Origin of the sequence: Leptolyngbya sp. FACHB-541, assembly GCF_014695875.1 — a bacterium.
Classification (GTDB): domain Bacteria; phylum Cyanobacteriota; class Cyanobacteriia; order Elainellales; family Elainellaceae; genus JAAUTN01.
Window position 1 is genome coordinate 1 of the sequence record NZ_JACJPC010000021.1, and the last position, 57671, is coordinate 57671.

A 57671-nucleotide genomic window follows, 5' to 3' on the forward strand; every position below is an offset into this window, starting at 1 on the left:
TGGGTATGGAAGTAATGCACGAGCGCAATGCTCACAACTTCCCGCTCGACCTCGCTTCTGTGAAGGCTCCTAGCATTGTTGGCTAGACTCTAGTCACAGCTCAAGCAAAAGCGCTCCCGAAAGGGGGCGCTTTTTACTTGAAGCAATGAAGCCTTGATTGAGGTACAACAGATGCATCGGTTGATGAGACAATAAAGTCACATACATACAAGTGGGAAAAGCCCCAAAAGTTTTTTCGTGGTGCTACCCAAAAGTTTTGAGGAAGTTTAGAACAATGCTGAAGCGAATTGCAGTCGTCCTGCTAGTTGTATTAAGCCTGAGCTTGCAGAGCTGCGTTTCGGCGGCGGCTGGTTTGAAGGGATATGTCGACAGCTCTGATGGTTACGAGTTCTTATATCCCAATGGTTGGGTTCCGGTTCGCGTTGACGACGGTCCTGATGTCGTATTTCATGACTTAATTCAAGAAACTGAAAATGTCAGTGTTGTGATTAGCCCGGTGCCCGCTGGCAAGACGTTACAGGAATTAGGGACTCCCAGTGAGGTGGGTTACAAGCTTTCTAAAAATGCGATCGCCCCTCCTGATTCAGGTCGAGAAGCAGAGTTAGTCAACGCTGAGTCAAAGCAGATTGGTGACACAATTTACTATTGGCTGGAGTATGCGGTGAAGCTGCCCAACCAGCAAGAGCGTCACAATTTAGCTAGTGTTGCTGTTCGACGAGGACAGCTATTTACGTTGAACCTCTCTACTACAGAAGGGCGTTGGCCCAAGATGAAAGCCCTGTTTCAGGATGTAGTGAGTTCTTTTTCAGTCTATTAACCTGAGTCGGGTTGCATGGAGGGAGAAGGTCGTGAAACCTATCTTCTCCTTCCACAAAAAATATTATTTTTAGTCCAATGAGAAGTGTCCCCACTTTTGTGCTGGCTTCTGCATCCCCAGCACGACGGCAGTTGCTCCAAGATGCTGGAATTGAGGCTATTGTCCAGCCCAGTGATTTTGACGAATCGCAGGTTCAGGAAACGAACCCAGCAGAATTTGTGCAGCTTCTAGCTCAACGTAAGGCAGAGGTCGTTGCTCCAAAGTTTAAAGATGCGCTGGTAATGGGTTGCGATTCGGTGCTGGCGCTAAATTGTGAGATCCATGGAAAGCCTGCAAATCCAGCAGAGGCGATCGCCCGCTGGCAGCAAATGCGAGGAAAAGTCGGCGAGCTCTACACCGGGCACGCCCTGATTGATCAAACTCAGCAAAAGACGCTGGTGCGCTGTCAGGTAACGCGAGTCTTCTTTGCTCAGGTAAGCGATCGCCAAATCGAAGCTTACGTCTCTACTGGAGAACCATTAAATTGTGCAGGTTGCTTCGCAATTGATGGACGAGGGGGATTATTTGTTGAAAAACTGGAAGGCTGTCACACCAACGTGATTGGACTGAGCTTACCGCTGCTACGACAGATGTTGGGAGACCTTGGTTACGACGTTGTTGACTTTTGGCAGTAACTTTAGACTTCAAGAACTCACAACTCTGCCAATTCAAGATTTGTCCCTTCATCGTTGTCTTTGCTAATTCTTCACTAATCCTCAAAAATACTGATGCGTAAACCTTCTTGAGGATCGACAATTGCATCAAATTGGGCAATGCATTACCAGACGTTCAAATTTGAAGTACTCTAGTTCAAACACTCCTGAGAAAAACTGGCTCTAAGAGAATTTGCTCCGAGAGAATAGTCATGGTTTACCACAAGTTTGACAAGAGTCTACAAAAGCACCTTTCGAGATCTGCAAGTTCTGAATCTGCAAGTTCTGATCCTAATTTCAGGATTAGGGCTTTACAATAGCATCACACTAAGTCGCACTTGGCGCTAATATTGAAGCTATCTGTCTCCCTAGATCCACTTAGCGATCCCCTTAGATCCACCCAATTTGCTTCAACCGAATGGATTGTTCTATTGCAACGCTGTCTAATCTGCGCTCTTCTGCTCAGCATCAGACTCATTTGGGTCAACTGTGCGGTTCTAGAAAGCTATTTCGCGATCGCTACAGAATCGTTCGTGCGTTAGGACGAGGCGGCTTTGGAGTGACCTTCCTTGCAAGAGACATGACTCTGCCAGGTACACCCCTGTGCGTGATTAAGCAGCTTTGCCCCAAGGTTAGTAATCCAGCCATCCTTGAGCGAGCTAAAGAGCGGTTTGAGCGTGAAGCCAAGACCCTAAGCCAGTTGGGTAGCCATGCTCAGGTGCCACAGCTCTTAGACTATTTTGAGCTAGACGGCGAGTTTTACCTGATTCAGGAATACATCAAGGGTTGTACGTTAGCCAAAGAGGTAAAAAATGGCGGCGTTCAGTCTGAGGCAGCAGTCAAGCGATTTTTGCGGGAAATTTTGCCCGTCCTGGACTACATTCATCGCCACAAGGTAATTCACCGCGATATCAAACCCCCCAACATTATTCGCTGTCAGGATGATGGTCGTCTGGTGTTGATTGACTTTGGCGCCGTCAAGGAACAGATTGCTCAGGCTAGCGAGGTGACTCAGAAAGCAACTACTACCAATTTTGTCGGTACCGTTGGCTTTGCCCCTCCAGAGCAACTTTCTTTGAGACCGTTGTATGCCAGTGATATTTATGCGATTGGGGTGACGTGTCTGTATCTGTTAACGGGCAAGCCGCCGCTAGAGTTTGACTACGATCCGGCAACGGCTGAGATCTGCTGGCAGGAGTTTGTGCAGGTGAGCGACCACTTTGCTGTCATCCTGGGCAAGATGCTGAAAATTTCTCCTCGCGATCGCTACCGTTCCGCTAAGCAAATCCTCCGGGCTCTCGACTTAGAACCCCATCTTGATCAGCTAGCCGACTGCATGAACACCCAGCGGCGTTTGGCTAATCCAGAGCAGGAGGAAGCTACTAGCTCAGATGGCTATGTTTCTCCAATTTCTCGCACAGCCGCAGCCATCCGGGATTGGCGGACGCGGTTGCAGGACAAGGAGCATAAGCAAAACCTTGACCTGGGAAACTGTCTAGCTAACGGTTATCGCAGCTAAGTCTTCAGGAAATTCAGGGAACAGTTTTAGAAAATTGTCGACTCCAGGTCAGAATTTCCTCGTTGACCTGCTGCGATCGCTCCTCATAAAGAAAATGTCCCGTCTCCGGGATTTCCACCATTTGCAGTAGCGGATTGAGCGCTGGAAGTTGCCTTCCCCAAGCAAGGGGAATGATCTTGTCCTGCTCTCCCCACAGCATCAGAGTAGGAGCTTGAAGCTGAGGCAACAACAGCTTTGTTTGAGGGCTAAAGTTCGTCTTAGTTCTGGCTTGAGAGAGCCGACAAAATGCCTGAGCCGCACCCCTATCTAAGGCTGGCGCAACAAAACTTGCAACCGCATCCTCCGTTACATTTTCGGGATTGGTATAGGCTAATCGCAAAATTGACCTTAAAACGTTGGGGCGACGAATCAGGTTAAATAGTGGTCGAATCAGTAAAGGCGAGGAAAAAGCTCCTTCTAGTGTATTCACAATCGGCTGAAGCCACTCAGGGAGCGTTTCCTGACGAGCGGCAGGCAGCGTAATCAGCACCAATCCCCGAATCATCTCCGGGTGCGCGACGGCTGCAGTTAAGGACACTAATGCTCCCAAAGAATGACCAACCAGTACCACTGGCTGTCCAATCAAGGTGCGCCAGAAATCGTAAACCTGGTCGACCCATAAATCGACTCGATAGGGCGCTGCTGCTTTTTCAGAAGCCCCAAAGCCTAACATATCGAGGGCGTAAATGGTGTGGGACTGGCTCAGGGAAACAAGGTTGGAATGCCACTGGGCGATCGCCGAACCAAAACCGTGTAAAAACAACAGCGGTGGCGCAGTTGGGTCAGCCGTTTTAGCAGCCCGAATGTAGGTATAGCGAGTTTGCCAGCCTCGCCAAACCCAATCTCGCTGAAAGCCCATCTGAGCCTGCCAAGGTTGGACTAATGGTTTGATCGGCATAATTAAGTAAGTTTTTGCAGGTGCCATCTCTATTCCATCTCTATTGTAGGTGAGTGAAGCATAGCGAAACCCAACGCTTACAAGGGTTTTGCTATATCAAACCAAACCACCTACTTCCGCTAGAGATCAGCAAAAGTGAATTTCTATAGGTTTCGTCGCGGTTACTGTGAAAGGACTTTAGACTTTAGACAGATGAGGAGTGTCTAAAATTCTTTCGTCAACTGTTCCAGCCAGTCAGACTGGTACAGATTGCAAGCTAGTTTCATGGAAAACAGCATAAATTGTGCATATCATCCCAATCAGAAAGCCATCAGTGCGGTTGGGCAAAAAGGCGCTTGATCAATGTCAACTCATTATCGCCACGCTAGTGAATATCTGGAATGCTTGCTGCAACCTCAGCTGGATGGGTTGCCGTCCTCACAGTCTAATCTTGAACAATTGAAGCAACAGCTTGCAGCTAAGCTAACCCACCCATCGCCCAAGATACCCGGTGGGTCACGCTTAACCCCTGAAACCATAGCGCGACGTTGGCAAATTCTTCAGGCAAAGCCTGTGACTCAGGCAGCTTTAGCCGATGCTCAGACGCTACAGCAAATGGAGTGCTATCGCCGCAATGTCGAAAACTTTATCGGTACAGTCAAGGTTCCGGTAGGGGTGGCTGGGCCACTGCGGGTTAACGGGTTGTTTGCTCAGGGCGACTACTATATTCCCCTAGCGACGACTGAGGCAGCGCTGGTTGCCTCTTACCATCGCGGCAGTCAACTGATTAGCGAGGTAGGAGGCTGTACCGCAGTCTTGCTGAATGAAGGGGTTAGCCGTGCGCCTGGGTTTGCTTTTTGCAATTTGGCAGAGGTGGGGCAGTTTATGGCGTGGGCGATCGCCCATCAGCCTCAATTCAAACAATGCGCCGAATCCACGACCCGCTACGGCAAACTCACTGACTTGCGAATCACTGTCGAAGGCAATCACGTCTACCTCGACTTCCAGTTCACTACGGGTGATGCGGCTGGACAAAATATGGTCACGATCGCGACTCAGGCAATTTTGGACTACATTCAAGCCCACTCTCCGATTCAGCCTCAGTATTCGTTTGTTGAAGCGAATTTATCTGGAGACAAAAAAGCCAGCGCCCAATCCTTTCTCTCAGTACGTGGCAAAAAAGTCACCGCTGAAGTGACCCTCCCCGCAGACTTGGTGCAAAAGCGGCTGCACACGACCCCAAAGCAGATGGTCAACTACTGGCAGATGTCGGCGATCGGCGGCACTTTAACGGGCACAATTGGCATTCAGGGGCACTACGCGAATGGGTTAGCTGCACTGTATATTGCTTGTGGGCAAGATGCTGCCTGCGTTGCTGAATCTGCCGTTGGAGTCACCCGCTTTGAAGTTACCGAAACTGGGGCACTCTATGCTGCGGTGACACTACCAAATCTGATTGTAGGCACGGTGGGAGGAGGCACAAGCTTACCTAGCCAGCAGGCATGTCTAGAAATTTTGGGGCTAGCTGGAGCTGGTAACGCCAAGGCTTTTGCTGAAGTCGGTGCAGGGCTGCTATTAGCAGGAGAGTTGTCTATCATTGGAGCGCTTTGCTCTGGTGAGTTTACCCGTGCCCATCAACGGCTTGCCCGTGGCAAAGCAGCTCAATCTGTGGCTCAACCTAAAGAAACCTGATCAAATCCGTAAACATGTTCGAACGATTGCAAAACATTCTGGGACGCTGGTGGACGTATTTACAAGAACGGTTCCCCTTAGTAAAAAACGGACTGCTGATTGCTTGTTTTAGCTTTTCTGCAGTCAGCTATTCAGCCTTGCTGCGCGGGCCAATTGAAGGTAGAACTTCTCTACAAACTTTTGGAGCAGCTTGCATTGCTTTCCTAATTACCTTCTTATTTTTTCTCCAACTACGCATTGCCGACGAATTTAAAGATTATGCCGATGATTTCCGCTATCGCCCTTACCGTGCCGTACCGCGAGGTCTAGTCTCGCTCAAGGAACTGGGCATTGTTGGCATTAGCAGCGCCTTTATTCAGCTAGGGTTAACACTGGCGCTGTCTCCCTTTTTGGCACCACTTTTGCTGCTGGTGTGGGGCTATCTCGGTCTGATGACCAAAGAGTTTTTTGTACCCGCATGGCTCAAGGGTCATCCCGTTGTGTATATGCTGAGCCACATGGTGATTATGCCACTGATTGCGCTGTCTGCGACCGCTTGTGATTGGCTGTCAGCAGGCGTTGCACCATCGCAAGGGGTAGTGTGGTTTTCCGTCGTCAGCTATTTAATTGGGTTGGTACTTGAGATCGGGCGCAAAATTCGTGCTCCTAAAGATGAGGAACGAGGTGTAGAGACCTATTCTGCCTTGTGGGGGCGACAGAATGCAGTTAGAGCCTGGTTGGGTGCGATTTGGCTGACCACACTTGCTTCTCTTTTGGCAGCGCTGTATATCCGTTTTGCCCCACTGTTCACCATTGTGTTGCTGTTGTTGTTGACAGCGGCAGTGTTTGTGGCGTGGCGGTTTTGGTATCACCCCGTGCGGCAGTGGGCAACGAGAATTGATCTGGTATCTGGGGTTTGGGCATTAACCATTTATCTATGTTTGGGAATTGTTCCAGTACTGCTGCGGGAATTTGCCAGTTAAGGCTGGTCTAAGTCGATCCAGGAGGGTTCGATGAGCTTTATTCTTCAAGCCAGTGATGCAAACGCGGCTAATCAGCTGGGGGGCAAGGCTGGTGCACTGGCAGCATTAGCCCAAAAAAAATTACCAATTCCTGGCTGGTTTGTCGTAACCCCAACTGCGTTTGACCGGAGTTTGGCTGATCACGGTTTAGCTGATCACAGTTTGATTGAGGCTGAGCGATCGCCCCTTACCCCAACAGAGGTCCGCACAGCCCTTGACAACCTTCACCTTAGTGAATCTGTTCAAGCAGAATTGAGAACTGCTCTAGCTGCACTTTGTCCTAAAGGCGAACGAGTTGCTGTGCGATCTTCAGCCATTGACGAAGATGGAGCGCAGCACTCCTTTGCAGGACAACTGGATAGTTTCTTGTTTGTCGAACCGCAAGATGTAGCAAAACGGATTGTGGACGTGTGGCGCTCGGGGTTTAGCGATCGCCTGCTCGCCTACCGTCAGGAAAACCAGCTTGATCTCCCTACCGCTCCAGCGGTGATGGTTCAGGTAATGGTAGATGCCCAAGTTTCGGGGGTTGCCTTTAGCGCCAATCCCGTGACTGGGCAAAGAGCGATCGCCCTAGTTTCAGCCGTTTATGGACTGGGAACAGCCCTGGTATCGGGAGAAGTGGATGCAGATAGCTATCAGGTGAATCGGGCGGGCGAAATCGTGAGTCAGCAGCTCGTAGAAAAGCGATGGGCGCACCGCTATGTTCCCGACCGTCAAGAAATTGCGTCAGTTGAAGTGGATTCAGTGCTGGTTCAGCAGCCCGTTCTCACCGATGAGCAAGTTCGGGCGATCGCCAACCTTGCCCGTCAAGTTGAAGCGCACTTTGGTCGTCCCCAGGATATCGAATGGGCGATCGACCCATCCGGCAAGCTGTATTTGCTACAAGCTCGACCGATTACCGCTCTGGCGCAGATGCCCGACCCTGACGGAGTGCTAAATCTCTGGGACAACAGCAACATTGCTGAAAGCTATGGCGGAGTTACTACTCCGCTGACCTTTTCCTTTGCCCGTCGCGCCTATGAGGAAGTTTATCGTCAGTTTTGCCGAATCATGGGCGTGCCAGAAGGGGCGATCGCCCAGCACGACAGCACCTTCCGCCGCATGTTGGGCTTAGTGCAGGGACGCATCTACTACAACCTGTTGAGCTGGTATCAGGTGCTGGCACTGCTGCCCGGATTCACCGTCAACCGCCGCTTTATGGAGCAAATGATGGGCGTTCGGGAAGAACTGCCTGCCGAGATTCTGACAGAGCTAACCGGAGCAAACTGGAAAGCCCGGTTACAGGACGGTTTTCGGTTAGTTAGCAGCATTGCAGGGCTGCTGAAAAACTATTTCACCCTGCCCCAGCAAATTCAACGATTTTATCAACGGCTAGAACGGGCGTTAAACCTATCTCATCTTCCGGCTGGTTTAGCGGAAATGCGACCCGATGAACTGGCAACCTATTACCGCAGCCTGGAGAGACAACTGCTCACCCGCTGGGATGCACCGCTGGTCAACGATTTCTTTGCGATGATCTTTTACGGCGTGTTGCGAAAACTGACGACTCAGTGGTGTAGCGACACGGAGGGAACGCTGCAAAACGATCTGGTCAGCGGTGAGGGGGGCGTGATCAGCGCAGAACCCGCCCATAGAGTGCAGCAGCTTGCGGCGATCGCAACTCAAGATCAAACGTTTGTACAACTGCTGTGCACGGGATCGCTCGAGCAGATTCTCCCTCAAATAGAACTGATCCCAGCTTTTCATCAGCCGTATCAGGAATATTTGCAGAAATTTGGCGATCGCTGTCTAGAAGAACTCAAGCTCGAAAGCCCCACTCTTTATGATGATCCCCTGGTGCTGTTGCGATCGGTGGGACAACTGGCGCAGTCTCAAACTCAAAGTTTCCCTTTTCAACGGGAATTTAAGGAGCTCAACGCAACCGCTTCCCTAAGACAACAAGCCGAGGCAACGGTAAAACAATCTCTCCAAGGACATGCTTTACGCCGTCTAATTTTTTCTTGGGTGTTGAAAAATGCTAGGGAACGAGTGCGCGATCGCGAAAACCTGCGATTTGAACGCACTCGTCTGTTTGGTCGTACCCGCCAGGTATTTGTAGAACTGGGCAAACGTTTCTATGGGCAGGACGCACTAAGCTCACCTAGAGATATTTTTTACCTGGAATTGAACGAAATCCTCAGTTTCATTGACGGTACTGCGACCTGCACTGACTTAAAAGGATTGGTCGCTCTACGACAGGCAGAATTTGCACGCTATCGGCAGTTGCCTGCTCCGGGCGATCGCTTTGAAACTCACGGCATCGTTTACCAGAACTCATTCCAGCCTAAAGCTACAGTAAAACCTGCCGACGGAGACTCTTTAAAGGGCACAGGCTGCTGTCCTGGAATCGTTCGCGCGCCCGTGCAGGTGATTACTGATCCCAGACAGGCAACTCTGCGTCAGGGAAGCATTTTAGTTGCAGAACGCACCGATCCCGGTTGGATTATGCTGTTTCCGGCGGCAGCAGGGCTGCTGGTCGAGCGGGGTAGTTTGCTGTCTCATTCCGCAATCGTGGCGCGGGAGATGGGCATTCCGGCGATCGTCTCGATTCCGCAGGTGACGCAGTGGCTCAAGGATGGCGACTGGGTAGAGATGGACGGCAGCACGGGGATGGTGCGACGGATTGCGGTGGAGGTGATCGCCCAGGACTATTCCCAAGAAATTACCCCTTCCCCCAATTCGTCTGATTCTGCCTCACCTCTGGTGGAGGTCGGCAATGGACAGTGAAATTGCAGCCCGCGCTGACTTTTCTCAAATTCGCTACGCTCAGGTTTGGGAAGATGCCGATATCTTGCTGCAAGCGTTAGACATTCAGCCAGGACAGGTGTGTCTATCCATTGCCTCAGCTGGGGATAACGCTCTGGCAATGCTGAGCCGCAGTCCAGAGCGGGTGATAGCTCTGGATCTGAGTTCCGCTCAGCTTGCTTGCCTGGAACTGCGTGTCGCTGCCTACCGAGAACTGAGTCACGATGAACTGCTGATTCTAATTGGGTCTCGATTAGGTAAAGACCGAGAAGCCCTATATCAACGCTGTCGTAAGCAGCTTTCGGGCGATGTGCAGCAGTTTTGGGATCGTAGGAGTGCCGCAATTCGCAAGGGCATCGGTGAGGCTGGACGATTTGAACGTTACTTCGCTATCTTTCGCCGCTACATTTTGCCTCTGATCCATCACCGAGAACAAGTGAATCGCTTGCTCAAAGGCGGCACTCTCGAACAACGCCAAACTTTCTATCAGCAAGACTGGGACACCTGGCGCTGGCGATCGCTGTTTCGCCTGTTCTTCTCGCGCTTTGTGATGGGACTGGGACGCGATCCCAGCTTCTTCAAATATGTGGAAGGTCGTGTGGGCGATCGCATTCTAGAAAGAACCCGTTATGCCCTCACTGCTTTAGATCCAGCCGAGAACCCTTACCTTCAGTGGATTCTCACCGGACAGCATCTCACCGCCTTACCCTACACCCTGCGTCCAGAAAACTTTGACGCAATTCGCAACAACCTCGATCGCCTGGAATGGCAATGCATTTCCCTAGAGAATTTCTTGGACACCGTTGGCGAGAATGCCATCAACCACTACAACCTCAGCGACATTTTTGAATATCTCTCGCCTGACCACTATCACCAACTGCTGCAACGCCTGGTCAAAGCAGGTCGCCCCGGCGGACGGCTAGCCTATTGGAATATGCTTGTGCCTCGCAGCAGACCTGCAACAATGGCAGACCAACTCCAACCGCTGATGGAACTAGCACAATCCCTCCACGCTCAGGATAAAGCCTTCTTCTACAGCGCCTTCATCGTAGAGGAAATCATCAAATGACCCCTTCCTCTCTGTCCCTCTTCCCTCTCTCCGCCTCACTGAACCCCTGGCTTGCAATGGGCTTAGTTCTATCTACGCTGGTCGGGCTAATGGTTGGACTGCGAGTTTATCAGTACCACTTCTCCCCTCATCCAGAACTGGTGCGGAAGTTGCTGCACATTCCAATGGGGCTGATCACGCTCAGCTTTCCCTGGCTGTTTAGCAAAACGCTGCCTGTGCTGGTGCTAGCCGGGATCGCTATTGTTTGGTTGCTGGCACTGCGACTCTACAAACCACTAACAACCCGACTGGGCAGTGTTTTGGGCGGCGTGGGCAGGCGATCGCTCGGTGAAATTTACTTTCCCATTTCCGTAGGCGTACTGTTTTTGCTGTCGCAGGGTGATCCGCTGCTATTTTGCATTCCCATGCTGATCCTGACCCTGGCGGATGCAGTCGCCGCAGTGATTGGCGTGCGTTATGGGCAGTTTCACTACACCACCACTGACGGGTACAAGAGTGCAGAAGGCTCCATCACCTTTTTCACAATCGCCTTTCTTAGTGTTCACATTCCGCTGCTGTTGTTGACTGATATTGGACGGGCAGAAACTCTGCTGATTGCGCTAATTCTGGGACTGTTGGTGATGTTGATAGAGGCGATCGCCTGGCAGGGATTAGACAACCTGTTCATTCCTCTGGGCGGCTTCATTTTGCTCAAGCTTTACCTGGAAATGGACGCACTGACGCTACTGGTGCGCCTCATCGTCACCTTGCTCTTGGTCACGTTTGTGCTGTGCTGGCGACAGCGCACCACGCTCAACGACAGTGCACTGCTGGGAACTGCTTTCATCGGCTATCTTAGTTGGACCTTGGGCGGTTGGCAATGGCTGCTGGCACCCGCCATTTTGTTTCTTACCTATCCACTACTCATTTCCTGGATCAAGCAACGAGAAATCCCACTTACGCTAGAAGAGCGGCAAGCAATGCCCTGGCTACCGTCAGAAAGTGATTCCAAAAGTCCGAATGCCCATTGGGAGAGAATTCATAACATTTATGCGGTGTTGAGCGTTGCGGCTGCGGGGCTGCTCTGGTTATTTCTGTTTGGCACATTCAATCGCCCCGAATTTCTCTACCCTTACACCCTGTCCTTTGCTGCAAACCTTGCCATCATCGGCATCGCTGGCATGTCACCTTTGAACTACTGGAAACCCACTAACCTGACACTGCTAACCACCTATGTGGTTAAAGGGTGGCTACTCATGTTTGCTCCGTTGCTGTTGTTAGAAGGACTATCCCTTACGTCTGTCTTCTGCGTACTGGTGTCGCTGGTGGGCATTGCTTTACCTGCGATCGCCTACTATTTCACCCAACCTTTTCTGCGAAAACGCCCTACCGATACGCTCAACTGGCTCTGTCGTGCTGGATATACAGCGATCGGGTCGCTTCTAGGGTTAGCTCCATATCTGTTGCGGTTTTAGAGCTTGGCTCCAATGTACCAATTTCTTCAGATTGAGAACTCAAATCAGCTTACAGAATTATTCAGGTTGAGTGGGCTGTCTGCTTTGGATGCTCAAAGTTTTGTGAGCCATTCACCGGATGCTCATTGGGTGTTAGTCGAGGAGGGAGCGATTGCCGGGCGCTGCTCTCTTTGGTGGAGAAATGTTCCCCCTTATCCTGAGCAGAAACTAGGATTAATCGGGCACTACGCAGTTCAGAATGCGGACGCTGCTCATCGGCTGCTCGACCATGCCTGCCAGCAGTTGTTGGAACAGGGCTGCACAATGGCAGTCGCTCCAATAGATGGCAATACCTGGCGACGCTATCGGTTGCTGAGCGAGCGGGGCAGTGAGCCAATTTTCTTTTTGGAGCCGGATAATCCAGACCAATGGTGCGATCAGTTTCGGGCACAGGGGTTTACAGTGCTGGCTCACTATAGCTCTGCTATGAATTCTGATTTGACTCAGCAAGATCCTCGATTGGAACGGGTTGCAGGGCGGCTAGAAGAATTGGAGGTAAGGGTGCGATCGCTCAACCTCCAGCAGTTTGGCTCAGAGCTAGAAAAAATTTATCGCCTCTGTCTCACCAGTTTTCGCCAAAATTTTCTTTACACGCCGATCGCTTTCCCTGAGTTCGCCGCTCAGTACAGTCAGATACTTCCCCACCTTCAGCCTGAGTTGGTGCTGATGGCAGAGCATGAGGGGCGACTGGTTGGCTTTTTGTTCGCAATCCCTGATCTACTACAAGCAAAGCGGGGTGAGAAAATTAGTACCGTCATCATCAAAACAGTAGCGGTGCTGCCCGATCGCCAATATGCCGGACTGGGAAATTTTTTGGTTGCTGAATGTCAGGCGATCGCCCACCAACGAGGCTACAGCCGCGCCATTCATGCTCTGATGCACGATGAAAACAATTCTCGTAGCCTGAGCCGCCACTATGCTCAGACGATTCGTGGCTACACCCTATTTGCCAAGTCGCTCACTCCATAAAATGGCTCAATGAATATTGCTGAAATCCTTCAGAGTCAGGCAAAAACTCAACCTGATACAGTAGCCATCATCGATCCTCGATTTGGCTCTCTAACATTTGCAGAGTTGCTACAGTTCGCAAATCAGGCTGCCGCGCTGTTGCAGCAGTCAGGACTGAGGGCAGGTGATGCAGCATTGATTTTCCAGCCCATGTCAGCACAGCTTTATGTGGCGCTGATGGCAGTCTTCCAACTGGGAATGGTAGCCATGTTCCTCGATCCATCTGCCGGACAGGAACATCTGGAACGGTGCTGCGCCCTCTATCCGCCTCAGGCACTCATTGCCAGTTCTAAAGCGCATTTGCTGAGGGTGCGATCGCCTGCTCTCCAGCAAATTTCAGTTAAATACTCAATCGGTTTCCCCGTTCCCGGTGCGAAACGCTGGGAATCGGCTCAGAGGTTACAACCGCTGACCCAAATTGCTTCTATTACGGCAGACACGCCAGCCCTGTTGACCTTCACTAGTGGCAGCACCGGGCAACCCAAGGCAGTAGTGCGATCGCACGGATTCTTAATTGCTCAGCATCGAGTTCTCCAGAAAAATCTGGAACTAACCGCTGGAAAAATTGACCTAACTACCTTGCCCATCTTTGCTCTAGCGAATTTGGCATCTGGCGTAACCAGCTTGATCCCCAATGCAAACCTACGCTTTCCAGGCAAGGTGAATGCCAGTCATGTGATCCAGCAGATTCAAACTTACCAGCCTCACAGCACCGCTGCTTCTCCTGCATTTCTGGCACGTCTGGTAGAGCATTGCCAAACCCAAAAACTAACCCTGCCTAGCTTTGAAAACATCTTCAGTGGGGGTGCGCCTGTCTTTCCGCAACTGTTAGAACAATTGCAGCAAATCGCCCCTCAAGCTAAAGTGACTGCTGTCTACGGCTCCACCGAAGCTGAGCCGATCACCCACATTTCGCGGCAGCAAATCCAGCCTCATGACCTGGAGCAAATGGCTCAAGGACAGGGACTACTTGCAGGTTTGCCTGTACCCGAAATTCAACTGCGAATCTTACCGCATCAGTGGGGAAATCCCATCGGTGCCTATTCTCAAACCGAATTTGATGCAGTCTGTCTACCCCCAAAGCAAGCAGGGGAAATCGTCGTTAGGGGCGCGCACGTTCTGTCTAGCTACCTGCACGGACGAGGCAATGAAGAAACTAAATTCCAGGTGGATGGAGTCATCTGGCACCGCACAGGCGACGAAGGCTACCTGGATATCCAAGGACGGGTTTGGCTGCTGGGGCGCTGTAGTGCCCGAATCCAGGACAATTTGGGTATTCTTTGTCCTTTCGCTGTTGAGACAGCCGCCTCTTTGCATCCAGCCATTCGCCGAACGGCAGTGGTGCAGCAGAATGAGCAAAGAGTGTTAGTGATTGAGCTAAAGTCGGGCGTTATGAGTAAAGGCTGGACGAATGTAGACGGTCAGCGATCGCCCCTCCATTCACTTCACGAAACTCTTGTCTGGGCACAAATCCAAAACTACAAAATCGTCAAAAAAATCCCAGTAGACAAACGCCACAATGCTAAAGTCGATTACCCAAAGCTGCGGCAGCTTTTGGATAATAGGAATTAAGGCTTTCCCAAACCTCCATCCCCAATGAAAACCCTGCTAATTTTTCTCGTTCGCGGCTATCGGCTGCTGATCTCGCCGCTTTTTCCGCCGACCTGTCGGTTTCAGCCGACTTGTTCCCAATATGCAATCGAGGCGATCGCTCAATATGGTGCACTACGGGGAAGCTGGCTGGCAGCCCAACGCATTCTACGGTGCCATCCGTTTCACCCAGGTGGATACGATCCTGTTCCACTTAGAGTTCAACCTCAAACAGATGGAGAACCCCAAAAACATAGAGACGACGCAGTCTAGCTGCTGGTCAAACCTCAAGCTCAGTGAGCACTAGCTTTCGGACTTCTTTAGCTTTAGTGGGCTGTTTGCGGGCAGACATGGCTCGTGCCAAAATGCTCCAGGCTGACGGAGAAAGAAATGCGGGTGTAGCTAGCTTTAAGGCCACCAACAGTTTTCTCTGCTTTAGAGCAACAAGTCCCCAATGCAGCTTCAAATAATCTTGAATTGCGGACAGAGAAGGAATACTAGCCTGATGTTTTTCACTCACCAGTGAATAAATCTTGCGCTTCATCAAAATGTTAGTATCCAACCGCTTCTGCAAAGAAAACTTACGGTTTTGTGCCCCTTGCCAAATCGTGCGATAGCTTAAGTATCGGTTGATAAAAATTGCATCACCAAATTGAGCAATCTTGATCCAAGAGTCAATATCGTCACAGTTAGCATCTAGGCTCGAATCCCAACCGCCTGATTTAAGGAAAGCATCGCGTCGGAAAGCAACCTGAACGGGTGTTCCAAACGGCACTTTCTCCAATAACATGCCGTAGTGGATGTCCTCTTGGGGAATGTAAAAGAATCTACCAGGTCCAGTCTGCCGAGTTCTACTCAGTTCGACCTCGTTTTCATCTACCTGAATCGCTTGACAAGAACAAATGACCGCTTGGGGACGCATGGCGATCGCGCGTTTCATCTCAGCGATGCACTGCAGGTCTAAATAGTCATCATCGTCAATCAGCTTGACCCAGTCTCCCTGAGCTACTTTGACTCCAATATTGATGGAAGCCGAGTGTCCTACGTTTTTAGTGTTGCGATGATAGATAACGCGATCGCCCAAACTGGTGACATATGCCTCAGTCTCATCGGTTGAACAGTCATCTACAACCACGACCTCAGAAGGTACAGTCTGAGCTAATGCTGATTCGACTGCTCGTTTGAGTAAAGAGACGCGATTATACGTGGTGATCACAATCGTGAACTTCAACACTAGATCTCACTCCTTGGCGAGGTATTGAGGATAGAATGCCCTGCTGAAACAACGTAAGCTACTAGTCGACTAATCGAGCTTCTCCGTGAAAAACTCAACTAGATAAGTAGCCTGAGCCCTAAACTAGTGAGATTCAAGCAGTAAGGTCGTATAAGAACTTTCCATCAAGTTACCAAAATAGATGAACTGAAACAGTACCGCAGGTAAATTGGGGTGAGCTGCACTCAATTTGCAAAACTGAGGCGCTTGCTGACGCTCAAAGCATAACCGGCACATTTGAGATGACATTGCAGAACCCGATCTGGCTACCCTGATTACCTTCAGCCTACTCAAGCTAGACTTCTATGACTCCCAAAATTAAGAAAGAGTTGCAGCCTTTCGCTTTAAAGTCTGGCTTTTAAGAATTGTTTCCTTTAGACGTTCCTTACTTGACGAATTCCACCAGTAGTATACGGGATTTTCCCTTTAGTCACCCCCGCCCGAAGGCTGAGGCTATCAGAGAAAACAAGTTGATGTAAAGCTACCATGAAGTCCGTAGGGAATATGATGCTTTAACTGCAGTCGAGCCACAGGTTCCTTTGTCAAATCTTTAGCATCCAAAATGACCAACTCAGAGCGCTCCATCTTCGCGTCGTAGACCAGTGTAAGCACCCATCCCCGATCTTCATCGTCTAATGCTTTACCATTTGCCTCAAATTGTTCGGTCGCAGCCGTAGCGGGTGGGCGAGGCACAAAGATGGGTTCGCCGACATAGCCGTGCGGTGCAGCGCTCCATACTTGCCGCTTACCTGAAACCATATCTATTTTGAGAATTGCCTGAAGTGGCGCGTTGCCCTCAGCAGCATGGGCAGCGCCAAGATAAACATAGCGGTAGGGACGTCCAACCCGATTAGGATGCACAAAGGGAAATTCGCAGCAGCGGCTTTCGATTGACTGTCGCTCGACCGTATTAGCTTTGAGGTCGAGTCGAAAGCGCCAAAGCTGCCCCGGCTCTAGCTCCTCAAATTTGACCTGACGGTAATCTGCATTTGGCTCGACCGACGGAAGCGCGCCGTAACAAACAGAATCGACGTACAGATAGCCATCCTGCTCAAAGGCATTGGCATGGTGAAACACAAAGCCTGACTGAGTAGACAAAGTCTGCACAGGAGCTGAGCCGTGGCGCGGGATGACAATGATTTGAGTGGGGCGATCGCCCTGAAACTGAATGCATTCCCCCGGACCCCGTAATCCCACCACAAATGGCACTGGATTGAAGTGAACCGGGTTTTGGAAAAAGATGCAGTAGTTTGGCGTAATTGCAAAGTCGTGGATGAAAGCAAAACCCGGAACTGCGTGAGCGTGTTGACGGATTACTTTGCACTGCTCGTCCAGCTCAAAGATGGTAATTGTCGTAGAAAGCCCCGGCTTAATCGAGAAGTTGACTAGGCAGGGTGCACCCCCATCTTCAGCGCAGGATGGGTCAATGCAGGGATGAGCAGCAAAGGCTGAGCCTGGCTTTAACACTCCGTCTAGGTGATCAATTCCGATAGTTTCGAGTGTATGGGGATCAAGTCGGTGCGGTTCTGCGGCTTCCCACAGCGCTAGCAGTTTGCCGCCCCAGTAGATTACCTGAGTATTGGCAATATTTTTCAACCGAAAGTCAAAGGCGTTGGCTAGCCAGCCTCCTGGCTTTTGGGTGCCAAATACACCCCGATAAAGGATTTTTTGTGCCTTTTGTTCTGCTAAAAAGCCTTCGGTTCGAATGAAGCGGTTGCGGAAATGGGCTTTTCCTTGAGAGAAGGCGATCGCACTAATCATGCCGTCGCCATCAAACGGATGCTGCAAGGGTTGCCCACCGACATCCAGCAAGCCCGGACCATTACGAAATAGGGTTCCTTCTAAATCAGGTGGAATTTCTCCTTCAACCTGATCGATCCAGTAGTCAAATTCCTCCCGAAGAGACTCATAACCCTTCTGCCACTCTTCAAGCTGATATGAATTAACTGGAACAGAAGTCGCGTGTTCGTGAAGCTGAAAGCTTTGCATAAATGAAATTGCTCCGTACTCATTCGAGCGCCTCTTCAACGGTTTGAGGCAGATTAGATTGAGAAACTAGCGGAATCAACTGCTTTTTTACGGGATGTAGGTCGGTCGCATCGGCTTCCACTTTGGGAGCTGAAGATGGAGGCAGAGCAACGGTTTCTGATAAATCCATACTTGACTCCTCAGCTTGAGCATTGGGCAGTAACCCCAAAAAGGGTAAAGGCAACAGCGTACTCAGGTTGGTGATGACAACCAACAGCCAGAGACGCTCAAAATTTGTCTCAGTTACGCCCAACCAATGCATCATCACCGCCCCAAACTCATAGGACAGCAGAGCCGCCAGGTTCGTTACAGACATTAACAAAGCAAATAGGGTGGCTTCCACTCCCGGAGGGCATAGACGTGCGGCTAAAACCAGCACTGGCATATAGGCAATTTGACCCATGACCGTCAAAATCAGACTGTCACCCAGGCTGAACCAGCGATCGTCAATACCGATCGCCCGATTTGCATGAGTTACCAACAGCAGCATCGTCATTCCCAGGACGGCGGAGATCACCATCGTCCAGCCAAAAATTACGCGAAAGGGAACAGTCTTGAAAAACCTCTGAAACATCCAGATACCGGCGAGTGAAGCAACACTAGTCACCAGTCGAACCCGTCCCAAAAACTCTGGCTCAAACCCCAGTTCGTTGGTCGTGAAGAAGAAGAAAGCAGATTCAGCCGTCGGTGTAGCCTGCGCCAGGAACAGAAACGCCGTCGGCATCCAAATGGATTTCTGACCAATTGCGCCACGCAACTGCTTTACCTGCTGCCGGACTGCCGACCATTCGGAGGTGTGGTCAACTCTTGACTCCGCAATTAATCCAGCAACTAAGGAGACGATCAGTGGAAAGGTCGCTGTGATAATGAAGACGGTATGAGTGCTGAAGTGTTGTAACAAAAAGCCGCTAAAATAAGCCGTCATTAGCCCGCCCAAGGCGGACGCTCCCCAGCAAACGGATTGCAGCGAACCCGCTTTGGCAAGATCTTCTGCACGGGCACGCTCGACCACGAGGGAGTCTACAATTACGTCGCTGACCGCTACAGAAAGGGAGCTAAGGGCGATCGCCACAGTCGCTGTCAGAGCCGAATGAGCGAAGAATGCTAGTCCCAACCAGGAGGCGGTTCCTAACAGTCCAGAGAGAATTAGATAAGGACGACGACGGTAGCCAAACAGTGGCAAGCCATCTGAAACGAAGCCAAATACTGGTTTGATAATCCAGGGCAGGGCTGCAACCCCCATCAAGGCAGATACTTCTGCTGGACTCAGCCCCAACTCATCTTTTAGAAAGAAGCTAATTGCCAACCGCGCTAACCCAAGGATGCCTTGTACGAAGTAAACCAGCAGAATCGCGACCAGTTCTGGGCTGGGTTCGTTACCAAACAGCACCTTTTCGGTCAGAGATGCCTTGACTTTAGCTAAGTTGGGGGAGAGTGCAACCATTCACGCCTGGGTTTGTTAAGAAACATCAACGATTGCCTACTATGATAACGGTTTGCAACTGAGTGTCTACCTTTATCAAGTTGGGCAAGTTTTATCCAGGCTACCCAAACTAGCCCAAGACAGAACGTTTAGCTTCTAACGCGAAACCGTCCAGTTTTTTCAGGAGCAACTGCTAGTACAACGGGAACTTCCTGTAAGTTTGTCAAGATTCTGGGATTCGCCAGAATCTTGCTTGATTCATCCACCGCTAACTGGCGGAATGAGTACTACTTCATCTCCGGAGTGTAGAACGGCATCTGCTTCAACGAACTGGAGATTGATCCCAAAGCGAGTGAGGTCGCGCCATTGGGCAAGCTCTGGATGCTCGCTAATGAGGCGATCGCGCACTTCTGCCACCGTTGTCCCAACGGGAACTTCTAGCGTTAGTTCTGGCACACCATACGCTTCCTGGTAGGCGGCGAAAAGCTTAACGGTAATGGCGATCGCAGACTGAGATAGGGCAGTATCAGACATACTATTCTGTCGTTACTTTTAGGACTAAGAACCGTTGTGCTAGAAGTTAGCTGTTTTCTTCAGCCGCTTGTCTAAATGAATCCAGGCTCTAGTTGGCAATGCTAGTCCATTTTGCTCAATAGCTGTAATGTCCATAGAGCTTGGAGCATTGCTTGCGAACGAAACGCAATCCTGGCGATCGCTCAAAACTGATTCCTTGATGCTACTGTCGGGATTTGTTTACGCTTATGATTCTTTTTGTCTATACTTCAATTCGAGAATGTAAGCAGGCATAAAGGTTTTGGCGAACCGCATCTACCAGAAAGCAGCAGCTACACCCAAAACTGATCCCTGGATTTGAGTAGGTTTAACATGAACCTTGACCAATTGGAGCAATTGAGAGATTGCTGTCGTGACGAAGCAGCCTTTGGAAAAATGTTACAAGTCTTGGCAGCAGAGTTTGGGCAGTCTCAAGTTGATCAGCAAAAGGCGCTGTTTCGGGTCATTGCCAAAATTCGAGAATCTCTAGATTTAGGTACCATCTTTAAGTCAGCGGCGACTGAAGTGCGTGAGTTGCTGGATGCCTGTCGCGTCGGTGTGTTTCGGTTTGACCCAGACTCTAATTGGAACAAAGGCGAATTTGTCTCAGAGTCCGTACTACCGGAGTTTGAATCGCTTTTGTCTACCCAAATTCACGATCATCACCTTGACGAACAGCTTGCTACTGAGTACGACAAAGGCTATGTCCAGGTGATAGAAGATACCTCTAGTGTCTGGACAGATGGACGCTACACCATTGCACTAGAGAAACTACAAATCAGAGCCAGTCTGGTTGCGCCATTGCTTCAGGGCGATCGCCTCTGGGGGCTATTATGCATTCACCAGTGCATTGGTCCGCGACGCTGGCAGGCTTCGGAGATTGAATTTGTGACTCAGATTGCAGCACAGTTGGGAGTTGCGATTCAGCAGGCAGAGTTTTTGGCGCAGACGCAGCATCAGTCTGAGGCGTTGGCCCAGGCGCTAGAAGATTTGCAAAAGACGCAAACGCAGCTGATTCAAAATGAAAAGATGTCTAGTCTGGGGCAACTGGTTGCAGGCGTTGCCCATGAAATCAACAATCCGGTGAATTTCATCTATGGCAACTTGATTTATGCCAGCCAATATACTCAGGATTTGCTCGATCTGATTGCACTCTACCGCAAACATTACCCAGAAACTCACCCTGAAATTGGCGATCGCACCAACCTGATCGATCTAGATTTTCTGGTCGAAGATCTGCCTCGAATGCTGACCTCGATGCAAATTGGAGCCGATCGCATCCGTCAAATCGTGCTGTCACTAAGAAATTTTTCGCGGCTCGATGAAGCATCCGTCAAACTCGTCGATATCCATGAAGGAATTGACAGCACCTTGCTGATTTTGCAATACCGGCTCAAGGCAAAAACCGGAACTACTGGCATTAAGGTGATTAAAAAATATGGTGATTTACCGTTGGTTGAATGCTTCCCCAGCCAGCTCAATCAGGTATTCATGAATATTTTGAGCAATGCGATCGACGCGCTATATGAATCTGGGAGTCCTCTGAATCGTTCCGTTCAGGAGCCGATCGCCAACCTAGCCTCAGAAAAATCAGCCTCAGAAAATTCAGCCTCAGAAAATCACGCAGCCGAAACCTCACTTGACGGACTTGCTAACTTAGCTCTGTCAAATTCTCCTCGGTGCAACCAGATCACAATTACCACAGCAGTGGCACACGGTTACCCAGATGACATTCCGCGTGCCATTATCTGTATTGCTGACAATGGACCAGGAATGCCCGAAGCCGTTCGAGCAGAGATTTTTCACTCCTTCTATACAACCAAGCCCATTGGCAAAGGTACTGGACTGGGGCTATCTATCAGCTACCAAATTGTTACAGAACGGCACAACGGCACCCTCTGCTGCATGTCACAAGTTGGACAGGGCACAGAGTTTCGGATTGAAATTCCCGTCCAACAGATTAAGCAGTATTCAGAGAAGCCAAACCTAACTTCTCGCCCAAGCTTTTTCTCAGATAAAGATTAACCCAACTCAACTGCATTAGGCGGCAGGTGTAGGAGCTTGAGGAATCTGAGACGCAGGCGGGGGGGCAGGAGCCGGGCAGGTCAGGTTGTCAAAATCGCAGCTATAGATGTAAGGTTCCTGCCAACTCAGCGGAATTTCTAATAAATCTCGCGTCCCAGTCATTGCCTGTCCGGCAAACAAAAGTAGCGCAATGCAGTTTAGCACTGTGTGAACAACACGCCAGCGATTGGAACGATCTTTATAAATATCTTGGACGATCGCCAGCGAAAAAATCATCAGCAGTGCTGCACTAATGCCGATGTAATAGTGAGAAGCGTACCATTCGTTAGTGCGGCGAAAGACCTCGGGTTGACAGCCCAAAATGACTAAACCTGCTCCAGCTAGTGTCGCAAAAATACCGCGCCAGAGTGGAGTTCTTGCTCGATAAAGCAACACCAGAGAGGCGATCGTGCCAATAAACATGGCAATCACAAAGATGACTCGAAACTGTTCTTGCGTCCAGGTTTGGTTTGCCAAAAACTTTGAAAAGATAGGGAATGCCAGACCCAGCAGCGCTACGCCAACCACTGCTCCGGTGAGCCAACGACCCAGATCTAGATGTTCCTTACCCACCACTGGAGGAATTTTGCTTTTGCCGCCTTCTTTAGCCTGAAGCCGTCGTTGTCGAGTTTGCCAGGCGAAGTTGACGACCATACCAATTAGCGGAAAGACAAAGAAAACGGCGATCGCCGGATGGATTAATGCCCAAAAATCTTTAACTCCCATTAGAAACTCTCCATAACAGCACAAATTTTAAGCACAAACTAATACCAAACCCTGCCAGATAAGCACGACTCTGTACGGGTAGGTTTACTAGACAAAACCCGGATGGAGCCAAGGTTCAACAGCGAAACCTGCTCCTACGGAAACTACGGTTAGTTACCCAGATCTGGATATAAAACCTCGCTTCAGAATTAAAGTCTTTATACAAGATGCACCTTCAGATAGCTCAAAACATTGCAGATTAGAAATGAATTGCTTAGGGAAACCTCCTCAGTCAATTCATTTCTAAATCTGCAATGAGATGAATTCTAGCCAAGCAACATTTCAGGTAAACAGGCTATTATCCTACAACTTGTGATTCCAGAAGGGTGTTAATCAGTAAACAAATTTATGAGAAGGGTTGTGAGTTGGGGATTAGGTAATGATTACTTCCAATCTCTACTCTCCAATCCTTAATTCCCTAGTTCCCCAGCGTTGCATAACCAAAAGTCGCGTTAAACATTCGACACCAGATGACAGCAGAGTTAAAGTCATCCAGGTTCACGTCCGCAGGAATGGCATAGCGTTGGTTTCCTGCAGTGCTTTGCAGCGGGGCGAGCGTGACGTAGTCCTGTTCCTGGATGCCGCTAACGGGAGGTTCACCAGCCCGATGGAGAATTACATATAGATCAGGGCCGCTGTCGCTACGAAATGTTTCGTCGAACTCTAAGTAGCGATCGCCATTTTCAGTCACAATCTGTACCATTCCCTCTAGTGGATGCTCCGCAGCAACAAAAGTTCCAGTTTTTGTTGCGGTAGCCTGAGCAATCTGAATTGGACTAGCCTCAGCAGTGATAGGCAACGATTTAACCTGTGCTGCTAGAGATGGGGCGGCAGTTTGAGTATCAGCCTGAGCGTTTGTGCCAGCTAAAACCAGGAGAGAAACGACGCCAAACGAAACCAGAGCAATCAATTTCATGACTGTACAATTCCTTATCAACAACTCAACACACTGTAGGGTTTCATCATCAGTAGAGAATGATTGCGGGCTGAGAATTTAGGCATCAACTCCTACAGTCCCACTCATTCAATTCTCAGTCACTTTTAATCTAAGGTGACTAAAGAATAGACTTCCTGCATGAATTACTTTTTGAAGCGTGAATGGTAGCGCAGCTGCACCGCGTTACCATTCACGCAGGAGACATCATGAGCGCGATCGCGCTCACAACCCCAAACGACAATCTATTTGCAAAGCAGATCTAATTTAGGATGTTACCTTTCAAAAACTAAACCACTAAAATCAGACCGGAAGGTTATAGATAGATTAAATGCCGACCTAGACGCAAAACACTGTTTGTTCTGCGTATATATAAAAAGACCGTGAAAGACCGCTATTCAGGTAGGACATTTATGTCAATCCAGCTATGCATCGGTAGGAGACGGCAGCCATGACAACTTCGCAATTGGGTAAGACGGAGTTAGATCAGCACAAACCTTCACGGTTTATGCGACCGCAAACAGCAACCTTGGCAATGCTGAGCTTGATTGGAATTGCCAGTGTGGTGGTGGGTGGGTGGTTTGCTGGTCAGGGCACCATCAATCGCATCTTTGATCAACTCGAACTTCTACAGGAAAATCCGCCACTCTGGTTAGAAGTGCCTATGGTGACTGGAGAGTATCTGCTGTTTCCTACGGTGGCGCTGCTGTTGCTGGTGCTGGTGGTGATGAAGGTGTCTCCCCAACCGCGTACCTGGTCGAGATTAGTTGTGGTTGGCATTTTGATTGCGCTGACGCTGCGCTATCTGGCTTGGCGATCGCTCTCCACCCTCAATCTCTCTGACCCGCTCAATGGCGTATTTAGCCTGGGTTTGTTTCTCCTAGAACTGCTGATGCTAAGCAACGGCACGATTCAGCTTTTTCTGATGTTACGAGTGCGCGATCGCCGTCGAGAAGCCGACGTGCTGTCGATGGATGTGCTGAATCAGAAATTTACGCCCACCGTAGACATTTTTATTCCTACGTACAATGAGCCGACGTTTATTTTGCAGCGCACGGTGATGGGCTGTCAGGCGATCGAGTATGCCAACAAAACCATTTACTTGCTCGACGATACTCGTCGCCCCGAAGTTCAAGCACTAGCTGAGGAATTGGGCTGCCACTACATGACCCGACCCGATAACCGTCATGCCAAGGCGGGGAACCTGAACCATGCGATCGCCCAAACCCAGGGAGAACTGCTCGTCGTCTTTGATGCCGACTTTGTGCCTACCAAAAACTTTCTCACCCGCACCGTGGGCTTCTTTCAAGACCCGCAGATTGCCCTGGTGCAAACTCCTCAAACCTTCTACAACCCTGACCCGATCGCCCGCAACCTGGGTTTGGAAAATGTATTAACCCCAGAAGAAGAAGTCTTTTATCGTCAAATTCAGCCAATTCGGGACGGGGCAGGCAGCGTCATCTGCTCTGGCACTTCCTTTGTCGTGCGACGCAGCGCTTTAGAACAAATGGGGGGCTTTGTCACCGACTCCCTCAGCGAAGACTACTTCACTGGAATTCGACTGTCGGCTCAAGGCTATCGGCTGATTTATCTCGACGAAAAGTTGAGTGCAGGGCTAGCCGCAGAAAACATTGCTGCTCAGGCAGTTCAGCGACTTCGTTGGGCACGAGGAACGCTCCAGGCTTTCTTCATTAAAGCCAATCCACTGACTATTCCTGGACTCACCCCGCTTCAGCGATTGGCCCACCTGGAAGGCTTACTCCACTGGTTTACCAGCATCTCGCGAGTTGGATTCCTAGTTATGCCGCTGGCTTACTCCTTTTTGGGTGTGATTCCGCTGCGAGCAACAGCCGCCGAACTGCTCTATTTCTTCTTGCCTTACTACATTGTGCAGTTGACGGTGTTTTCCTGGCTCAACTACCGCTCTCGCTCAGCCCTGTTATCAGATATCTATTCGCTGGTCCTGTGCTTTCCGCTGGCGCTGACGGTGATTCAGGCGATGCTCAATCCATTCTCGAAGGGCTTTAACGTCACGCCAAAAGGTACTGCCAGCGATCGCTACACCTTTAACTGGGGACTGGCGGCCCCGCTCATTGCCCTATTTATTGCAACAGCAGTGAGTCTTTGGGTCAACCTGGGGATTTGTATGATCAAAGGCGCATGGCAGCAAACCGTGCCGCCAGAAGTCGCCGAACAGGTTAAGGGAATTGGCTTAGGCTGGATCTGGAGTGGCTACAACCTGATCATGTTAGGCATTGCGCTACTGATTTTGCTGGATGTACCGCGACCGAACCTTTACGAATGGTTTGACCTGCGCCGCACGGTACGTCTGACCATTGGTGATTACCCTAAAGGGGGAACTGTTTCGCATCGCACCTTTTGGGGTGTCACCACCATGATGTCTGAAGTCGGAGCAGAAGTAGCCCTCACCCAATCTGGCTTTCCGGCAATTCCTCTAGGTGAATCTCTACCCATCACACTAGAAATCATGGAAGAAGGAGTCACCTTACAGGGACAAGCAACCCGCACGGGACTTAGAGATGAGTTTCCCACTGCACGAATTAGCTTTGAACAAGTGAGCTTAAACCAGCAGCGATCGCTCGTCGAAATGCTGTTTTGCCGTCCCGGTCAATGGAAAACTCACTATACGCCTGGTGAGTTTGCTTCATTCCTGCTGCTGTTTAAAATCTTATTTAGACCGCGTGTATTGTTTGACCGAAACATCGATGTGAGTGCGGTAGCGGTTGCTAAGGGATAAGCAACGAAATAGCAAAGTCAACAGTTCGCTAATAATAGGAAAGCTATTGCAGCAGCCTGTAATAGCTTTCCTATTGTTGGTGAGTGAATCAATAGCGTTTTAATCACGTTATGGTGTGGGCTTTGATTACACCATGACGCGGTTGAGAACACACATGACTTTATCAGAATGATGGGGAACCGGAATCGGTTTACTCCACGCGCCTGCTTCAGCAACGCCAAGTGTGTGTTGCCTGAGAATGTAAGCTTTTACGTTGTCTTCAGTCCCAATCACCAACGTGGTGAGAATGCGCGGATCGGGGTTGATTTGAATCAGAGAAGCATTATCAGTCATAGCAATCTAAAACTTCAGGTTGAGGGACTAGGAGCTAGAGTCTGAGAACTAGGGCAGATTACCTCTGACCTCAAGTCCCCAGCCCCTAACTCCTGAGATTTGTCTCCTAAAACCAAAGCCACCCTGCTGCTTTTTTGCCATAGCAAAGTCAGGGTGGCTAGTGGAGTGATAAACTGCCCTCTAGCCCTCCGAACTGTTACCGCAGTTTTGAGGGTTAGTCGCCTGGGGCTGGTGCAAACAGTCTCAGGTGACGCTTTGATCTCGGATATGTTTTTGTACTGAGGAACCAGACTACTTGAGAATGAAGCTTTTCGCAAGTGGTTCTTGATACAGGTTTACAGGCTTGGACTTCTGATCACAACCTGTGCAGCTTTGATCTCGACATTCCGAGTTCTGAGGTCAAAGCTTCGAGTTCTGAGGTCAAAAATTTAGGCTTTGAAGTCAAGGTTTCAAGCTCTGGGGTTGAGGGGTCAGGGTTGGGAATCGAAGTTTCAACTATCGTAGAAGGGCAATGAAGCCCGCCCGTTCAAAGTGCCTGTCATGAGCCAAGGCTTCAAGAATATTTGTGCCCAAGTTGGGAAGCGATCGCCCTTCCTAACAACGGAGCAAACGATCCAGGTCGAAATCCTATTTGTGCGGCAGGCGGGAATTTCTTCAGATTAAGCATCAGCGCCCCCACAGTTTTTGCTCAACTTGCCTGATGGGATCGATCGCTCATTCTAAAATAAGATGCGAGGGAACTAGAGGCTTGCTTATTATTTTATTGGTAGGTTTAGTGAAATTAAGCGATCGCCTGATTTTTGTTTACTGATTGCCTGGGTTGGGCGATCGCCATCAATGTCGTGGATAAACGTATGAACCCATTCATCGACAAGATCTACCAGGAATTGCTCCCGGAGGTGCGGATTGAGAGCATTGATCCACACAACCCCGTAGTGATTCGCCATGTTCCTGCTCCCTGGCAGCGACTCGGAGCCGGAAACTATGCCGCAGTGTTCTACCATCCTGACTATCCCAATCAGGTGGTAAAAATTTATGCCCCTGGACGACCTGGGTTTGAGGAAGAGCGAGAAGTCTACCGTCGCCTGGGTTCCCATCCCGCTTTTTCAGAATGTTTTTATGCCGAAAAGAACTTTTTAGTTCTCAAACGCTTATATGGGGTAACGCTTTACGACTGCATGAACCGGGGTTTGCGAATTCCAGAACAGGTGATTAAAGACATTGATAAGGCATTAGAGTATGCGCGCGATCGCGGACTTTATCCCCACGACGTTCACGGACGCAATGTAATGATGCTTGACGGCAGAGGTTTAGTCGTTGATATCTCAGATTTCCTGCATCAAGAGGACTGTTCAGCCTGGAATAATCTCAAGAAAGCCTATTACTGGTTTTATCTACCTGTTCTCTCACGATTGCGGCTGCGAGTACCCTATTTTGTCCTGGATTTGGTTCGTGCAGGCTACCGTCTCTTCCGCCGCATCACACGTCTGAGGCTACGGAGTAGTCCTAAGTCCCAATAGGCATAGGGCGCAGCATTCGGCAAACAGACTCTGGAATAGATCGAGAATTTCTGCCCGAATGCTACGCCCTGCGAACGCTACGCCTCATAGAGAAATGCGATCGCATCACCCTAACGCTGCAAGAGCTTCATTGCCACCTGTCCCATTTGCTGAGCGTAAGCAAGCTGGACTAATAGCATTCCAGCAGGCTCAACATAGCGAGCATTTCGCAGTGGGCCAGCATCAATGGGTTCAACTTCTGTTTCGCGCAGCAGGTCAGCCACGATCGCCTTTGCTTCTGCATCATCGCCACAGTAAAACACAGTTGGAGTCTGTCCATTAAATTGCGTAGAAGGAGAAAGCAGTACTTCTGCAAATAGAGGCATTGATTCTACCAGACGGGCGTTTGGTGCAAGTTTGGCGATCTCTTCTGCCGCAGAAGTAGTGGTGCCAACTGCCAATCCACTCATGTCAGGCAAGAGCGCATTTACACAGCTAAATAAAATCTTGCCGTCCAGCGAACCTGCCTGCTGAAGTGCATCCTCAACCGCTGCCCAGGCTACCGATAGCACCACTACATCGGCAAACTGCACCGCTTCGGCGGGTGTTCCCGTTAATGTTTCCGAACTTACAGATGCAGCGGCGGCTTTGAGTTTTTCTGGATTCCGGGAATAGCTAAACATGAGTTGATGTCCATTTTTTGCCCAAAATTTGCCCATGCCCGTGCCCATATTGCCTGCACCAATAATGCCAATTTTCATTATTTCTTCCTCGTATATCGTTCTTCAGGTTGAAACCGTTGAAAAATCTTGACTGTGGCGGACGTAATCTTGAACAAACGCTGCAAAGGTTGTTGGAGGTCGGTGTAGGAGATGGGCGATCGCCATTGTAATGATCGAGCCTGCTCCAGCGTGCCAACAATCAAACAACTGTGCTTCTGCATCTAGATACCATTCGGGTTCGCCATTAGCAAGACGAGCCGCTTTGAAATTAGCAGGTATCACATTTACATACTGAACGGATCGATTCAATGCTTTCGCAAAATACTCAGCGACTTGATTAAATGAAACAGCTTCCGCACCCGTTAGATCGTAAGTTTGATGTTCATGCCCTGGTTCATTTAAACAAACGGCTGCCACGGCCGCTACATCCCGCGCATCCACATGTGAGATTTTTGAGTCTCCAACAGAGTGATAAAATACCCCTTGTTGAGCAATAGATTGAGCAAACCAGCGCATGTTCTGCATCAGCATATTCGGACGTAAATGAGTCCATGCCATGCCTGATGCTTCCAGATGTTGCTCAATTTGGCGATGCCACTGTTGGAATACACTTGGCAACTCACCAGCATGAAGCACAGAAAGCTTCACCAGATGGCGAACTCCTGCCCGTTTTGCGGCATCGATAAAATGGCACTCTAGCTCAACTTGATGCAGATCATTGGGCATCACCAAAAACGCTTTTTCAATTCCTTGTAATGCTGCATCCAAACTATCTGATTGACTAAAATCTCCTTGAACCAGTTCAATGCCCTGTGCTGCTAGATTTGCGGCTTTAGCTCGATCTCGTACGAGTGCCCTCAACGGCACCTTTTTCTCAACCAAGTGGCTGACCACTTCACCACCAATATTTCCTGTTGCACCTGTCACTAGAATCATCATCACATTCTCCTACTTGTGAACCTGATTAGTTCTACAGTTTCAATCCAGTCGGATTGGGCTAGCGTTTTGGATAAAGCCATCCAGCAAATAGCTTGGTCAGTCGGGGCATAACCCCATAAGTCATGATCGAAACCATAAGCAGAACGACTACCAGAGTTCGCAACAAAGGGGGGAGTGGCAGGAGTAATGGCACCACAAACGTTGTGGCTAAGTTGAGCAGAATGAAAATAGCAATTCCCGAAAGGATGACCATTTTGTAGCGTGGAGGTGGGGGCATTCCGGGTTGAGTGGGTAAGGTAAACCAAGTCTCCAACCCAGTGAGAATGGAAGTTTGCCCTACATCAACGGTGAGTTGACTGGCGCGTTTGAGCAATTGTTGGCGAATCGGTGAAGTCTCCCACTGTTTGAGATGGCTGACGCGATCGAATTTGAACACAATCCGATATTCAGAACTGCTGCTGCCAAAGCGAAATACATTTACGCCGAGATGTCCTTCAAAAGAATGGGCGGCTGCAATCAGATCGGTGAGAACTTGCTCAAAAGCCATTTCACAGCCTGGTTTAACCCGTTGCAGCACATCGACGGTGACTGGTGGATCATCCGCATTGTTGGCGGAATCTATGATATTCAAGCTGATCACTCTCCCAGTTGCAATCCTGGAATTCCCACCTCAAGGCAAACTACCCTTCCAGGCTCAACTCCTGTTGAAGGCGGAAAAGACATGCCGCCGTTGGTGACAACGTAAATGCTGGTGCAAGCTTCTCCCTGCCCAAACGCAAGCGCTGTGCTACCCGTCATGTCTTCTGCGGCTCCAGCAATAATTGTGGCCTCTCCCACGGGTGAAATTCTCACTACGCTGTTATAGATGTGAGTGGTGCCATAGAGATTTCCCTGCTGATCAAAAGCAAAGTCATCCAGATTAATCGGAGCCACAAACACTTCGGGTTTGCCAGGTTGCCCGTTTGCGATGGGGATTTTGACGAGCTGCATTTTCTCTGTGTTGGAGGCATAAAGCACTCCCTCAAAAATCTTTAACCCATTGACCGCTGGAAATTCGCTGTCCGAAGAACTGCGGGCTAAGTGAGGATGCTCAAGCCAGATCTCAGCCTTTTTTTCGGATACTGTGAGTTGCCAAATGGCTCCCCGGTAGGAGTCAGCAATTAGGATGCGATCGCCATCTAAAAGCGTCATGCCATTAAGAAAAACAGCATCTGGTAATGTCACTAAAACACTGGTTTCTCCCTCTGACGAGACATTGTACACAGTGGGAATATTCTGCTCATCCCAGGCACTCAGCAGCAGATTGTCATCCGGCAGAAAGGCTAGTCCCGTTGCTTTACCAGCAATTTGAGCATGGAGAATGGGCGGGTTGTTTGCTTCAATTCGCCAGATGCTACCTTCATAGTGATTAGTGACGAAAAGGGTATTGTTTGCATCAACAGCAATGCTTTCTAAAAAGGTATTAACCGGAAATTCTGCGATCGCCTTTGCTGGAACCGGAGCAGTTGGCGTTTCCGCAAAAATGGGAGGTAATCCCGGTGAGTCAGCCATGCAAATATTTCCTTGTCCACTTTCTAGTATCGCTAAAGACTAGACCAGATTTGCCCAAATTGTTTTGTACTGCGTGTAACTCTCCAATGCTTCTGCACCAGTACCAGTAGTATCATGCACAATTAATTGTTACCAAATGGTTACTAACAGGATTTTGTCACTATGCTCGAAAAACAGTATGGTTGTCCGGTCGAGTTTACGCTGGATAGAATTGGCGGCAAGTGGAAATGTGTGATTCTCTGGTGGTTGCGGCGGGGCACAAAGCGATTTGGTGAACTGATGCAGTTGATGCCAGGAATTAGCCGAAAAGTATTAACCACTCAACTACGTGAACTTGAAGCAGACGGCTTGATTAGTCGTCAAGTGTTTCAGGAAACACCGCCGCGTGTAGAGTATTCGCTGACGGCATACGGCGAGACACTGCGACCGATCACAGAGTTGATGTGTAACTGGGGCAAGGCAAATGCTCCAGAGTTTCAGTTTGGCGTGATGTGTTTGCGTGGATTGCGAATTTTGGCGATCGCCAACTCACTCCTACGCCAACGACTAGAAGCTGAATTAGGTGAGTTGCGCGGCGCAAATTTAACAATCACTTCACTGGCGATCGCCCTCAACACCCTCAACCAGATCCGCCCAGACATTGTGTTGATCGATTTTAGTGTTGACGAGGATTTTAGTCTGCTCCACAATCCACTTAAAACATTAGCTACAGATTCTCAAAAGTCAATTCCAGTAATTGTTTTGACTGCTAATGATCATGAGCGCGATCGCGCTCTTTTGCAAGGGTTTTCACTTCATTTGATGGAGCCAGTGGAGACTTCAGAACTGGTGGGGGCGATCGCCAATTTAACCACGACAGAAGATGCCGAAAGTTACATGGAATGAGCTATTACCGCTGTTCAAGCCACCGCCGCACTTCCGCTTCTGAAACATTGTAAATTCCTTTCCCGGTAGCGGGATCATAAGCACTCCATGAAGCATCCTCAACATGTGTCTTAGAATGCTGGAAGTTCTGCCATGCCTGAACTTCTGGCTTCTTCCCAATTAGTAAATGAATCAGAAATTGCTGGATATTTTTTGACCAACTTTTGGTAGTAACCTGGGGGAAATTAACGGCTGAGTGGTCGGAAGAGTAACACCTTACATCAGACTTAGAATTAGATGGAGAATGATTCACGATCACTGCCTCTCACAAAATATGGTTTCTAATCTCACGTTAGGAATTTAATTTTCTAAGATCAAAATGCTCTCTGTATAGTTGCCATCAGTAAAATCGATGGATAATACCTATGTGTTGTTTTGGTCAGGCGAATGAAACCCAACCCCAAAAATTCATTCACACTGACACAACTGCGAATTTTAATTGCGATCGCTACTTATGGAAGTTTTAGCGAAGCGGCATTGCAGTTAGAGATGTCTCAGTCGTCAGTGAGTAATGCGATCGCCACTCTCGAAACCGAACTCGGAGTCATTTTATTTGGCCGGGGTCGTCAGGGTGCCAGTCTGACACCTGTAGGTGAGCAAGTGTTAGCCTACGCCAAGCAAATGATGCAGCTTCGCGAGGAGATCTATAAAACCGTCAACCTCGCCAAAACGCTTCAGAGCGGGCAAGTTCGCATTACCTCATTTCGCAGCATCACCACTCATGTTTTGTCTGGAGTGATTGCTCAGTTTCGGCAACGGTTTCCCCAGATTGGCGTGACTATTTTAGAACAATGGGACAATCAACACATTGTCAATGCTCTACGCTAGGGGCAGGCGGATATCGGCATCATTGATCATCCACTTGACGGTCAGTTTGACACCTGGGAACTGTTGCAAGATGAGTATGTTGTCCTGTTGCCGTCTTCCTTTCAGGTCAAGGGGACTGGGTTAGATTGGGACGATTTACGCAATTATCCCTTTGTGATGTTTTCAGAAGGCGATCAGCATGACGAAGAGGTTTTTGCTCACTGTTCTGTCTTTGATACATTCTTGAAAGTCGCTTACTGGGTCAAGGCAGATTCCAGCATTGTCAGCATGGTGGCTCAGGGGTTAGGAGCGACCATTATTCCTCGTCTCGCAGCCGAACCTATTCCCAATACCATTCAGGTATTCAGCTTGCCTGTACCGCTATTTCGCATGGTTCGAGTGGCAGTTTTGGCAGATGCTTTGTTTCCACCACCCGTTTTTGCGTTTCTGGAAATGCTCAAAGCTGAGTCCAGGTTCTATAGCTGAATTGCCGCTTTTACTGTGGAATGATCTGCAATGTTGATCGAAATCACCCCCGCTAGCTAAGCAACTATTTATACTTCTGCACATTGGCAAGCCTTCAACATTTTTATTCTTACAGATTGAATTCTTGCAGTTCAAAAACCTTTGCGGTCTGCGAAACAGCCCTCACCAGACTGGTAGAGATCATCAGTAGCCGCCTTCCTTTGGGCAAGCTTAAGGGTAAATTACTTCACTCACCTTATGCCAGTCTTTAAACGTCCGCTCAGCTTCCTGAACCGAAATACTCAGAAAGCTTCAGGATTCACTCCCAATCCCACATCATCGGTACTACAGCCGCCAGCATCCGCGCCACAGCAACCCAAAACCCTCGCTCAGCTAGAGCAGGAAATGGCAGCCGAGGCACAAGTTCTACCGACGCGACCGATGCGGCATTCCCCTAACCCTATCGGGCGGACGTTTAACAAAATCAAATGGACTGTTATTTTGCTTGGTATTCCGGCTGGCATGGTTTGGTTTGTGAACCTGCCTTACCCAATGATTCGCCGTCCTGTAGCAGAGGCTGCTCCTATCTTGCTGCTGCCCAGCTACATCAGCATGGACAACCACTATCGGCAGGCGATCGCTTCTGTAGAGCAAGCCGAACAGCTAATCAACAACCCCACCAGTCCCGCCGATATCGACCTGGGAGAGCAAAAAGTCGAGCAGGCACAAAAAAGCCTCAACGCATTGCCAATTGGATTCCTCAACGACTTTCCAGAATACCGCTACTGGTGGTACGACTGGCGCTTTAGCAGCAGCCGATTCTATGATGCTCGCACCACCGTTGCTCAGTTAGAAGCTGTGGTCTTTCAGGAGAAAAACGCTCAGGTAGCCTTGTTTGATGCGGAGCAGGCACTTAACACAGCGAAACAGCAGTATCAGCAGGCGACTACATCTATTGATAAAGGAGTGGCGATCGCCGCTTGGCAATCTGCCCTCGACCAGCTTGCTGTAATCCCTAGTCAAACTCTTGCAGGTAGAACGGCTCAGCAGAAGTATGTAGCCGCTGAGCGTGATTTTGCGGCGATCGTTGGAGTTGCTGCTGGAAACGAGCGAACAAGCGCCATGATTGAGGCAGCAAGGGGGTTTGCATGGGAGGCTGCAAAAGCCGGACAAAACCCGCCTCACTCGGTCGAGCAATGGTTACAGGTCGAGGCTTTGTGGCAGCAAGCTATTCAGGGACTTGAGCAAGTTCCGAATGATGACCTAGTTGGTTATGCAGAAGCACAGCGGCTTTTGGCAGAGTACAACGCTAACTTAGGTCAAATCCGAGTTCGTCAGGAAAATGAACGGATTTCTGTAGCTGCTCTACAACGTGCAAAAGACCAAATTGCTTGGGTGAATAACTATGTTGATGGAGATATAGGCTACATCGCCAGCGAGTTGCAGTCAATCATTAATGATTTGGAAAAAGTTGAGGAAGGCACAACGGCCTATCTGGAAGCTCAAGAACTGCTACTTCTTGCAAATAACAAGCTTAATCAGCTTCAACCTCAATAGCCCCAACACAGGAAAAGTGATGGCTACATGAGTGAGGAATGGGTAGGGGCGCATCATTCGGCAGCTTATTCTAAGCTTGCAATACAATTCTCGCCCGAATGCTACACCCACACAGAATTTGCATCATCTTAGCTGTGTCATTTCATTGCGGTACGATAAATGAATGAATTTCCGCTTAGGGTGCGCAATTTGGGCTTACAAGGAGTGGGTGGGCGACCTGTTTCCGCCGGGAAGCCGTGCGTCTGAGTTTTTGCAGTTATACAGCCGACGATTTACAGCAGTCGAAGGCAACACCACGTTTTACTCCGTTCCTAACGCCGAAATGGTGCAGCGATGGGCAACGGAGACACCACCAGGGTTTAAGTTTTGCCTGAAGTTGCCCAGGGATGTTACCCATCAAGGTTTACTGGTACCTCAAATTCCAAGGGCGATCGCCTTCCTGGAACAGATGCAAGGATTGGGCGATCGCCTCGGACCCATCTTTGCCCAACTGCCACCCAGCTACAGCCCTGCCAGCCTGGATGACTTGAGCAGCTTTCTCACTGCCTGTGCGACCAAAACACCATTAGCAGTTGAGGTGCGTCACTCGGATTGGTTTCAGCCTTCTCACACAAACCAGCTCAACGCAGTGCTAGAAAAATTTGGCGTTGGGCGCGTTTTGCTTGATACTCGCCCAATTTATGAGTGTCCTGGCGATCCGCAGCTCAACTCCGAACGACGTAAACCCAAAGTGCCCTTGCAGCCGACCGTGACGGCAAACTTTAGCCTGATCCGCTACATCAGCCACCCTGAACAGGAGATGAATCAGCGGTTTCTAGCAGAATGGGTAACTCATGTGGATCAGTGGTTGCGTCAGGGCACACAGACTTATTTCTTTGTGCATTGCCCAGTTGAGGCGCGATCGCCTGCCAATGCTCGTCATTTTCAGCAGCTATTAGAACAGCACGGTGCGCCCGTTCCAGCTTTACCCTGGGAAGCGATCGCTCCTCCCCCTTCACAACTCAGTCTGTTTTAGTTTTGGGTCTTGTTACTCTTTATCTCTCCTTCTCCCTGCCGCTGCCGCTGCCCTTCCCTCCTGATAGGATGGAGTTCAGGTCACAATTGATGCAGCTAATACAAAGGTCACTATGGCTTCAGACGAAAAAAATATTGTTCCAACTCAGCCTTCTAAAGGGTTTCAGGCTCAGTCAGAATCTGCAAAGCCAGCAAAGGATGAGCGTCAACAGCTTTCTATCTACCGCAAATCCGAGCTTTACCCGTTACCTAACAATCGACCGATCGCCGACAACGATGTTGACAACCCAGATGAGCTAATGGGCTACCTGGACTAGGTTACGTCTTTTGCGGTTTCTGCCACCAGCAGATCGACTACATCCTCCATGCTGTTTCGGCGCTGGTATGCTTGCCGTTGCCGATCGGCACTCGTTCCATGTTGCAAAGTGTGGTAGACGAGTTGAGAGACTTCATCCCAATCTCCCTGAGCCTCAAGAGCAGGTTTGACAAAGTTCAGCAGTTTGTCAATCATTTCACGAGCCGGAAGGGCCCGTTTATTGATCACATCAATCAGATGTTCTGTTAAGCCATGACGGGCAGCGTGCCAGTGAGCAGCCCGCAAAATCTCAGGACGAACATCTGTAAAGGGTTGATTTTCTGTCACCTCGCCATAGCAGGTTTGCGCCAGGGCACGGGTTAGCCCAGCGACCATGACGGCTTCGTCGATGGTGGTGCAGACATCGGTGACACGAAATTCGATGGTAGGAAAGCGTTCTGATAGGCGAACGTCCCAGTAGATTTTGGTGCCGTCTTTGATCGTTTCGGTCGCAATCAAGTCTTGGATGAGCGCATCATAGTCTGCTTTAGACTTGAATGCTAAAGGAAGTCCGGCCATGGGCCAGCGGCTCCAAAGTTCTGTTCTATAGCTTGCATAGCCTGTGTCTTCGCTTTGCCAAAAAGGAGAGCCTGATGCCAGTGCCAGCAAGGGAGACAGCCACAGACGGGCACGATTCATTACCTGGACGGCAATTTCGCGATCGCTCACTCCGACATGGACGTGACAGCCAAAGATAATCAGGTCGCGCATCAACTGCTGATAGTCCACAATTAAGCCTTTATAGCGCTCTCTGGGCGTCACCTGCTGGTCTGCCCATTTGGAAAAGGGATGCGTTCCGGCGGCAGCAATTTGGCTTCCGTCTTTGGCGGCAGCAGCAATGATTGCACCTCTCAGGCGAATTAGTTCTGAACGAACCTCTGCAAGGGTATGACAAACTTTTGTCGCAATTTCGATTTGCGAGAGGTACACTTCAGGCTGCACGGTGTCACCCAGGGTTTCCTGGGCGTTTGTTAAGATACGGGTGCCGTGAGGACACAGTTCTCGTGTGGTTGGGTCGATTATCTGATATTCTTCTTCGACACCGAGGGTAAATTCTTGGGCTTGGGGTGACATATCGGATATTTCCTTTCGTTAAAACGCCCCAAAAACATTCTCTCTGCAGGGGTGGGCAGCGATGAGTTTGAGCCTATGCATGATTGTAAGAGACGAGGCGGAGAATCTACCGTCCTGTTTGAATAGTGTCAAGGCAGCCGTGGATGAAATGGTGGTGCTGGATACGGGTTCAACGGATGAAACGGTGGCGATCGCCCAGTCCTTTGGCGCACAGGTACATCACTTTGACTGGTGTGATGACTTCTCAGCCGCCCGTAATGCCGCGCTTCAGCACGTCACTGGTGATTGGGTGCTGGTTTTAGATGCAGATGAACGGCTGGAAACTGGAATTGTGCCTCAACTCAAGCAAGTGATGCAGCTAAACACTTGCCTGGTAGTGAATCTGGTGCGTCAGGAAATTGGGGCAACACAATCGCCCTATTCACTGGTGTCACGGTTGTTTCGCCGTCATCCTAAGATTCAGTTTTTGCGTCCTTACCATGCAATGGTAGATGATAGCGTTGCCGCAATTCTTCAGCGAGAACCCCAGTGGCAGGTGGTGGAGTTGCCAGATGTGGCGATTTTGCATGAGGGGTATCAGTCGGGGGCGATCGCTAGTCGCGACAAGCTGCAAAAAGCTCGAATGACGATGGAGCGTTTTCTGGTCAGAAATCCTGGCGATCCCTACGTTTGCAGTAAGTTGGGAGCACTGTATGTGCAGATCGACAAAGTCAGCTATGGGATTGAACTGTTGGAGCGCGGCTTGAAGTCAGCGCAGGTTGATCCCCCAATTGGCTATGAGTTGCACTATCACTTGGGCATTGCCTACAGCCGCTTGCAGCACCTCGACCAGGCAGGAATGCACTATCAGTTAGCGATTCAGCAGCCCATTTTGCCCCGTCTAAAGTTAGGAGCCTACAACAACCTGGGCAATTTACGTAAAGCCACAGGCGATTTAACGGGAGCAAAAGCCGTCTACGAGCAAGCGCTGAGAGTTGATCCCAGTTTCACAATGGGTCACTACAATCTGGGCATGACGCTCAAGGCGATGGGGCAACTGGGGGAAGCGATCACCCAATACCAGCAAGCCATTGAGCTTAACCCAAACTATGCTGAGGCTTACCAAAACTTAGGGGTAACGCTACTTAAGCTGGGTAAAGTGGCAGAGAGCCTAGCCGCCTTTGAACGGGCGATCGCCCTGCACCAACAGCACGACCCCACTGAAGCGCAGCGATTGCGCCAGGGTTTACAGGAAATGGGATTCCAAGTTTAATCAGGCATAGGTCATCAATTTGCCTGAAATGCAGAGTAGTTTTACCGATGAGTCTGAGCGCAAACCTGAACGGGCTGCGTTAATCGTGGGAGCGGGTCAGGGAATTGGACTGGAGTTTGTGCGGCAGTTTTTGCAAGGCGATCGCGCCGATTGCCTTTTTGCTACCTACCGCAACCCAGAATCAGAACTGTTGTCTATCACCGATTCTCGCTTGCGCTGCCTGCCGTTAGATATTACTGAAGAGGCTCAAATTGCCACCATCATCGACAAAATTAAAACCGATACAGCCGCCCTTCACAGCGTGATCAACTGCGTCGGTTTGCTGCACGATGGGGCGATGCAGCCCGAAAAGAGCTTGCGGCATCTGAATTCAGAGCAGTTGATGCGTTACTTTCAGGTCAACAGCATTGGAGCCGTGCTCCTAGCAAAACACCTTCAGCCGTTGTTCAAGCATGGCGATCGCGCCATTTTAGCCACAATTTCAGCCAAGGTAGGCAGCATTGGCGACAACCAGTTGGGCGGATGGTATGGCTATCGGGCTTCCAAAGCAGCGTTGAATATGTTTATGCGAACCACCGCGATTGAATATCGACGCACTTGTCCTAGGGCGATCGTGGTGACGCTACATCCTGGCACCACAGACACTCAGCTATCCCAACCCTTTCAGCGGAGTGTGCCGCCCGAAAAGCTATTCTCTTGCGATCGCACCGTTCGCCAACTGCTAGCTGTCCTCGATCAGCTTCAGGAAAGTGACAGCGGCGAATTCTTTTCCTGGGATGGCAGCAAATTGCCCTGGTAGCTGCTGCATCACCAAGGGCTGCCAATCAGCGTAAACGCTGCCCAGTAGAAGGGGTGAGACAAGTCCTGGGTTTCATTTCTCACTACCCCATCCGGCAGAAGAATAGCGCCTGAGCGAGAGGTGTAGATTTCGCCATCCTGCAGTCGGACTTCGCCGTTGAGCATAGCAATCTGGGTCTGACGCAGTGCTTCTGCTTTAATTGGAACCTCGCGTAACTGTCCATAAAACTCGGTCATCAGGGCCAATGTTCCCTCATCACTGACGTACCAGAGGCTAGCCAGTGCTGACTTCACGCCTGCCTGTACTGCTAATCCGGCAAAGCCCAGCTCAGCTTGCTCGTCCCCTAGCGCCGTCCGACAGGCACTCAAGACCAGCAATTCCAAAGGAGGATTGCTCAGCCCGAGCTGGCGGATTTCGTCCAGCCGCAATTTCTGATTCCAGAACTGGATGTACGACTCGCCTAGTCCACCGGATCTAAATTCTCCGTGGGTTGCCAGATGCAGAATGCCGAAGGGACGCTGTTCTCGCTGCTGTCTAAGATTTTGTACCGTGAAGTCAGCATTGAGCAAAATCTCGCCCGGCCAAAGGTTTGGAACAATGGTTCGGAGTTCGGTTGGCACAGCGGGCAGAGGGAGTTGGTCGCTAAACTCAGAGGCACCCATCGCCAGAACTTCTAGGCTTCGCATATTGGTGTAGCGGGTGTCGGTGAGACTCAGGCTGGGCATTAACCCGACGCTGTATTTTTCGACCAGAAACTGATCGCCGTCATGCAGTGCCGCCAGAGGAATGAAGCGTAATCCTGTATCCAAAATAAAGGAAAGGTTTTCAATTTCCTCAGCCTGCAAGTCTTGCTCCAGGGGAGCAATAAGCCACTGGTAAAGTTGCTGAGCTGGGGGCAGATAGCCCGTTCCTAGCAGGCGAGGATCTGTGATTTGGCTGACTAGTTTGCGTCTGGCTTGTTCGACTTCGGCACGGGTTACGCCTGCCAGTCGCTTACGAATCGGTTCTCCACTTGAGGTGATAAGCAACAGTTCTAGTTCGTCGGTGGGCTGAGGTTGGAATGAGAGGGCAACGCTTTCAGGCTGGCTCGACTGCCGTCCTAAATATTGCTCAAACTGCTGACTGGCGGTTGCCTCTCGCTCGGCAAACCCAGAGTTAAAGGTGCTTTCCACGGGAACAAAGCCGACATAGATCAACGCTGGTTTTACACCAGTTTCCTGCTGAATGTCTAGCAAGGTATTGCGAGCTGTTACCAGAGGTTGTGGGGTCGTAGGACTACTGCCCGTGTTGGAGTCGGGCTCGGATTGTGGCTCAGGCGTGGGGCGTTCGCAATTCACCTGACATTCAGGTCGCGGAATGATCGGGTTGCCAATACCAGGTTCATCGGGATCTTCTCTACCGTCAGGACCATCAGGACCATCAGGATCACCCGGATCAACAAAATCGGTAATGATTCGAATATTTCCGACCGTGACGCTACCTCGAAAAGATCGGTTAGGCGGAGAAGAAATGGCAGAATCACCGCTGGTAATGGTTCCAGCCGTGCCATTGGTGGTACCGTCGCCGACGATGAAGGGAGTTTCTCCATTACCGCCATGCCGAATGGTGATGTCGCCGCCACCAGCTCCGCCAGAACTGAGAATGCTGACTCCCTCAGAATTGCCTTCTACTAGACCAGTTGCGCGAAAGAATCTCTCGGTCGTGATGTCAACCTGACCACCACGTCCAAGCTGGCTAGAAGTGTTGATGGAGGTAACTTGAATATCGCCTGTAGGGTCAAGGGTGACACTGCCACCGTCGCCTGTGGTACCCGTTGCGGCGATCGCCCCTGTAGTAATCTCCGTAATGGCGTTGACCGAAATATTGCCGCCACTGGTACCAGAACTGTTGAGGTTACCTGTCGTAATTGCAGTATCCGAGAAGAGGCTAATTGCACCCCCTGCACCCGTACTGTTGCTGGCATCCAAGGCGGCTGTATTGATCTGACTGCCGTCCAGCAGAATACTGCCGCCGCTGGTCGTGACTGGTCCGAAGAAGGCGATCGCCCCCTCGCTCATCGTGCTCAAACTGCCGCCGCCGGTCGTGATCGCTCCCGTCGTAATTTCCGTAGTGGCGTTGACCGAAATATTGCCGCCGCTAGTGCCAGAACTGTTAAGGTCGCCCGTGGTAATTGCAGTATCCGAGAGGAGGCTAATTGCACCCCCTGTACCTGTACTGTTGCTGGCATCTAAAGCGGCTGTGTTGATCTGGTTGCCGTCCAGCAGAATACTGCCGCCGCTGGTCGTGACTGGGCTGGAGAAGGCAATCGCCCCCTCGCTGGTCGTGCTCAAACTGCCGCCGCCGGTCGTGATCGCCTCCGTAAAGCTCACATCCCCCTGACTGGTCACCAGAAAAATTCCACCGCCTGTACTGATCGGGGCAGATACTGAAGTGGTCGCTTCACTGGTTAGGGTAAAGTCGCCGCTATTTGTGGCGATCGCCCCCGAAAGCAGAATTTCTCCAACGCTATCGATTGTAAAATCACCACCATCAGTATTGATTGGGCTGGAGACCGAGGTAGTACCACCACTCTCAATCCGAAAATTGCCGCTTCCTGTACTGACGGAGCCAAGAACTAAGGTTGCGCCTGAATTGAGGATAGTAAAGTCGCCACCGACGGTTTGCACTGCGCCAGAAAATGTCGTGCTGCCATTGCCGTTGATGGTGAAGTTGCCGCCGTCAGTGATGATATTGCCCGTCAGGTTAATGTCACCGCTGGGAAACAGACTAAAGCCGCCGCCATTGGTATCGAGGTTTTCGGGCAGCAGGACACTGCTGGGGCGAGTCACTCCACCAATGACAATTTCGCCGCCCGTGGACGATAGCCCGTTTCTCAGGTCAACCTCACCCGGTGTGTCAATCGTTAGAGCATTGGTTCCAGGAGCCGCACCAAACGAGAGTGGTCCAGTGGTGATGTTGCCTGCGGCCGTGAGGGCGATCGCCCCTCCTGCTCCACCCGTTAGATTCGTTGTGACGGTGCCAGCGCTGGTATCAATCCCTCCGGTTGTGCTGCTGATCGTGATTCCCTGACCTGCCGTGGCAATATTGCCCGTGACCACATTTTGATCTGCCCGTAGTGTCACGCTGGCATTCCCCTGCCCGGTGATGGTGCCGCCTGTAGTGTTGATCGAGCCACCGGTTCCGGTTGCTTGCAGCGTTACAGGATCATTAAAGGTGAGATCACCAAGCAAATTAACTTGCCCACTGCCGTCAGCCCGTCCAATTGTGATGCTGTCAAATCCATCCTGGAATACAGCCAACTCTGTAGCGAACAGATCAAGGAACAGTGGACCTCCAGCCGCATTTCCTCCTACTTGAATCGTATATTCGGGATTGGCGGTCTGAAGCAACACCGAACCCGTCCCTAAAATTGTGCTGTTGGGCAAGTCGATCGCATCTGCCGTGACGATCAGGTTGCCATCGCCCAGTTGTAGCGTAGCCCCATTGATGATGACTGCCGTACCAGCGTTAGGACTAGCTAGCTCCAGGGTGCCATTGCCCGTTAACGAGAAGGTGCCATTGGTGAGCGAAACCCCATTTTGAAAACTGGTACCTGTGAAAGTAATCCTGCTGGCATTGGATGAAATATTCCCCGATAGCTCTACCCCGCCCAGAGTTTGGTCGTTGCTACCGCTACCGACGATCGTGCCACCACCCGTATCAAGCCGCCCGTTGGGTCGAACTCGCAACGTACCCACACCGCTGTTGTCACTGTCAGCAGTTAAGACCAGGTTGAGCAAATCGCTACCCGCTACGCTGTCAAAGATTTCTGCGTTGATGTTGATGTCGTTTGCGGCTTGCAGCGTCAAGGTATTGCTGCCCGTTCCATCGAAGTCCAGTGCTGTTTGCAAGGTAATGTTGCCGACCTGCGCGCCTGCCGTTCCGGTGGAGACGATCACGTTTGCACCTCCGGTGAGGGCAGCAATTAGGTCATCTACGTCTAGCACTGCGTTGTCATCGATCGCCGCAAACGGATCGTTCACCGTGTCAACGCCATCCGTTGGCGCATCAACAATCGTGATGTTGTAAGGATCGATTAGCCAGGTTCCAGCCAAGCCATAGCGGGCAGAGACATCCGGTGCGCCATTCACGTCCAAAAAGCCGCGGCTGCTGGTTTCTACCAGACCACCATTTCCACGCCGTACCCCACCTCTAGCACTCAAGCTGCCATAAACCCGCGTGGTGTCCTCTGACCAAACGATAATGCGACCACCATTTCCTCGCCTGAGCGCATCCGCGCTGAGGGTAGAGTTTTCGTCTACAAAGGTGACGCTGGCATTGGGAACGCTGCCTTCTCCCTGATAGTCACCGCCCACGCGAATGGTGCCGCCGCTATTGCCAGAGGCATTCAGAGTGGCATCGAGAAGAGCGACGCGATCGCCCAGAACGTTAATTTCGGGGGATTGGCGGTTAGGGGTTGAGGATGGGTGGGAGGCGTTGAGGGTGCCGGAGGCGATCGCCGTTCCCGGTTCGGTGGAAAGGGATAAGTTGGAACCCGTCAGGCTAACGGTGCCATCCCGATTCACAGTTACCCCTGTCGCGTGCTCCACATTTCCTGCTGTCAATAGCTCCGGCAACGACAGTGGCGTAAACGGTAACCCTAATCGCCCCCCAACCCGTGCCCCAATTGTCTCCAGGTCCAAGCTAAGCAGCCTTCCCTCCTGGCTAATTCGTACCAGATTTTCTCCAGGTACAGCCGCAACGGTGATCTGGCCGCCTGGTGCAGTTAGAATGCCCGTGTTGATCACGGTGCCACCTAGCAGGGTAAGCTGTAGTCCTTCACCAACTCGGAGACTTCCGGCATTCAAAATTGAGCCGGGCTGGGTGCTGGTAAAAGCAAAGGAACTAGGATTACCTACTAAGGAAGCGTAATTGTTGTCGGCGATCGCACTAAACCAGCGATTGCCAAACCCAATTCCGTCTGCTGTCGTTGCGGTAAAGGAACCTGATACATCTAACCGCGCACTTGCTCCAAAAATAATTCCAGCAGGATTGATCAGATACAGGTTAGAGTCACCGCCTGTGACTTGAATCAAGCCGTGGATGATAGACGCATCCTCCCCCGTAATGCGTCCTAGAATGTTTTGAATTTGAGAATTAGTCAGAAAATTGGCAGTCTGATCAGCATCCAATCCAAACTGATCAAAGCTGTGAAACAAATTTTCCCCATCACGAGAGAGTGCGCCACCATTGATGATGTAGCGATCGCCATCCCGGGTTACTCGTGTTCCTGCACCATCTTGAGCAGATGTAACCTGAGCCAGAGCTTGACTGGTGCCAACAAGTCCTGCGAGCGGAAGGCTTGCTAACAGCAGAACGATTCCTCGAATTACTCGGCTAATCACGGGTAATGTACTTTCCTTCTGATTGGGTAGCGCCCATCCAAGATAAGCTTGACCGTTCAAAACTCAAGCTCTTTCAGGCATCCCCATCATAAAACTTTAAATTTGGAATGCGTGGCAATCCCCCCCACCCCCTTCTCGCTCAATTTTCAGTCAGATTCTCAACCCTCAGCCTCACCCCGGATAAAGCTCTGTACCACTGTCCACACAGCCCAGAGCAGCGTTGGCACAAACAAAACAAGCATCAACAGTGCCAGCGCTGAAAAGGGAGATAACACGCTCAGCAACACTAACGCTAAAACCAAAACCATTAAAACAGATGGATTCATTGCTCTACTCAATTACTGCATAAAACTATGACTTCACCCTAAAAAGAACCGCACTCATCAGCCTCTAACATTGGGGGAGTTTTTTGAGATCTCATCTTTCAGTAAAAGAAATACTTTTCTGATACTTCTTTCCAGTACTGAACCTTGAAATTTGCCTCCACCTTCAGGCAGAGCAAATGGGGGTTGAAGCTGGTTCTTGAGTGTGAGGTTCTGGCGTAACTGACCAGTCTACGATCTGATCTGGTTATCGCTTCAATTACTTCATTTAAAGGGAGTTTTAAAAATGGCTTCTGTCAACCCAATTCAATTACAAAAGCACCTTAAAGGGATCGATTATCCAGTCGATAAAGAGAACCTAATCAAACATGCTAAAGGGCATGGAGCAGATGACAAGTTGATTTCGGTATTGAATCAACTGCCAGATAAAGAGTTTGAAACACCAGCAGATGTAAACAAAGCTGTGGGTAAAGTTGATTAGGAATGTTAGTTACTTGTTGTAGTAGTTTATTTGTCCATCCTTCTGCATAAGATTACAACTTTCTAACACTTTACTGATTCTCATGTAGGGGTGTAGCATTTGGCAAAAACTCTTGCTCTACTCTTGGGTTCGCATACCAAATGCCACGCCCTACAGCAGATGAACTATGGCAAACAAACTGTAACAGAGTTGCTATATGTTAATCCTGCTTGGGAATTGAGCTTGGATTATGAGAGTATCCTTCTAGAAAAATTCTCGCCGAATTATTCTGAATTGTTTTTATCTACTGTCCTGCTAAAGTAATGCCAAAATTTGCCAATCCTGAAACATGGCAACAGGCTGAGCTATTAATGCAGCCTGCTTTTATTCGGGTCATCGACAATATTCGCAAACAGCTAGAGCAGTCTTCCTGGAAAGGCACCTATCGAAATGTGCAGGTTTGGGCTGAGGGAATTCCCGAAGAAACAAAGGCGATCGCCCTCCACCTCCAGCAACAGCTCGCTGATGCCACACCTGAACAAGCTGCTGATATCGAAGAACAGTTAGCTCGATTGCCTCAACCTTACCCTGGCTACGAACTCTGTCTACAAAAGCACGATCATCAGATCAATGTCGATCTGTGGCAACTGTGTTATCAGATCTGTTTTCGAAATTATGCTCAGTTGGAGTCAGGCGAAACTGAAGTCGTTGAAATTGACACTAACCTGATCGACGAGACAGGCGATGTAGATTGGCAGCAGTTGGACGCAAAAGCACAGCAGTTTGTTGGACGGGTTTTTGACGAGTTGTCTGCGATCGCCAACTCATAAGGGTCCGAACTCGGTAAGATCCGGACAGATAGTTTGACCGCAGGCGCAAGAAAAGCAGCATGAATCAGGAATTACGAAACCTCCAGGCAGCAGCAGGTGCAGTATTTGTTGAGGTTGCAGGGACTTCCGTTCCGAGTAGCTTTGGCAACGAAGCAGCAGCACTTCAGGCAGCACAAACGGGCGTGGCAGTATGCGATCGCTCCCACTGGGGACGTATTCTAGTTTCTGGTGATGACCGCATTCGCTTTCTGCACAACCAGACCACCAACGATTTCAATCGTCTTCAACCTGGGCAAGGTTGTGACACCGTATTTGTCACCTCTACCGGACGCACTGTCGACCTCGTAACTGCCTATGCGCTAGAGGATGCTGTGCTGCTGCTGACTTCCCCCAACCGCCGCAAATACTTGATCGAATGGATGGATCGGTTTATCTTTTTTGCTGACAAAGTAGACTTGAAGGACATCACGGACACCACTGCCGCCTTCAGTTTGCTGGGAAATGAAAGTGATGCGCTGTTGCAAAAACTTGGGCTGGATGAGGCGATTGCACAGCCTCACGCAACTCACCATCTAGTCAATCTTGCTGGGATAGAAACCCGCATCGCCACGGGTAGCGGTCTAGCAACTCCCGGATACACGCTAATTGTGAATGCCGAGCAGTCAGCGGCTCTCTGGCAACAACTCACCGAAGCAGGCGCAGTTCCGCTAGGCGAACAGACCTGGGAACGCTTGCGAATCGAGCAGGGCCGCCCCATGCCCAATTCTGAACTCACTGAAGACTACAATCCTCTGGAAGCAGGACTGTGGCGCACTATTTCGTTTAGCAAAGGCTGTTATATTGGGCAGGAAACGATCGCCCGCCTTGACACCTACAAAGGCGTAAAACAGCAGCTTTGGGGAGTGCGACTCAGTCAATCTGCAACTCCCGGTGAACCGCTACTGCTGGGTGAGGAGAAAGTCGGAAAACTCACCAGTCTGATTGAAACCGAGCAAGGACTGTTGGGACTAGCCTACGTTCGCACCAAAGCAGGGGGGGCAGGGCTAATGGTTAATGTTGGGGCTGGAACAGGGGAGGTTGTGGATTTGCCTTTTCTAACACGCGATCGCACTATTTAAGGGGATGGACTAAACGGGAATGGGCTAACTTTAACTCTTTGTCTTTCCAAACACTTCGATTTTATTGATGGAATTGTTAACTTGCTTCGTTTTTGAATTAGCACAGCCTTTCCGCAAGTCAACCAGGCGTTTCGAGGCATAGTCTTATTGGAGTACAAACAAACTTCTTCAAAGCAGCGCCAACAATGTCCTTAAGCTCAACCATTCGCCGTTTAACTTGCCAACATCTGTCGTTGTTAGTTTTGGCGGTTAGCTGGCTCCCGTTGCCTGTCTGGGCTGCCTCAGCAGGTGAGTATCGGCAGCAGGGCTTAGCCTATCGGCAGCAGGAACGGTTTCCAGAGGCGATCGCCGCTCTCCAAAAAGCCGTCGAACTGGAACCCCAGAACGTCTCCGGTCGAGTTCTCTTAGGCTGGACACTACACCTGGCAGGGCAAGAGACGGAAGCCGCCAATGCACTGGTGATGGCGTTTTACCTGAACCCGCAAGATGTTCCTACCCTCAATGCTTTAGGCATTGTTTACCTGGTGGGCGGCGACCTGACCGCTGCCGCTATTACTCACGCCTGGGCTGCAGCGCTTCAGCCCGATAACGAAATTGCCTACTATAACCTCAGCCTCACCTATCAGCGAATGCAGCAGCATGACTGGGCGATCGCCACTGCCACCCGTGCCGCCGAACTAGAGCCAAGCAATCCACACCCACTGGTTGCGCTGGCGATCGCCCACTGGAGCAAAGGCGAACAGCCCGAAGCAAAACAGACCTATCAGCAAGTACTAGGATTGGACGGGCGATTTGGCGATTGCCCCTTCCTCGACCTTGATCTAAAACGAGCTGCCTTCAGCCCTGAGCAAATTCAACTTGCAAAACAAGTCCTCTCAGAGTCAGAGTAACCTTACAACATTCCTACTGCCGATTCAGCTTGCGATAAAGCATTGCCTGAACAGGTTGTCCCTGACGAAAATGGCGTTCAACCACGGCTCGCACCTCGTCAGGATGCACTTTGGCGTACCAAACCTCGTCAGGCAACACCAACACCATTGGACCGTTGCCGCACTGCCCTAAACAGCTAGACGCAGTAATTGACACATCGGCGATCGGATGTGCTTCAAATGCTGCCAGAACCTTCGCAGCATTCTGCTTGCGACAGGTTTTGTTTTGGCAAATCAACACATTTCTCGTAACAGTCAAAACTCCAGCCTCATCATGCCAACCCCTTCGATGCTAACCATTCTGGGTTAAACAAGCGGGATTGATAGCGGTTACCACCATCACAAAGAACGGTGACAATTGTGTGACCTGGGCCAAGTTGTTTGGCGATCGCCACTGCTGCAGCGACATTGATGCCAACTGAGCCCCCCATGAATAAGCCGTCTTTCTCCAAAAGCTGATAGATCACGCTTAGTGCTTCCGGGTCGTGAATCTGAATTGCGTCATCGATCGGTGCTCCTTCCATATTGGCGGTGACGCGACTGTTGCCAATTCCTTCAGTGACGGAGCTTCCTTCGATTTTGATTTCACCCTTTTTGGCGTAGCTGTACAGTCCGCTGCCCATCGGGTCTGCTAAGACACATCTAATCTCAGGATTCTTTTCCTTGAGAAACATTGAAACTCCGGCATAGGTGCCGCCTGTGCCAGTCGCGCAAGTCCAGGCATCAATTTTGCCGTTGGTTTGCTGCCAGATTTCGGGGCCGGTGGTTTCGTAGTGCGATCGCCGATTTGCCAGATTGTCAAATTGGTTAGCCCAGATTGCGTTCTCCATCTCCGCTGCTAACCGACCAGAGAGTTTCACATAGTTGTTCGGGTCACGATAAGGTACGGCCGGAACGGTTCGCACCTCTGCACCTAGTGTTCTCAACATATCGATCTTTTCCTGCGACTGCGTATCAGGAATTACGATCAGACACTTGTAACCTTTGGCATTGCAAATGTGTGCTAGCCCAATGCCCGTATTACCCGCAGTGCCTTCTACAACGGTGCCGCCTGGTTTCAACAAGCCTCGCTCTTCCGCATCCTGAATGATAAACAGAGCTGCCCGATCTTTAATCGACCCACCCGGATTGAGGAACTCGGCTTTCCCCAGGATTTCGCATCCCGTTTCTTCGCTAAAGCTGTGCAGCCGAATGAGTGGTGTGTTACCAACTGCTCCTACAAATCCATCTCTAATATCCATGCCCAAATTCCTGAGTTCTTTTCCTGCCAAAATTCTAAAGCTTTGCCTAACGCTGTTTAATCTATCTCTACCCTAGACTTAACAGCGAACTTTGGGATGAACAGCTTTGAGTTTTGAATTTTGAGTTGGCTTAAGATGAAATTGCACCTTTTGTTGCCTGTGCCGTATGGCGATCGCCCCCACCACCCAACCAGCTCAAATTTTTTATCCCAGTTCCGACGGTGAACCTGTGGCAGAAACTTACATTCATTTCTATGCTCTGCTGGTCACGCTAGAAGTTCTCAGACAATACCTCGAGGGTCGTCAGGCAACAGTATTAGGAAATCAGTTTCTTTACTATGCTCAGGGTTTTCCTAAACTGCGGGTTGCGCCTGATGTAATGGTAATTTTTGACGTTGCTCCGGGTGGGCGGGACAACTACAAGACCTGGGAAGAAGGACAGGTGCCATTTGTCATCTTTGAAATGACTTCCAAGGGCACTCAAAATCAGGATCAGCACTTCAAGAAAACGCTATACGAACAGTTGGGCGTGCAAGAATACTGGCTGTTTGATCCGAAGGGCGAGTGGATCAAACAGCAGTTGCAGGGCTATCGCCTGCGAGGAGAGCAATATGAACCGATCACGGATGGTCGCAGCGAACCACTACAGCTTCGCGTAGAAGTTGATGGGCAATTGCTCGCTTTTTATCGGGAGGACACAGGCAAGAAACTGCTGATTCCTGGTGAATTGGCCGAAGCCTTACAAGCAGAAACGCTAGCTAGACAGCAAGCCGAAGAACGGGCTGAGCAAGCTGCCTTGCAGGTTGAGCAGTTGAAGCAAAGATTGCGATCGGTTGGGATTGATCCAGATGCCGATCTCGATGCGGAATCAGCACTTTAGACTAAAGATATTTTTCAACCGCAGTCGTGAATGTCTCGTAGGGGGCAACGCCGACCAGGTTTTCTACCAGTTCGCCATCTTTGAAGACCATAACTGCCGGGATGCTGCGAATGCTGTATTTCTTAGCAGTTTCTTTGTTCTGGTCTAAATCAAGCTTTACAACCTTTGCCCGTCCGTCATACTCTTCAGCCAACTGATCAATCAAAGGGGCAATTTTACGGCAGGGACCACACCAGCTAGCCGTGCAGTCAACGACTACCAGCTTCTCGTCAGCTAGCAGTGTATCAAAGTCACTGTCCTGAATATAAGCGGCGGTTCCCATGATTTTGTCCTCTGAGTTGGGGCGATCGCTAAAGCAGTTGTAGACTGCACAAACGGTCAAGTCCCCTTCACTATCCCACGTTTAGGGACGGCTCAGCGAAGTGGATTGCTCAATCAGCCGCTGAAACTCTACCAAAGCCGCTTGATGCTGCTCCTCAGCAACCCAGGTAAAATCATTGTGCCCTGCGCCCTCTATCCACAGCGAAAGCTTTGGTTCGAGTGCAGCATCGTACAGCCTTTGCCCATGCTCTACCGGAATGTCTGCATCTGCCTCGCCGTGCATCACCAGTACAGGGCAATCGACCTGAGCAATCCTTTGTACACTAGGAAATTTGTCAAACGGCAGGATGGGAATAGGCACCACGACTCGAAACGCAGAGGTGAATGTACTCTCCAAAATCAGTCCCGCTACCGAATGGCGAGTCGCTAGCTCAACGGCTGACCCTCCTCCCACCGATCGCCCATAAAGGATAACTTTGTCAGGAGAGACCCCAAGCTGCTGAGTGAGATACTGATAAGCCGTTTCAGCCTCTTCATAGGCATTGCGTTCGCTGGGTTTGCCGTCACTGGTGCCATAGCCGCGATAGTCATACGCAAAAACGCCAAATCCCCAGCTCTGCAAGCGAATTAACATCGGCTGGATGTCTCCCAGGTCTTCCGCATTACCGTGAATGTAGAGCAAGGTGTAATCTGCTTCTGGGTTAGGCAGGTATGTGGCTGAAATCTTCTCACTGTCACTGACGGGCAGTTTTAGAATATTTTCTGTGTCTTGATAGCTGGCAGGCTGAGGCAAGAAAATCATTCTATCTGCCACAAAAAAGACATACACCATAAAAAAGGTGTAAATGAAGACCAGCGATCGCCCCAGCCTTTTCCAACTGAGTTCTCCAATCAGCAGCTTTCGCCATTTTGATTGCGGCATGACACCCTACAGCAAAATTTGAGTAGACCGTATTCTACACGCAAACAAGTATAAATGGATATGAGTAAAGTTAGGTGGCGATCGCCCTAATACTGTACTGCTGCTACTTGAACCAGGTTTGCTTGAGAGCATCCTGATCCCAGTTTGCTAAGGTTGCTGCTGCGCTGTAAGTGCTTTGGAGAAACGCCATCAGTGCGCGATCGGGATCGTCAGCCTCGCGTACGGCATCAAGCGGCAAAACAAATTCTCCCAGCCCCTCATGGAAAAAGGCCGACTCAGGCTGAACGGGTGCCTTCCCAAACCCATCAGGAGCAGGATAAGCGTAAGAATAAAACGCAGGATAGCCCAATCCTGCACCCGGCCAAAATCCAGCGCTACTCACTTCCTGAGAATAGGCTTCTTTAGCAACAGCATCGGGTAAGTGAGGAACACCACCCGGATGCTCTGGTGCAGAGCGCCCTGAAAAGCGTGTTACTGCCATGTCAAAGCTGCCCCAAAAGAAATGTACAGGGCTGACTTTACCCGCAAAATGAGAGCGAAACTCACGCAAGACACGCTCACTCTGTAGCAAAACTCGCCAGAAACGATTGGCATATTCTGCATCATAGGACTTGTGAATTTCGTCCTGTTCAAAAGGAATGGGATCAGTGACTTCATTCGGACTGGTATTGATCTTGATGGAAATATCAAGGTCAGCCAAAGCCTGCATCACTGCTCGGTAAAAGTCTGCAACAGAGCGAGGAGCTAATTCAACAATTCGCTGCTGTCCTTCGCTGGTGCTGATTTGCAGTTGATGGTCGATGAAATCAAAGTCAATTTGAAAAACACGGCTACCGTAAGGAATCGTTGCGGTCGTCAGTCCCCGGGCTGTCAAATACAGCGGGACGTGCCAGGAATGGTTAATCCAGGGGGTCTGCACCAACCGGATCTTGCCTACAACCTGAGTCCACATGTGTAAGGTCGTGTAGGTGTCCTGCCAAGCATCAAGAGCCAAACTAGGCCAAAGGTCAGACATACAATTTCAGATATAGAGGAATTGGAAGAAACTAGACTTGGAAACACTGAAACTCTTCTTAAGACTATTACATCAATGAACTGGATTATAGAAGATGGAGTTTTTGGAAGTGCGATCGCCCCTCTAATCGACGAGATTCAGTCTCAGGGACATCAAGCAAAAGCGGTTGACTATATCAAAGGCAACACGGATTACAAATCGTTCTTTCATGAAGACGAATGCATTCTCTTCTACGGATCGCTACATATCGCGGAGCAGATTCTAAAACAGCAAACGCAAGCTGAGAAAAGCTGGGTTCCTGGTGTGATAGGTACAATACAAAACTATTTTTGCTCCCATTACTACCCTTATCTAAATAAGTGGTTATTCAATTCACAGCATTACATTCTACCGTTAAGAGAAGCTTCTCAACGAATCGCGCTTGATCCAGATTCACTATTTCCAGATCACTCTGCTCGTCGCTTGTTTGTCCGTCCCGATAGCCCACTGAAGCCTTTCCCAGGTAGCGTTTACTCCTACACTGAACTGGCTGATTTACAAAACTTCTGCGATCGTCACTATTTGGCTGATTTAGAACTGCCAGTCGTTCTTGCACCAGAACAACAAGTTGAAGCTGAATGGAGAGTTTTTATTGCTGAAGGGCAAATTCTTAGTGCTTCCCAATACAGGCAGTTTGGCAAACCTTACTATCAGTTTGGAATGCCTGAGTCAATTCATGATTTAGCAGTGGCGATCGCTCAGCAGGAATGGCAACCCGATTCAATTTGGGTTCTTGATCTTTGCTGGTCAAAAGGATCAGCTTATGTACTCGAAATCAATTTTTTCTCATGCTCAGCTCTTTACTACTGTGACTTCTCCCCAATCGTCAAAGCAGCTTCAAAAATTGCTTTAGAGCAGTGGTGTTCAGGTGAAAGATAAGAGGTCGAGGTTTATCGATCACAAAATCTCGTTGCGGCTAGAGGCTCCTAGCTGATTGCTCTCCAGACGGCTGAGTTCACCGGGGGTGAGCGTGGGAGGAATTGAGGATTGTGCGCCCCATTGAGTGGTCAGGTTTTGCAACAGAACGTCTTGCTGATTGCGGAGTTCATCAAGATTCCAGCCTCGGTTGATGATGGCAAACCAGACTAGACCGCGATCGCGAGTTGAGATTGCCCCTGCCAAAGAGCTAACGTCTGCTAATGTGCCTGTTTTGACTGCCGAAGAAATGGGAATGCGGCGACCTGCGAGAGTACCGCGATCGCGCCCAATCACCGGAAACAAGTCCGCTACGTTCAGGCTTTTGGGCTGTAAGTTGCGCTGAATGGCTGTCAGCATGGCAACGACTGCCCGTGGAGAAATCCGATTTTCAACGCCCAGCCCAGAGCCGTTGATGAGCTGAATTTCTTCAATTGGCACATTTGCGGTGTCGGCACAGAGTTGCGCTACTTTCTCAGCCCCACCCAAAGAGTTTGCCAACATTTCAGACATAACGTTGTTGCTGTAGATGTTCATTGCCTTGAGAATTTGCGACAGAGGCAATGAGCTGTGCCGAATGAGGGGTTGGGGACTGCGGCTGTTAACTTGTTCCAACGGGGCAGCTTGCACTGAGCCTGCAACAACGACTTGAGGGCGAGGAGTGTTAGACGGCAGCATTCGATATTGATTTTCGACCTCGCCAGACCAGAGCGTAGAATTGATGCCTTGCCGCAAAAAGTTTCCGGCCGTCACGGGATCGGTTTCGTAATTCATGGCGAAATTGCCCGTGATCACCAGATTCCCGGAAATGCGGTTAATACCTGCCTGATTCAAGGCATTGCCGAGGGCGATCGCCTCTTCCCACACAAACAGCGGATCGCCGCTACCCTGAACGATCAAATCGCCCTGCAACGTTCCTGCTTCAACCGTCCCAGTGGTGCTAACCAGCGTTTCAAACTGATGGTCGGGTTCCCAGGTTAAAAGCGCCGCGAGAGTTGTTGCAATTTTCGTCAGCGAGGCAGCAGGTAGGGGAACGTTTCCCTGGTTTTCTGCCAGAACTTGGTTTCCTTCCTGAATCCATACTCCCTGCTCCGTCGCGGGTAAATCCTGCTGAGTCAGTTGAGCAAGATGCTGCTGTACGACAGACTCAGCTCTTGGATCTAGTGCAAATTCAGGTTGAAGCAAAACCTGCACTTGGATCGCATCTAACCAGGTTGACCAATTAGCTGACTTGAGAGTCTGAATTTCAGCCGTATTCAGCCATGTTGAGAAAAAGTTTGAGATCAACAGCTCTAGCACGCGTCGTCTTCCTTCAAGGACTTGGAGTAAACCCGATAAAATGGGAATGGACTTAACTTCTGAGGCGTTTGTTCCAGTTTTGATTAGCTTTAGTTTTTACTATCAGCCAGACCTAATCTATGGCTAGACCTGACCAAAATCAAGTATTGCGGCAGTTGCCCATTGTGGTAGGTGTTTTGGCGGGTTCGCTATTGATGATCAATCGCCTGCTGACCCCGGCTCCGAGTGGTTTTCAGGCGCGATCGGATGCGTTGGGGATCATCGTTAGTGCCCTACTGATTCTAACGGGCTTGCTGTGGCAACAAGTGCAGCCGCGACCGCCCGAAGTCGTTGAGCTAACTGGTGAAGAAGGGTTTGAGTTAGCGCTAGATTTGCCAGATCCCGTCAAAACAGAATTAGCCTGGGCTTCGCACCTGCTGTTGACCAATACCGTGACGCGATCGCTCGTGGTCTATTATCAGGGGCGAGTGCTGCTGCGACGTGGCATCCTGGCTCCCAACTCAGAGGTTAAGCCAGGAGACATCCTAAAGCGAGTGTTGGAAAAACAGAAGCCTGTATACCTGGTGAACCTCAAAATCTATCCGGGGCGAGTCGAATTTGACTATTTGCCAGAGAATACTCAAGGAGTGATTTGTCAGCCCATCGGCAGTGAAGGGGCGCTGATTTTGGCAGCTAATGCCCCCAGAAGCTACACGCAGCAAGACGAAACCTGGATCGCTGGAATCGCCGATAAGCTGGCAGATACTCTAAGCCGATCTCCGTTAGTATCCTCTGAAGCCTAGTGACTTCGTCATTCCTTCTTATTCAGACGCGATTGTGGAAGTTCAACCCGCTTGTAGGGGCGAATCGCGATTCGCCCTTACCCCAAACCCCCTGATTAAATTCTTGTCTGCATCGTTGCGTTCCCAACCAAAGTTCAACTCAAGCAAACCCACTGTGAGGAGATATTGTTAATGGCAGTTCTGTACTGGTCGTTGGTCGCGCTAATGATTGTCGGTGTGATTGGGGCAGTGGTTCCTGGCATTCCTGGAACTAGCTTGATTGTAGTGGCGATCGCCATCTGGGGTTTCGCTCAAGGATTTACAGGGCTCTGGATTCCCATCGCCGTCGCGATTACAGTGCTGCTGCTCAGCATTGGCGTTGACCTGCTGGCAACCTACTGGGGCGCAAAAAAAGCAGGAGCGAGCAAGTGGGGACAAATTGGAGCGATCGTGGGCTTGTTCCTGGGCTTCTTTGGACTGCTTCCAGCGTTGCCGTTTGGCGGCCCACTGTTGGGAATTCTGATTGGTCCACTAGCCGGAGCCATCATCGGTGAATATCTCTATCGAAAAGACCTAAACCTGGCAGTTAAAGCCGGAGTTGGTATTGTCGTTGGCTCGCTAATTGGTAACTTGATTCAGGGCGTGCTGGCGATCGCCGTCGTCGTGGTCTTCCTTGTCTCAACCTGGCCGCAAGTACAGGCATTTTGAAGCGATCCGGTTTGCAGAAATTTTAGTCAGACATCTCATCCAGCAAGTCTTGCAGTGCAGCTTTCATCTCCTCAACTGTGGTCGTAGCAGTGCCAAACTGCCGCACCACAATACTGGCTGCCAGGTTGCCTAGAATGGCTGCTTCCCAGGCAGACGCGCCGACTGTCAGAGCGATCGTGAGCGCCGCCGCCACTGTGTCACCTGCACCTGTAACATCAAATACTTCGGTGCGATTAAACGCGGGGATCACGGAATGGTTGCCATTGCGGTCAAACAGGCTCATTCCCTCCTCGCCTCTGGTAATTAGAACATGCTGTGCCTGAGTTAGCGCTAAGAGGTCACGTCCGGCTCGTTCGAGTGCTTCAGGAGAGGCGATCGCGTATCCCACCGCGAGTTCTGCCTCCGGCAAGTTTGGCGTAAACAAAAAGGCTCCAGCGTAGCGATGCAACTCAGTTTGGGCATCTACCACAGTTTGAGTATGGGACAGAGCTGCCTCAATTACAGGTTGAGTTAGTCCGCCATCTCCATAATCGGAACAGACTACCGCCTGAGCATCCTTTGCCTGCTGTTGAATGTATTCTGCTAGCTGAAGTTGCAGGCTGAGATCGGGCAAGCTATCTGATTTGCGATCGATTCGCACGATCTGCTGGGTTACAGATTGCCGAGCATGACCAGAGATGCGAGTTTTGGTCACGGTGGGTCGATCCCGATCGACCAAAATTCCCTGCGTATCAATTCCTGCTGCTTCAAAAATTTGCCTTAGCGCATTTCCCTGGTCATCTTTCCCGACCAGCCCAACAGCCTTGACTTGCGCTCCTAGCTTCGCCAAATTGTAAACTGCGTTGGCTCCCCCACCC

Annotated in this window: 51 protein-coding genes and 2 pseudogenes (1 of these 53 running past the window's edge); 31 read left to right on the forward strand and 22 right to left on the reverse strand. The window is 50.2% G+C overall.

The features are described from left to right. Nucleotides 1-274 precede the first annotated feature (274 nt). From psbP to H6G00_RS03070, 3 genes are all read left to right on the forward strand, one after another. A complete protein-coding gene (psbP, locus tag H6G00_RS03060; protein ID WP_190795585.1) occupies nucleotides 275-817 on the forward strand; it encodes a photosystem II reaction center PsbP in 543 nt (180 codons plus the stop codon). 77 nt (nucleotides 818-894) lie between these two features. Then, nucleotides 895-1491 (forward strand): nucleoside triphosphate pyrophosphatase, encoded by a 597-nt coding sequence (locus H6G00_RS03065; protein ID WP_190795586.1) that lies wholly within the window; start codon nucleotides 895-897, stop codon nucleotides 1489-1491. 436 nt (nucleotides 1492-1927) lie between these two features. Then, complete coding sequence (locus H6G00_RS03070) at nucleotides 1928-3028, forward strand: serine/threonine-protein kinase (RefSeq protein WP_190795587.1); 1101 nt, start codon at nucleotides 1928-1930, stop codon at nucleotides 3026-3028. Nucleotides 3029-3041: 13 nt separating this feature from the next. On the opposite strand, the gene H6G00_RS03075 is transcribed toward H6G00_RS03070, so the two are convergent. Next, nucleotides 3042-3992, reverse strand: a complete 951-nt coding sequence (locus H6G00_RS03075) for an alpha/beta fold hydrolase (RefSeq protein WP_242042104.1) — start codon at nucleotides 3990-3992, stop codon at nucleotides 3042-3044. A 315-nt stretch (nucleotides 3993-4307) separates the two neighbouring features. On the opposite strand from H6G00_RS03075, the gene H6G00_RS03080 reads away from it, so the two are divergent. The 8 genes from H6G00_RS03080 to yidD are packed head-to-tail and all read left to right on the forward strand — an operon-like array spanning nucleotide 4308 to nucleotide 14854. After that, on the forward strand, nucleotides 4308-5636 hold the full coding sequence (locus H6G00_RS03080; protein ID WP_190795588.1) for a hydroxymethylglutaryl-CoA reductase: 1329 nt from the start codon (nucleotides 4308-4310) through the stop codon (nucleotides 5634-5636). A 14-nt stretch (nucleotides 5637-5650) separates the two neighbouring features. Next, complete coding sequence (locus tag H6G00_RS03085; RefSeq protein ID WP_199318281.1) at nucleotides 5651-6598, forward strand: UbiA family prenyltransferase; 948 nt, start codon at nucleotides 5651-5653, stop codon at nucleotides 6596-6598. 30 nt (nucleotides 6599-6628) lie between these two features. Next, nucleotides 6629-9403, forward strand: coding sequence for a PEP/pyruvate-binding domain-containing protein (locus tag H6G00_RS03090; protein WP_190795589.1), 2775 nt, complete (start codon nucleotides 6629-6631; stop codon nucleotides 9401-9403). Continuing rightward, the gene (locus H6G00_RS03095) at nucleotides 9393-10490 is read left to right on the forward strand and encodes a DUF3419 family protein (RefSeq protein WP_190795590.1); all 1098 of its coding nucleotides are present in this window, start codon (nucleotides 9393-9395) and stop codon (nucleotides 10488-10490) included. The genes H6G00_RS03090 and H6G00_RS03095 overlap by 11 nt, the downstream gene beginning before the upstream one ends. Then, complete coding sequence (locus tag H6G00_RS03100; protein ID WP_190795591.1) at nucleotides 10487-11944, forward strand: hypothetical protein; 1458 nt, start codon at nucleotides 10487-10489, stop codon at nucleotides 11942-11944. The genes H6G00_RS03095 and H6G00_RS03100 overlap by 4 nt, the downstream gene beginning before the upstream one ends. Before the next feature lie 12 nt (nucleotides 11945-11956). Then, the gene (locus tag H6G00_RS03105; protein ID WP_190795592.1) at nucleotides 11957-12952 is read left to right on the forward strand and encodes a GNAT family N-acetyltransferase; all 996 of its coding nucleotides are present in this window, start codon (nucleotides 11957-11959) and stop codon (nucleotides 12950-12952) included. A 9-nt stretch (nucleotides 12953-12961) separates the two neighbouring features. Beyond that, nucleotides 12962-14563, forward strand: a complete 1602-nt coding sequence (locus H6G00_RS03110) for an AMP-binding protein (protein WP_190795593.1) — start codon at nucleotides 12962-12964, stop codon at nucleotides 14561-14563. Nucleotides 14564-14587: 24 nt separating this feature from the next. Then, nucleotides 14588-14854, forward strand: a complete 267-nt coding sequence (gene yidD, locus H6G00_RS03115; RefSeq protein ID WP_190795594.1) for a membrane protein insertion efficiency factor YidD — start codon at nucleotides 14588-14590, stop codon at nucleotides 14852-14854. Nucleotides 14855-14861: 7 nt separating this feature from the next. On the opposite strand, the gene H6G00_RS03120 is transcribed toward yidD, so the two are convergent. From H6G00_RS03120 to moaD, 4 genes are all read right to left on the reverse strand, one after another. Further along, nucleotides 14862-15812: a glycosyltransferase family 2 protein gene (locus H6G00_RS03120; protein WP_190795628.1), complete on the reverse strand. Its 951-nt coding sequence runs from the start codon at nucleotides 15810-15812 to the stop codon at nucleotides 14862-14864. Nucleotides 15813-16310: 498 nt separating this feature from the next. Further along, nucleotides 16311-17843, reverse strand: a complete 1533-nt coding sequence (locus H6G00_RS03125) for a carotenoid oxygenase family protein (protein WP_190795595.1) — start codon at nucleotides 17841-17843, stop codon at nucleotides 16311-16313. Between the two features lie 19 nt (nucleotides 17844-17862). Then, nucleotides 17863-19326, reverse strand: coding sequence for a folate/biopterin family MFS transporter (locus H6G00_RS03130; protein ID WP_190642507.1), 1464 nt, complete (start codon nucleotides 19324-19326; stop codon nucleotides 17863-17865). Between the two features lie 237 nt (nucleotides 19327-19563). Beyond that, nucleotides 19564-19839 carry a molybdopterin converting factor subunit 1 gene (gene moaD / locus H6G00_RS03135; RefSeq protein WP_190795596.1) on the reverse strand — a complete coding sequence of 92 codons (276 nt, stop codon included), beginning with the start codon at nucleotides 19837-19839 and terminating at the stop codon, nucleotides 19564-19566. Between the two features lie 351 nt (nucleotides 19840-20190). Here moaD and H6G00_RS03140 point away from each other — a divergent pair, with 351 nt between their 5' ends. Then, nucleotides 20191-21882, forward strand: coding sequence for a GAF domain-containing protein (locus H6G00_RS03140; protein WP_190795597.1), 1692 nt, complete (start codon nucleotides 20191-20193; stop codon nucleotides 21880-21882). Between the two features lie 15 nt (nucleotides 21883-21897). Here H6G00_RS03140 and H6G00_RS03145 read toward each other — a convergent pair whose 3' ends face one another. Both H6G00_RS03145 and H6G00_RS03150 read right to left on the reverse strand, forming a co-directional pair. Beyond that, on the reverse strand, nucleotides 21898-22647 hold the full coding sequence (locus tag H6G00_RS03145) for a DUF4079 domain-containing protein (RefSeq protein ID WP_190795598.1): 750 nt from the start codon (nucleotides 22645-22647) through the stop codon (nucleotides 21898-21900). Between the two features lie 457 nt (nucleotides 22648-23104). Then, on the reverse strand, nucleotides 23105-23602 hold the full coding sequence (locus H6G00_RS03150; RefSeq protein WP_190795599.1) for a DM13 domain-containing protein: 498 nt from the start codon (nucleotides 23600-23602) through the stop codon (nucleotides 23105-23107). 469 nt (nucleotides 23603-24071) lie between these two features. Between H6G00_RS03150 and H6G00_RS03155 the strand changes: the two genes are divergently transcribed. Next, nucleotides 24072-26378: a cellulose synthase catalytic subunit gene (locus H6G00_RS03155; RefSeq protein ID WP_190795600.1), complete on the forward strand. Its 2307-nt coding sequence runs from the start codon at nucleotides 24072-24074 to the stop codon at nucleotides 26376-26378. Nucleotides 26379-26504: 126 nt separating this feature from the next. Here H6G00_RS03155 and H6G00_RS03160 read toward each other — a convergent pair whose 3' ends face one another. Beyond that, on the reverse strand, nucleotides 26505-26711 hold the full coding sequence (locus H6G00_RS03160) for a hypothetical protein (RefSeq protein WP_190642513.1): 207 nt from the start codon (nucleotides 26709-26711) through the stop codon (nucleotides 26505-26507). Between the two features lie 317 nt (nucleotides 26712-27028). Between H6G00_RS03160 and H6G00_RS03165 the strand changes: the two genes are divergently transcribed. The 3 genes from H6G00_RS03165 to H6G00_RS03170 all read left to right on the forward strand — a co-directional run bounded on the left by H6G00_RS03165 (nucleotide 27029) and on the right by H6G00_RS03170 (nucleotide 28231). Then, entirely contained in the window at nucleotides 27029-27226 is a 198-nt protein-coding gene (locus H6G00_RS03165) for a hypothetical protein (RefSeq protein ID WP_190642514.1), read from the forward strand. Between the two features lie 25 nt (nucleotides 27227-27251). Beyond that, on the forward strand, nucleotides 27252-27374 hold the full coding sequence (locus H6G00_RS36025) for a hypothetical protein (protein WP_277881843.1): 123 nt from the start codon (nucleotides 27252-27254) through the stop codon (nucleotides 27372-27374). Nucleotides 27375-27565: 191 nt separating this feature from the next. Further along, nucleotides 27566-28231 (forward strand): serine/threonine protein kinase, encoded by a 666-nt coding sequence (locus H6G00_RS03170; protein WP_190642555.1) that lies wholly within the window; start codon nucleotides 27566-27568, stop codon nucleotides 28229-28231. A gap of 110 nt (nucleotides 28232-28341) precedes the next feature. Here H6G00_RS03170 and H6G00_RS03175 read toward each other — a convergent pair whose 3' ends face one another. Genes H6G00_RS03175 through H6G00_RS03190 form a run of 4 tightly spaced genes read right to left on the reverse strand, consistent with a single transcriptional unit; the run spans nucleotide 28342 to nucleotide 31422 of the window. Continuing rightward, nucleotides 28342-28971 carry an NADPH-dependent F420 reductase gene (locus tag H6G00_RS03175; RefSeq protein ID WP_190795601.1) on the reverse strand — a complete coding sequence of 210 codons (630 nt, stop codon included), beginning with the start codon at nucleotides 28969-28971 and terminating at the stop codon, nucleotides 28342-28344. Nucleotides 28972-28995: 24 nt separating this feature from the next. After that, nucleotides 28996-29871 (reverse strand): SDR family oxidoreductase, encoded by an 876-nt coding sequence (locus H6G00_RS03180; protein WP_190795602.1) that lies wholly within the window; start codon nucleotides 29869-29871, stop codon nucleotides 28996-28998. 58 nt (nucleotides 29872-29929) lie between these two features. Further along, nucleotides 29930-30502, reverse strand: coding sequence for an antibiotic biosynthesis monooxygenase (locus H6G00_RS03185; RefSeq protein ID WP_190642517.1), 573 nt, complete (start codon nucleotides 30500-30502; stop codon nucleotides 29930-29932). Between the two features lie 5 nt (nucleotides 30503-30507). Then, nucleotides 30508-31422, reverse strand: a complete 915-nt coding sequence (locus H6G00_RS03190; RefSeq protein WP_190642518.1) for a gluconolactonase — start codon at nucleotides 31420-31422, stop codon at nucleotides 30508-30510. Between the two features lie 162 nt (nucleotides 31423-31584). Between H6G00_RS03190 and H6G00_RS36500 the strand changes: the two are divergent. The 5 genes and pseudogenes from H6G00_RS36500 to H6G00_RS03215 form a co-directional block, all read left to right on the forward strand. Further along, nucleotides 31585-31881, forward strand: a pseudogene (locus H6G00_RS36500) (helix-turn-helix domain-containing protein); the annotation flags it as partial. An 852-nt stretch (nucleotides 31882-32733) separates the two neighbouring features. Next, nucleotides 32734-33639 (forward strand): annotated as a pseudogene (locus H6G00_RS36505) (LysR family transcriptional regulator). Between the two features lie 237 nt (nucleotides 33640-33876). Then, nucleotides 33877-35175 carry a hypothetical protein gene (locus H6G00_RS03205; RefSeq protein WP_190795604.1) on the forward strand — a complete coding sequence of 433 codons (1299 nt, stop codon included), beginning with the start codon at nucleotides 33877-33879 and terminating at the stop codon, nucleotides 35173-35175. Nucleotides 35176-35338: 163 nt separating this feature from the next. Next, on the forward strand, nucleotides 35339-36190 hold the full coding sequence (locus H6G00_RS03210; protein WP_190795605.1) for a DUF72 domain-containing protein: 852 nt from the start codon (nucleotides 35339-35341) through the stop codon (nucleotides 36188-36190). A 112-nt stretch (nucleotides 36191-36302) separates the two neighbouring features. Further along, a complete protein-coding gene (locus H6G00_RS03215; protein WP_190642523.1) occupies nucleotides 36303-36506 on the forward strand; it encodes a hypothetical protein in 204 nt (67 codons plus the stop codon). Here H6G00_RS03215 and H6G00_RS03220 read toward each other — a convergent pair. After that, the gene (locus H6G00_RS03220) at nucleotides 36503-37618 is read right to left on the reverse strand and encodes a carboxylate-amine ligase (protein WP_190795606.1); all 1116 of its coding nucleotides are present in this window, start codon (nucleotides 37616-37618) and stop codon (nucleotides 36503-36505) included. The genes H6G00_RS03215 and H6G00_RS03220 overlap by 4 nt on opposite strands. Before the next feature lie 79 nt (nucleotides 37619-37697). On the opposite strand from H6G00_RS03220, the gene H6G00_RS03225 reads away from it, so the two are divergent. Further along, nucleotides 37698-38870, forward strand: a complete 1173-nt coding sequence (locus H6G00_RS03225; protein WP_190795607.1) for a tetratricopeptide repeat protein — start codon at nucleotides 37698-37700, stop codon at nucleotides 38868-38870. Between the two features lie 28 nt (nucleotides 38871-38898). Continuing rightward, complete coding sequence (locus H6G00_RS03230) at nucleotides 38899-39669, forward strand: SDR family NAD(P)-dependent oxidoreductase (protein WP_190795608.1); 771 nt, start codon at nucleotides 38899-38901, stop codon at nucleotides 39667-39669. An 8-nt stretch (nucleotides 39670-39677) separates the two neighbouring features. Here H6G00_RS03230 and H6G00_RS03235 read toward each other — a convergent pair whose 3' ends face one another. Both H6G00_RS03235 and H6G00_RS03240 read right to left on the reverse strand, forming a co-directional pair. Continuing rightward, nucleotides 39678-45113 (reverse strand): CHAT domain-containing protein, encoded by a 5436-nt coding sequence (locus H6G00_RS03235; RefSeq protein ID WP_190795609.1) that lies wholly within the window; start codon nucleotides 45111-45113, stop codon nucleotides 39678-39680. Nucleotides 45114-45211: 98 nt separating this feature from the next. Next, nucleotides 45212-45379 (reverse strand): hypothetical protein, encoded by a 168-nt coding sequence (locus H6G00_RS03240; protein ID WP_190688241.1) that lies wholly within the window; start codon nucleotides 45377-45379, stop codon nucleotides 45212-45214. 283 nt (nucleotides 45380-45662) lie between these two features. On the opposite strand from H6G00_RS03240, the gene H6G00_RS03245 reads away from it, so the two are divergent. From H6G00_RS03245 to H6G00_RS03260, 4 genes are all read left to right on the forward strand, one after another. Continuing rightward, a complete protein-coding gene (locus tag H6G00_RS03245; RefSeq protein ID WP_190642529.1) occupies nucleotides 45663-45857 on the forward strand; it encodes a DUF2795 domain-containing protein in 195 nt (64 codons plus the stop codon). A 302-nt stretch (nucleotides 45858-46159) separates the two neighbouring features. After that, nucleotides 46160-46666, forward strand: coding sequence for a hypothetical protein (locus tag H6G00_RS03250; protein WP_190795610.1), 507 nt, complete (start codon nucleotides 46160-46162; stop codon nucleotides 46664-46666). A gap of 59 nt (nucleotides 46667-46725) precedes the next feature. Beyond that, complete coding sequence (locus H6G00_RS03255; protein WP_190795611.1) at nucleotides 46726-47784, forward strand: folate-binding protein YgfZ; 1059 nt, start codon at nucleotides 46726-46728, stop codon at nucleotides 47782-47784. Nucleotides 47785-47969: 185 nt separating this feature from the next. Beyond that, nucleotides 47970-48674, forward strand: coding sequence for a tetratricopeptide repeat protein (locus tag H6G00_RS03260; RefSeq protein ID WP_190795612.1), 705 nt, complete (start codon nucleotides 47970-47972; stop codon nucleotides 48672-48674). A gap of 13 nt (nucleotides 48675-48687) precedes the next feature. Here H6G00_RS03260 and H6G00_RS03265 read toward each other — a convergent pair whose 3' ends face one another. Together H6G00_RS03265 and H6G00_RS03270 are read right to left on the reverse strand one after the other, a co-directional pair. After that, nucleotides 48688-48972 (reverse strand): (2Fe-2S) ferredoxin domain-containing protein, encoded by a 285-nt coding sequence (locus H6G00_RS03265; protein ID WP_190642533.1) that lies wholly within the window; start codon nucleotides 48970-48972, stop codon nucleotides 48688-48690. A 13-nt stretch (nucleotides 48973-48985) separates the two neighbouring features. After that, nucleotides 48986-49954, reverse strand: coding sequence for a cysteine synthase A (locus H6G00_RS03270; RefSeq protein ID WP_190795613.1), 969 nt, complete (start codon nucleotides 49952-49954; stop codon nucleotides 48986-48988). 166 nt (nucleotides 49955-50120) lie between these two features. Here H6G00_RS03270 and H6G00_RS03275 point away from each other — a divergent pair, with 166 nt between their 5' ends. Continuing rightward, nucleotides 50121-50834, forward strand: coding sequence for a Uma2 family endonuclease (locus tag H6G00_RS03275; protein ID WP_190795614.1), 714 nt, complete (start codon nucleotides 50121-50123; stop codon nucleotides 50832-50834). A 1-nt stretch (nucleotide 50835) separates the two neighbouring features. On the opposite strand, the gene trxA is transcribed toward H6G00_RS03275, so the two are convergent. From trxA to H6G00_RS03290, 3 genes are all read right to left on the reverse strand, one after another. Next, nucleotides 50836-51156, reverse strand: coding sequence for a thioredoxin (gene trxA, locus H6G00_RS03280; protein WP_190642556.1), 321 nt, complete (start codon nucleotides 51154-51156; stop codon nucleotides 50836-50838). 81 nt (nucleotides 51157-51237) lie between these two features. Beyond that, nucleotides 51238-52077 (reverse strand): alpha/beta hydrolase, encoded by an 840-nt coding sequence (locus H6G00_RS03285; RefSeq protein WP_190795615.1) that lies wholly within the window; start codon nucleotides 52075-52077, stop codon nucleotides 51238-51240. Nucleotides 52078-52180: 103 nt separating this feature from the next. Then, nucleotides 52181-53092 (reverse strand): DUF5996 family protein, encoded by a 912-nt coding sequence (locus H6G00_RS03290; protein ID WP_190795616.1) that lies wholly within the window; start codon nucleotides 53090-53092, stop codon nucleotides 52181-52183. Nucleotides 53093-53167: 75 nt separating this feature from the next. On the opposite strand from H6G00_RS03290, the gene H6G00_RS03295 reads away from it, so the two are divergent. Then, on the forward strand, nucleotides 53168-54010 hold the full coding sequence (locus H6G00_RS03295; RefSeq protein WP_190795617.1) for an ATP-grasp domain-containing protein: 843 nt from the start codon (nucleotides 53168-53170) through the stop codon (nucleotides 54008-54010). Between the two features lie 18 nt (nucleotides 54011-54028). On the opposite strand, the gene H6G00_RS03300 is transcribed toward H6G00_RS03295, so the two are convergent. Further along, entirely contained in the window at nucleotides 54029-55345 is a 1317-nt protein-coding gene (locus H6G00_RS03300; RefSeq protein ID WP_190795618.1) for a D-alanyl-D-alanine carboxypeptidase, read from the reverse strand. A gap of 119 nt (nucleotides 55346-55464) precedes the next feature. Here H6G00_RS03300 and H6G00_RS03305 point away from each other — a divergent pair, with 119 nt between their 5' ends. Beyond that, nucleotides 55465-56127 (forward strand): cofactor assembly of complex C subunit B, encoded by a 663-nt coding sequence (locus tag H6G00_RS03305; protein ID WP_190795619.1) that lies wholly within the window; start codon nucleotides 55465-55467, stop codon nucleotides 56125-56127. 171 nt (nucleotides 56128-56298) lie between these two features. Next, entirely contained in the window at nucleotides 56299-56814 is a 516-nt protein-coding gene (locus H6G00_RS03310) for a DUF456 family protein (RefSeq protein WP_190642539.1), read from the forward strand. A 22-nt stretch (nucleotides 56815-56836) separates the two neighbouring features. On the opposite strand, the gene H6G00_RS03315 is transcribed toward H6G00_RS03310, so the two are convergent. Then, nucleotides 56837-57671, reverse strand: the 3' portion of a protein-coding gene (locus H6G00_RS03315; RefSeq protein WP_190795620.1) for a PfkB family carbohydrate kinase. It continues 200 nt past the right edge of the window; the window shows 835 of its 1035 coding nt (coding positions 201-1035); its start codon lies beyond the right edge, outside the window — the gene reads right to left on this strand; it ends in the stop codon at nucleotides 56837-56839.

Excerpts from the sequence above, each read along its gene's own strand:
- H6G00_RS03125 (WP_190795595.1), bottom strand. The coding sequence starts at position 17,843 with ATGCAAAGCTTTCAGCTTCACGAACACGCGACTTCTGTTCCAGTTAAT.
- H6G00_RS03095 (WP_190795590.1), top strand. The coding sequence starts at position 9,393 with ATGGACAGTGAAATTGCAGCCCGCGCTGACTTTTCTCAAATTCGCTAC.
- H6G00_RS03110 (WP_190795593.1), top strand. The coding sequence starts at position 12,962 with ATGAATATTGCTGAAATCCTTCAGAGTCAGGCAAAAACTCAACCTGAT.
- H6G00_RS03260 (WP_190795612.1), top strand. The coding sequence starts at position 47,970 with ATGTCCTTAAGCTCAACCATTCGCCGTTTAACTTGCCAACATCTGTCG.
- H6G00_RS03230 (WP_190795608.1), top strand. The coding sequence starts at position 38,899 with ATGCAGAGTAGTTTTACCGATGAGTCTGAGCGCAAACCTGAACGGGCT.
- H6G00_RS03065 (WP_190795586.1), top strand. The coding sequence starts at position 895 with ATGAGAAGTGTCCCCACTTTTGTGCTGGCTTCTGCATCCCCAGCACGA.
- H6G00_RS03270 (WP_190795613.1), bottom strand. The coding sequence starts at position 49,954 with ATGGATATTAGAGATGGATTTGTAGGAGCAGTTGGTAACACACCACTC.
- H6G00_RS03310 (WP_190642539.1), top strand. The coding sequence starts at position 56,299 with ATGGCAGTTCTGTACTGGTCGTTGGTCGCGCTAATGATTGTCGGTGTG.
- H6G00_RS03145 (WP_190795598.1), bottom strand. The coding sequence starts at position 22,647 with ATGGGAGTTAAAGATTTTTGGGCATTAATCCATCCGGCGATCGCCGTT.
- H6G00_RS03190 (WP_190642518.1), bottom strand. The coding sequence starts at position 31,422 with ATGGCTGACTCACCGGGATTACCTCCCATTTTTGCGGAAACGCCAACT.
- H6G00_RS03150 (WP_190795599.1), bottom strand. The coding sequence starts at position 23,602 with ATGAAATTGATTGCTCTGGTTTCGTTTGGCGTCGTTTCTCTCCTGGTT.
- H6G00_RS03090 (WP_190795589.1), top strand. The coding sequence starts at position 6,629 with ATGAGCTTTATTCTTCAAGCCAGTGATGCAAACGCGGCTAATCAGCTG.
- trxA (WP_190642556.1), bottom strand. The coding sequence starts at position 51,156 with ATGGGAACCGCCGCTTATATTCAGGACAGTGACTTTGATACACTGCTA.
- H6G00_RS03080 (WP_190795588.1), top strand. The coding sequence starts at position 4,308 with ATGTCAACTCATTATCGCCACGCTAGTGAATATCTGGAATGCTTGCTG.
- H6G00_RS03245 (WP_190642529.1), top strand. The coding sequence starts at position 45,663 with ATGGCTTCTGTCAACCCAATTCAATTACAAAAGCACCTTAAAGGGATC.
- H6G00_RS03285 (WP_190795615.1), bottom strand. The coding sequence starts at position 52,077 with ATGCCGCAATCAAAATGGCGAAAGCTGCTGATTGGAGAACTCAGTTGG.
- H6G00_RS03075 (WP_242042104.1), bottom strand. The coding sequence starts at position 3,992 with ATGGCACCTGCAAAAACTTACTTAATTATGCCGATCAAACCATTAGTC.
- H6G00_RS03070 (WP_190795587.1), top strand. The coding sequence starts at position 1,928 with ATGGATTGTTCTATTGCAACGCTGTCTAATCTGCGCTCTTCTGCTCAG.
- H6G00_RS03130 (WP_190642507.1), bottom strand. The coding sequence starts at position 19,326 with ATGGTTGCACTCTCCCCCAACTTAGCTAAAGTCAAGGCATCTCTGACC.
- H6G00_RS03240 (WP_190688241.1), bottom strand. The coding sequence starts at position 45,379 with ATGAATCCATCTGTTTTAATGGTTTTGGTTTTAGCGTTAGTGTTGCTG.
- H6G00_RS03205 (WP_190795604.1), top strand. The coding sequence starts at position 33,877 with ATGCCAGTCTTTAAACGTCCGCTCAGCTTCCTGAACCGAAATACTCAG.
- H6G00_RS03275 (WP_190795614.1), top strand. The coding sequence starts at position 50,121 with ATGGCGATCGCCCCCACCACCCAACCAGCTCAAATTTTTTATCCCAGT.
- H6G00_RS03210 (WP_190795605.1), top strand. The coding sequence starts at position 35,339 with ATGAATTTCCGCTTAGGGTGCGCAATTTGGGCTTACAAGGAGTGGGTG.
- H6G00_RS03170 (WP_190642555.1), top strand. The coding sequence starts at position 27,566 with ATGAACCCATTCATCGACAAGATCTACCAGGAATTGCTCCCGGAGGTG.
- H6G00_RS03175 (WP_190795601.1), bottom strand. The coding sequence starts at position 28,971 with ATGAAAATTGGCATTATTGGTGCAGGCAATATGGGCACGGGCATGGGC.
- H6G00_RS03085 (WP_199318281.1), top strand. The coding sequence starts at position 5,651 with ATGTTCGAACGATTGCAAAACATTCTGGGACGCTGGTGGACGTATTTA.
- H6G00_RS03220 (WP_190795606.1), bottom strand. The coding sequence starts at position 37,618 with ATGTCACCCCAAGCCCAAGAATTTACCCTCGGTGTCGAAGAAGAATAT.
- H6G00_RS03225 (WP_190795607.1), top strand. The coding sequence starts at position 37,698 with ATGATTGTAAGAGACGAGGCGGAGAATCTACCGTCCTGTTTGAATAGT.
- H6G00_RS03155 (WP_190795600.1), top strand. The coding sequence starts at position 24,072 with ATGACAACTTCGCAATTGGGTAAGACGGAGTTAGATCAGCACAAACCT.
- H6G00_RS03180 (WP_190795602.1), bottom strand. The coding sequence starts at position 29,871 with ATGATGATTCTAGTGACAGGTGCAACAGGAAATATTGGTGGTGAAGTG.
- psbP (WP_190795585.1), top strand. The coding sequence starts at position 275 with ATGCTGAAGCGAATTGCAGTCGTCCTGCTAGTTGTATTAAGCCTGAGC.
- H6G00_RS03250 (WP_190795610.1), top strand. The coding sequence starts at position 46,160 with ATGCCAAAATTTGCCAATCCTGAAACATGGCAACAGGCTGAGCTATTA.
- moaD (WP_190795596.1), bottom strand. The coding sequence starts at position 19,839 with ATGTCTGATACTGCCCTATCTCAGTCTGCGATCGCCATTACCGTTAAG.
- H6G00_RS36025 (WP_277881843.1), top strand. The coding sequence starts at position 27,252 with ATGAGCCAAGGCTTCAAGAATATTTGTGCCCAAGTTGGGAAGCGATCG.
- H6G00_RS03305 (WP_190795619.1), top strand. The coding sequence starts at position 55,465 with ATGGCTAGACCTGACCAAAATCAAGTATTGCGGCAGTTGCCCATTGTG.
- H6G00_RS03105 (WP_190795592.1), top strand. The coding sequence starts at position 11,957 with ATGTACCAATTTCTTCAGATTGAGAACTCAAATCAGCTTACAGAATTA.
- H6G00_RS03215 (WP_190642523.1), top strand. The coding sequence starts at position 36,303 with ATGGCTTCAGACGAAAAAAATATTGTTCCAACTCAGCCTTCTAAAGGG.
- H6G00_RS03140 (WP_190795597.1), top strand. The coding sequence starts at position 20,191 with ATGAACCTTGACCAATTGGAGCAATTGAGAGATTGCTGTCGTGACGAA.
- H6G00_RS03160 (WP_190642513.1), bottom strand. The coding sequence starts at position 26,711 with ATGACTGATAATGCTTCTCTGATTCAAATCAACCCCGATCCGCGCATT.
- H6G00_RS03255 (WP_190795611.1), top strand. The coding sequence starts at position 46,726 with ATGAATCAGGAATTACGAAACCTCCAGGCAGCAGCAGGTGCAGTATTT.
- H6G00_RS03295 (WP_190795617.1), top strand. The coding sequence starts at position 53,168 with ATGAACTGGATTATAGAAGATGGAGTTTTTGGAAGTGCGATCGCCCCT.
- H6G00_RS03290 (WP_190795616.1), bottom strand. The coding sequence starts at position 53,092 with ATGTCTGACCTTTGGCCTAGTTTGGCTCTTGATGCTTGGCAGGACACC.
- yidD (WP_190795594.1), top strand. The coding sequence starts at position 14,588 with ATGAAAACCCTGCTAATTTTTCTCGTTCGCGGCTATCGGCTGCTGATC.
- H6G00_RS03100 (WP_190795591.1), top strand. The coding sequence starts at position 10,487 with ATGACCCCTTCCTCTCTGTCCCTCTTCCCTCTCTCCGCCTCACTGAAC.